Raw genomic sequence first — 57671 nt, 5'->3', positions numbered from 1 at the left:
GGTCAGCTTGTGCGTGACCGGGTCGATGGCGGACAGCGTGCCGTGCAGCGCGCCGGTGGGCAGCGTGTAGGTCAGCGCGTCGCCGTCGGCGTCGGTCGCGGCCAGCGTGATCTCGATGCTGCCGTTCTCGGCCACGCTGACGGTGGCGGGCGTGGCCACCGGCGCGTGGTTGCTGCTGCGGTCGATCGTGAAGGTGCGGACGTAGTCGCCGCCCGGCGTGCCGTTGGCGTCGCCGTCCAGCGGGTTGCCGGCGGTGTCGAAGATGGCCTTGGTGCCACTCAGCGTCAGGCGGTACTTGCCCTCGGCGAGCACGCCGCCGAAGTTCAGCGTCAGGCTGGTCTCGGGGAAGGAGTAGAACGGCGTCAGCTTGACGATGACGTCGTCCCCAGTGTCGAACTGGCCGTCCGCGCCGGCGCGGCGCAGCTCGTAGTTGGCCGGACTGCGGGCGGACACGCCGTTGAGCTTCTCGTCGAAGTCGATCTGCACGGCCGAGAAGGCCAGCGCCGTCGTGCCGCCGTTGGCGGGCAGCTGCGAGATGCCGACGACCTTGGGGCCGGTGGTGTCGCCCGACGCGCCCTGGAACTCGTAGGCGCCGATGTCGTAATAGACAAGGCCGGGCGTGGGTGTCCACAGCAGCGAGCCGGCACTGGCCAGGCTGGCCTGGCCGTCGTAGGCGGACAGCACATAGCTGCTGCCGTTGCCAGCCGACAGGCCCACGGTGGGCGTGAGGCCGGTGTTGCCGGCGCCGTAGTCGAAGCGCACCTTGCCGTCGGCGAACAGCGTCATCGACACATTGACGTCGGTGGTGGTGCCCTCCAGCCGGGCGGCCCAGCGCACGGTGATGCTGCTGGCCGTCTGCGCAACGAAGATGTCCTTGCCGCTGCTGTAGGTCTCGAGGTTGTCCCACAGCGGCGCGATGCGGACGTTGCTCAGCAGCACGTCGGTGGTGTTGGCGTTGCCGTAGTAGTAGTCGGAGTCGCCGGCGGTCTCGAACTGCACGTAGCCGTTCACGTTGACCCACATCTTGGTGTAGGTCTTGCCGTAGAACGTGAAGTTGAAGCCCAGTGCCTGCTCGAAGGCACCGTCACCGGTGCGGAAGTTCTTGGCGGTGCCGGTGGCAGCGAACTGCGAGCCGGCGTCGGAGGCAACGAACAGGTCCCAGCCGGCGCCCTTGTTGGTGACGTCTGGGTCGTTGACGCGGTCACGGCCTTCGATGTCCTTGGGTGGCGCGAGGTAGGCGTTGCCGGCGTCGATGGCCGGCGAGAAGGCGTCGAGCTCGAAGTTGTCGTCGAAGCCGTTGCCGGTGGACACGCCCTGCTCGCCGAGGATGTTGTCGGCGCCGTCGATGTCCAGCAGCAGCGGGTTGCCGGTCTGCGAGTTGGCGTCCTTGCCGGAGGCGGCCTGCCACGCGGCCAGCGTGGCCTGCGTGGCGCCGTTCCACAGGCCGATGTAGGCGTTGGCGGCCGGGCCGCGGTAGAGCAGGTTGTGGTTGCTGACGAGGCCGGTCTGGCTGTTGTTGTCCACGGCGATGCCGTAGCCGGCGTCCACGCGCAGGATGTTGTTGGCCAGCAGCACGTTGCTGGCGCTGGCCGTCAGTCGGATGCCCTCGCCCACCGTCTGCAGGATGGTGTTGTTGTAGAGGCCGTCGCCAGCGTCCGTGTTGTGGCCGCCCTGCACGCGCACACCCTGGTTGGTATTGGCGTAGATGACGTTGTTGAAGATGCGGCTGTAGCCCGTGTCGATGATGCCGACCGAGTTGCTGTAGATGCGGTTGCCCTGCAGCACGCCGTCGTAGATCTGCACGCCGGTGGTGTTGGCGTAGATGGCGTTGCCGCGTATGTCCACGTTGGCCTGGCTGCCGTCGATGCCGATGCCGTTGTGGTGCACCAGGTTGTTCTCGACGATCAGCGAGCCGTAGACGAACTGGATGCCGTAGCTGGCCTGGTTGTAGACCTCGTTGTTGCGGAACACGTTGAGCGTGCCACTCCAGTTGTAGAGGCCATAGCCGCTGTTGTCGTGAACCTTGTTGCCGTCGACGATGTTCGCGCTCCCGCCCGAGAAGTACAGGCCGTTGGCGTTGTTGCGGATGTCGTTGTTCTGGACACGGTTGCCTGTCGCGTTCTCGAAGTAGATGCCGCGGCTGGCGTTGTTGCGCACGACGTTCTCGACAAGCAGGTTGTTGTCGTTGCTGGCGCCGAGCCAGACGCCATCCTGCGTGGCGCTGCTGATGTCGTTGCCGCGCAGCGTGTTGTTGTCGCTGTCGACGTTGGTGTTGAACACCACGCCGTAGGCCGCGCCGGTGATGTTGAGGTGCGAGAGGGTGACGTTGTCGGCGCCCGAGAACTCCACCGTGTAGGCGCCGGTATTGGTGTTGCCGCGGTTGAGGGTGGCCGTGTGGCCCACGCCGGTGGGGCCGCTGACAGTCACGCCGGAGTCGCTCGCCTCGAACAGCGCGTTGGTGTAGATGCGGTAGACGCCGGTGTCGACGTGGACGACGTCGCCCGGGTTCAGATCGTAGGCCCGCAGCAGCGCCGTGAGGCTGGCCATCGGGTGGGCGGCATCCTTGCCGCTGTTGAGGTTGTTGCCGATGGCGGTGCTGGACTCGTCACCCGCCAGGCTGCCGTCGTTGATGAAGAACTCGGTGCCACCGTTGGCGACCAGGAAGGGCTCGTCAGACACGTCCTGCGCGGCCACGCTGCCGTCGCCGTGGCGCAGCACGGCGCGGATGAGCGCGGTGTTGCCGGCGGAGGTCTGGTCGGGCGTCCACGCGTAGTGCCCGTTGCCGAACCGGTCCATGGCCAGGCCCGTGGCCAGCGTCTGCCAGCTGGCGCCGCTGTCCAGGCTGGTCTGCAGGTCCACCGTGGCCTGCAGATCGGCCGCGGGCACGACGCGCAGGATCTCGATGCCGCTGATCTCGGCGCCCCAGCCATTGGTCTTGGTGATGAGGTCGAGGTTGATGCCGTTGCCGCCGCTGGCGACGACGTCGAACTGGCGCACGACCGCCTTGAAGTTCGCGCCGGCCGTGGCACGGATGTCGAAGTTGCTCTGCACGGTGTTGCCGTTGAGCTTGATGTCGAACTGGCGACTGCCGACGTTGGTGTAGAGGTAGCTCTCGGCGAAATGCAGCCGCACGACGTACTGGCCGTCGTCCACCGGCAGTGCCCAGCTCAGGCCCTGACCGACCGTGCCGTTGGCGTACACGTTGGTCTGGTAGACGCTCGCCGGTGCCGGGTCGGTGGCGCCGCTCAGGTCCACCGTCTCGTTGAAGCTGCTGTAGCTGTAGTACTGCGTCTGGAAAGCGTTGCGCTGCCAGTAGCCCAGCACCGGGTCACCCACGGGGCCTGCGTTGCCGGTGTTGATGAGCAGCGCCGGCTCCGTGCGGTTGATGCCGGCGGTGTGCCAGCTGATGTCGGTGGTGGTGCCCACCTCCAGCTTCGCGTAGCCACTGGGCCCGGTGACCTGGATCATCGGCACGACGCTCTGCGTCGCGTTGACCGTGTTGCCGTAGGCGCCCATGTCGATGCGGGCGCCGTTGTTGGCCGGTTCGTGCACGAAATCGAACGACGGGTCGCCGGCGTCGACACCGGCCGAGCCTGCCACCAGGCGGAAGTCATCGTCGCGGCCGGTGTCGCCCTGCACGCGCTGCACACGGATGGCGTCGGCCGTGAACTTGCCGTAGGCGCCCGTGTCGGTGACGCGCACCGTCAGCGTGCTGCCGCTGATCACGACGGTGGCGATCTCGCGCCACTTGGCGCCGTCGGCCGTGAAGTCGTTGGGCAGGCTGTTCTGTGCGGTGCGCTGGAAGCTGACCTGGTTGTCCGGGTCGACGAGGCCGTCGTAGATCTCGTAAGGCGTGTTGCTGGCGTAGCCGCCGCTGGCGGCATGGTTCCAGGTCGCCGCGATCTGGTAGGTGCCCGGAGCCAGGTCGGTGAAGGTGTAGATGGCGACGTTCGCGCCAGTGCCGTAGTAGTTGCCGCCGGCCTCGCGGCGGTCGTTGCCGTAGCCGGGCGTGCCGGTGGTGACGGTGGTGAAGCTGCCGGTGAAGCTGACGCCGATGTCGCCGTCATCCAGGATGACGGCGGCACCGATGGCCTGCTTGGTCCAGCCATAGACACCGTCCGTGCCGTCCACGTCGCGGAACTGAACGGGCGCGACCTGGCTGTGCGTGTCGTTGCCGGTCTCGAAGCGCCAGGTCAGCAGGTTGGAGAAGTCCACGCCCTCCCAGGTCATGCCGACGAAGGCGGTCGGGTCGGTGCCGGCGAAGAGGTTGAAGTCGCTGTCGAAGCCACGCTCGGCGTTGGCCGGCACGACGATGGCCGTCGCGTCGGTCAGGTCGAAGATGTTGTTGCGCAGCCGGACGTTGGTGGCGTTGGCCTCCACCTCGATGGCGCGGCCGCCGGTCTGGCGGATGGTGTTGTTGTGGAAGCCGTTGCGGTCGTCGCCGCTGCGGCTGCCGGCGATGCGCACGGCCGTGACGTTGGCCCAAAGCACGTTGTTGCGCACCATGTCCGAGCCGCTGTCGCGCAGGCCGGTGGTGTTGCTGTAGATACGGTTGTCCCAGATCGTGCTGCTGGAGGCCTCGATGCCCAACGTGTTGGCGTAGACCTGGTTGCCCACCAGCTCGGCACCGCTGGCGGCGATCCCGGTGCCGTTCTGACGCAGCACGTTGTTCTCGGCACGCACGTTGTTCAGCGACAGGCCGGTGCCCGCGCCCCAGACCTCGTTGCCGCGCAGCAGGCCCTCGTAAGACACCGAGAAGCCGGTGTTGACGTCGTGCACGCGGTTGCCGGTGAACAGCGGCCCGTCGTTGGCCTCGTCGCCCGCCGACCAGCTATAGATGCCGGTGGACTGGTTGTAGACCTCGTTGTTCGTGACGACGGCGCGCGTGGCCTGCTGGACCTGGATGCCGGTGGAGTTGCCGTTGTCGTGGACGGTGTTGCCGGTGACCAGCGCGTCATCGACATTGACGCCCACCCAGATGCCGCCGCTGCTGTTGCCGGTGACCTCCAGATTCCTCAACGTCGCGCGGTGTGAGCCGCTGTTGTCGCCCAGCACCAGGCCCCACTGGCCGCCGCTGAGCTTGAGGTTCTCCAGCGTGACGTCGCTGGCGCCGCTCAGCAGCACGGCGTACTGGCCGCTGTTGGTATTGCCGCGGTTGAACTCGGTGATGGCGTGCAGCGCGCCGACGATGCGCACGCCGGAGTCCTTGGCCGTCAGCGTGTAGTTGGTGATGAGGTTGTAGCGGCCGCTGTCGACATAGATGGTGTCGCCCGGGCCCACGTCGTAGGCGCGCAGCAGCGCCGACAGGCTGGCCATGGGGTGCGCCGCGTCCTTGCCGCTGTTGGCGTTGTCGCCCACCGCCGTCGTGTACTCGTCGTTGCCGAGCGAGCCGTCGTTGACGTAGTAGGCCTTGCCGCCGTTGGCGATCAGGAAGGGCTCGTCGGACGTGTCGGTCGCCAGCGTGGCGCCGCTGCCGTTGACGGCAATCGCGCGGATCAGCGCCGTATTGCCGGCCGTCGCGAAATCAGGCGTCCAGCTTGCGCGGCCGTTGCCGAAGCGGTCCAGCGGCAGGTTGCTGGCGATGGTGGTCCACGACAGCCCCATGTCCAGGCTGACCTGCAGGTTGACGCGGGTGCTGGCGTCTCCCGCAGGCACCACGCGCTGGATCTCGATGCCGCTGATCTCGGCACCCCAGTTGGCGGTCTTGGTGATGAGGTCCAGGTTGATGCCGCTGCCGCCGCTGGCCGACACGGTGAACTCACGCACGACGGCCTTGAAGTTGGCGCCGGCCGCGGCGCGGATGTCGAAGTTGCTCTGCACGGTGCTGCCGTTGAGCTTGATGTCGAACTGGCGGCTGCCGACGTTGGTGTACAGGTAGCTCTCGGCGAAGTGCAGGCGCACGACATAGTCGCCGTCACCGACCGGCAGTGCCCAGCTCAGGCCCTGGCCCACGGTGCCATTGGCGTACACGTTGCTCTGATAGACGCTGGCGGGCGCCGGGTTGGCGACAGCCGTCAGGTCCACGGCCTCGCTGAAGCTGCTGTAGCTGTAGGCCTGCGTCTGGTAGCTGTTGCGCAGCCAGTTGCCCAGCGCGCCGCCCGCCACCGGGCCCGCGTTGCCGGCGTTGATGGCGAGCACGGGCTCGGTCGGCAGCAGGCCCGCCGTGTGCCACTCGATGGTGGCCGGCGTTCCGACGGTCAGCTTGGCGTAGCCGTTCGGGCCGGTGACCTGGATCAGCGGCGCGGGGCTCTGGGTAGCGCCCGTCGTGTTGCCGTAGGCGCCTTGGTCGATGCGGGCGCCGTTGTTCAGGGGCTCGGCGCTGTAGGCCAGCGTCGGGTCGCCGCCGTCCACGCCGGCCGAGCCGGCGACGAGATGGAAGTTGTCGTCCGCGCCGCGGTCGCCGCCGATGCGCTGCAGCCGCAGGCCATCGGCAACGATCTTGCCGTAGGCGCCTGCATCGCTGATGCGCACGGTCAGCGTGTCGCCGCTGATGACGACGGTGGCCAGGTCGCGCCAGTTGGCGCCGTTGGCGCTGTAGTCGCCGGGCAGGCTGTTCTGGCCGGTGCGCATGTTGCGCACGAGGTTCGCCGCCGTCGCCGTGCCGTCGTAGAAGCTGTACAGCGTGTTGCCGCTGTTGCCCGACGTGCTGCTCCAGGTGCCGGCGATGACGTAGGTGCCCGCCTGCAGCCCCGTGAAGGTGTAGGTGGCGGTGTTGCTGCCGGTGCCGTACTGGTTGCCGTTGGCCTCGCGGCGGTCATTGCCCAGCCCGGAGGTTGCGGGCGTGCCGGTGGTGACCGTCGCCCAGCTGCCGCTGAACGTGACACCCGCATCGCCGTCGTCGAGGACGACGGCATTGCCGATGGCGGCGCCATCCCAGCCGGAGAGGTTGTCGGCGCCATTGGCGTCGACGTAGCTGGGCGTGGCGACGCGGCTGTGCAGGTCGTAGCCGGTCTCGTAGACCCAGTCCGGGCGGCTGGTGAAGTCACGGCCCTCCCAGCGCGTCAGGACCGTACCCGCCTGTTGGCTGAACAGGTTGTAGTCGCTCTGGTAGCCGTTCTCGCTGTTCGGGTGGACCGAGATGCCGGTGGCGCCCGAACGCAGATCGAGGATGTTGTTGACGATGCGTGCGTTGCTGGCGTTTTCCACCAGCACGGCCATGCCGCCCGTCTGCACGATAGTGTTGTTGACGACGCCATGCAGCTCGGTGCCGCTGTGGCCACCGGTCAGGCGCACGCCGTTGGTGTTGTCCCAGATCAGGTTATTGACCAGCAGCGTATTGCTGCTGGCGTTGACGCCCAGCCCGTTGTCGTACACGCGGTTGCCGCTGGCCACCATGCTGCTGATGTTGAGGCCCGTGGTGCTGGCGTAGACGGTGTTGCTGGTGACCGAGACGCTGTTGGCATCGATGCCGGTCGTGCTGCCCCACACGGTGTTGCCGCTGACGTCGTAGTTGCTGCCGGCCGAGATGCCGGTGCCGGCCGCCCAGACGGTGTTGTTGCGCACCCAGCCGTCGTAGGACTGCGAAATGCCGGTGGACACGTCGTGGACGAGGTTGCCGATGACCATCGGGCCGTCGCTGGCCTCGTCGCCCGACGACCAGGTGTAGATGCCGGTGGACTGGTTGTAGACCTCGTTGCCGCTGATGAGCAGGCGCGTGGACTGCTGGCCCTGAATGCCGGTGCTGCTGCCGTTGTCGTGGACGACGTTGTTGATCACCTTGCCGTCGTCGATGTTGATGCCGACGTAGACGCCGCCCGAGCTGTTGCCGCTGACGTCGCTGTTGCTCAGCGTGAAGCGGTGGGCCGTGGAGTTGTCGTTGACGACAAAGCCCCACTGGCCGCCGGTCAGCGTCACGCGGTCCAGCGTCACGTCGGTGGCGCCGGTGCCCAGCACGAAGGCGTACTGGCCGCTGTTGGTGTTGCCGCGGTTCAGCACCGAGGCGTGGTTGACGGCGCCGCGGATGACGACGCCGCTGTCCTGCGCATCCACCAGCAGGTTGGTGGACGAGTTGTAGACGCCGGTGTCGATGAGGATGAGGTCACCCGGCTTGAAGTCGTAGGCGTTCAGCAGCGCCTGCAGCGAGGCCTTGGGCCTGGCCGCGCTGCGGCCGTCGTTCGCATCGTTGCCGACGGCCGTGGCGTACTCGTCGCCGACCAGCGAGCCGTCGTTGACGTAGAAGATGCTGACGGTACTGGCGAGGTTGAACGTCGCGTCGGATTGGTCCTTGACCGCCGGCTGCGTGGCGGAGCTGACGCGCAGCACGTAGTCGCCACCCGGGAACTGGCCATTGCCCGGCGTCCAGTCGAAAACGCCATCGTTGGCCTCGTTGGCGGCCACGGAGAACCAGGTGTTGCCGTCCAGGCTGATGTCGAGGTTGACGTTGCCGGCGAAACCGTCGGAGCGCCAGCGCACCGTGAAGGTCTCGCCCTCGGCCACGGTCTCGCCGCCGTTGGGCGTCATCACACGGATGTAGACGGCCGGGCTCAGCGACGCGTAGGCGGTGTTGCCGTCCGAGCCGATGTTGACGTAGCCGCCGCGCGGCGTGGGCTCGCGGTCGAAGGGCTGGTCGAGTGCGCCGCGGTCAATGCCGGGGCTGTCGGCGCCGTCGCGCACCAGCGTGCCCGTCAGCAGCGTGGGCAGGCCGCCAGCACCCAGCACTGGCGCCAGCGACGCGCCGTGGAAGCTGCCCTGCGTGCTCTGCAGGTGGAAGTCGTCGTCGCGGCCATCGCTGGCCGGGCCGGCATAGCCGAGGTTGCCGTCGGCGCCGTCGATGTCGACGAACAGCGGGTTGGTGGCCTGGCTGTCCAGGTCCTGGAAGTTCGCCTGGCGCCAGCTCGTCAGCGTGGCGCGCTGCGTGCCCTGCCAGATGCCCACGGCACCCTGGAAGATGTTGAAGTTGGACGTGAAGCCGTTCTGCGAGTTGGCGTCGACGTTCAGCGCCACGCCACCCGCGCCCAGGCCGACGGCCCACAGGATGTTGTCGATGAACTTCGCGTTGCCGGCCGAGCCGTACAGCTGCACCGCGTCGCCGGCGCTCTGGTAGACCGTGTTGCCGATGAACTGCGGGCTGCTGCCGTTGAGTTGAACGCCCACTGACGCGTTGCCGTACACCAGGTTGCTGCGCAGCACGCTGTTGCCCTGGCTGTAGACGCCCACCAGGTTGCCGTACACGGTGTTGCCGGTAGCCGTGGACGTCGTCATCCACAGGCCCGTGCCGTAGCTGTAGCCGGTGGCCGGGTTGTTGTTATAGATGCGGTTGTCGGTGGCCGTGCCGCTGGACAGGTACAGCCCGTTGGCATTGCCCTGGATGACGTTCTGGCGCGCCTCGCCGTAGGTGACGGCCAGGCCGTAGTTGCCGCTGCCCAGGTTGCCGCTGGCGGTGTTGCCCTGCACCAGCGCGTTGCCGCTGATGCCGGCGCCGCCGTTGCCGTTGTTCAGGAAGCGGTTGCCCAGGCCGGTGCCGAGGGCGCCGCCCACCAGCGCCTGGCTGCTGCCGCCGACGTTGTAGGCCAGGCCCGTGCCGGTGTTGCCCTGGAACAGGTTGCCTTGCACGCGCACCGCGCCCGGGTACCAGAGGTTGGCGCCGACGCCGATGTTGTCGGTCAGCGTCGAGTTGGTCAGGAAGCCCAGGCTGCCTTCGGCGTAGAAGCCGCCCTGGCCGCGGTTGCGGCTGGCGGTCAGCTGGTCGATGCCGCCCAGCGTGCCGCTCAGGTACAGGCCGGTCTGGCCGTTGTCATGCACGTTCAGGCCGGTCCAGGTCTGCAGGCCGGCGTTGACCTGGCTGGCGTAGATGCCCTCGTTGACGTGGCCATAGGCCTCGATGCGGCTCAGCTCCACTGCATCGGCGCCGCCAGTGAGCAGGATGCCGCGGTTGGCGTCGCGCAGCACGAGGTTGCTGATCGTGACGAAGTCGGTGTCCGACAGGTCCAGCAGCGCCCAGGTGCGCTCGTTGGGCACGATGGGGAACAGCGTCGCCAGGTGGCCGCCCAGCGTCGGTCCGGTGAGGCGGAAGCCCTCGTCGATGCCGAAGCCGCGCGTGGCGGTGCCCGACAGCGTCAGCGACTCCAGCAGCGCGTAGTCGCCGGTGTCGACGTACAGCGTCGCGCCGGCCTGCAGGTCATAGGCGCGGAACAGGTTGGTGACGTTGGCCTTGGGCGCACCGGCGGACTTGCCGGTGTTGCGGTTGTCGCCAGCGGCCGTGGCGTATTCGTCGCCGGCGGCGCTGCCGTCGTTGACCCAGTAGGTCAGGCCGTCCTCGGGCACCGTGAAGGGCTCCTGGCTGCGATCCAGCACGGCCGCGTTGCCCACCAGGCTGACCTGGATGCGCAGGCCCTTGGTGCCGAAGTCGATGCCGCTGTTGCCCGGGATCCACGTGAACTGGCCGGAGTCCGGCGTCGCGCTGACGACGTTGGCCACCCACTTCGGGCCGTCGGCCGTGTCCTGGTAGACATCGATGCGCACCGGCGAGTCGTCGGTGTTGCCGAAGGTCTCCCAGGTGATGTTCAGCGGCTTGAACTTCTCCCAGTCCAGGTAGAAGTCCGGCGAGCGCAGGTTGATGCGCGGCGCGCCGGCCACGGGCAGGTCCGTCGCCGCATGGCCGTAGGCGCCCAGGTCGCTGGCCTGGTTCTCGCTGACCTTGTAGAGGAAGGCCTGGTCGAAGTAGCCGTCGGCATTGCCGCCGGTGATGCGGTTGGTGCGGAACACGAACTCCACCGAGCGCGTCTGCACCGGCACCTCGGCACGCTGGCCCACCAGCTCCCAGCGGTTGGTGCTGCCGCCGGCCTTGGCCACGGCGGTGGCGAGCACGTCACCCGCCGCGTTGCGGAAGATCAGCTGCACCTCGCCGCTGTCCACCGGGCTCTCCACGCCCATGCGGATGCGGCCGCCGAACAACAGCTCGACGTCCTGGCTGTCGGCCTGCGCCGCGGTGAGGCCCAGCTGCGCCAGCGTGAAGGTCTGGCGCGCGAAGCCGCCGGCCACGCCGCCGGCGAAGAAGAAGTTGCTGCCCTCGTAGGCCAGCGGCGCGGAGCCGCTGGGCGTCACGAAAGCCTGCGAGCCGGCGTTGACTTCCCAGCCGGTCGTGCCGGTCTCGAAGCCCGGGTTGGCGATGAGGTTCTGCTCGGCCGGGTTGCGGCCGTTGTCCACCAGCACATTGCCCATGTCGATGCCGGGCGAGCTGAAGCGCTGCAGCGCCACCGGCTCGCGCAGACGGAAGTCGTCGCCCAGCACGCTGACGAACTCCGGCCGCGCCCACGTCGGGTTGACGACCGTGGCGCCGATGGAGTGCAGGTCGAACCTGGCGATGTCGGCCTGCCAGTCGAGGATGTCGCGGAAGTCCTTGGTCCAGAAGCCGACCTTGCCGGCGCCCGACGTGAACAGGTTGTTGTAGTCGGAGTAGAAGCCGTAGCGGCTGTCGTTGGCTACAAACAGGTCATAGCCCGCCATCGCCCACATCAGGTTGTTCTGCACCTCGACTTCGCTGCTGCCGCCCTCGCTGCGCAGGTTGTCGCCGGTGACGGCGTAGAAGGTGTTGTTGAACACCCGCACGTCGTTCCGGCCGTTGATCTCCACGCCGACCAGCGTGTTGCGGTAGAACAGGTTGTGCAGGATGCGCTGCTCGCTGGTGGCGTTGATCGCGGTCGTGTTGGCCGAGAAGCGGTTGAACTGGATGGTGCCGGTGAACGCGTTGACACCGGTGACGTTGGCGTCGATGAGGTTGGCATGCGCCAGCGTCTCGCCGCCCAGCTGGCCGGCGCCGGTGACACCCACCGTGTTGCCGCGCACGACCTGGCCCTGCATCAGCGCGCCGCCCAGCAGTTGCACGCCGGTGGCGTTGCCCTCGAAGGTGTTCGGGCGGTCGACGGACACGCCCACCCAGCCCAGCGCGGCCGCGCCGGCCAGGCTGCTCTTCAGGCCGACGGTGGCACCGGTGACGGTGTTGCCCGCCAGCTGGTTGCCGGCCGCATAGTTGACGCCCAGCGCGCCGCCCTGGACGCGGTTGTTCTCGATGACGCCGTCGAACGTGGCCAGCAGGTCCAGGCCGGTGCCCGCGCCGGTGGCGATGAAGGTGTTGCCGGCGATGCGGCCGCTGGCCGTGGAACCGGCGGCGATACGCAGCGCCGCGGCCGTGCCGGTGATGCGGTTGTCGCGGATCTGCACGCCGGTGGCGCTGTCCAGCAGCAGGCCCACGCCGCCGGAGATCGTGTTGAAGCGCAGGCTGGCGTTCTGCACGCCCGCGCCGATGCTGACGCCGCCGGTGAACGTGTTGCCGAACAGCCGGGCGCCCTGCCCTGCGGTCAGGCTGACGAGGCCGGTGACGCTGGTGTCGCTGACACCCGCGCCGTTGCCGGCGATCGTCAGCGTGGACTGCAGCTTGAGGTTCTGCAGCGTCACGTTCGCACCGTCGATAGCGACCGCGCCGCTGATGCTGCTGCCCGGCGCGCCCCAGATCATCACGCCGGCATCGCCGGCCGACACCGTGAAGCCGCCCTGGCTGCCGCTGACGACGATGACGTCGCCTGCGCCCAGCGTCTGCGTGTCGAGGATGTTCTGCACCGTGTTCCCGGCCGTGGCCGTGAACACGCGGCCGACCGGTGCCGCATCGGCACGCACGAGGATCTCGGGCGAGCCGGCCGTCGTGTCTGCCCAAGCCAGCAGGGCCTTGCCGGTCGAATCGACGGCCAGCGCCAGTTGCTGCGGCTCGCCGCCGGTCTGGCTGATGCCGCTGCCGGCGCCGATGCCGCTGGCCTGGCCGGGCAGCACCTCCTCGAAGTGCTGCGTCGTCGCGTTCCACTGGCGCTCGTAGAGGCTGGTGGCCGCGTCCAGCAGCGGCGTGTTGGCCCACACCAGGCGCAGCGACGTGCCGCCGGCCGCCAGCTGCGGCAGGCCGGGGCGGCTCTGGTCCTTGATGACGTCGCGCACCGTCACGCCGCCCGCGCCCAACTGGGCGGTGACGACGGTGGCGCCCTGGTCGGCCCAGGCCTGCCAGGCGACGAACAGGCTGCCACCGAAGTAGGCGACGCTGGGTTGCGCATGCCAGGTCGAGTCGAGACCCAGCGCCGTCTTCACGGCGGCGCCACCGGACACCCCGGTGCCGGCGTCCGAACCGGCCAGGCCCGCCCACGTGCCCGCGCCCGGCGTGTCACCTGGCGTGAACTCGGTGATGTAGACCTGGCGCAACGACGTGCCGGCCTGCACGGCCGAGTACGCGATGGCGACCTTGCCACCGCTGGCCGCGACGCTGAAGTCGCGCAGCTCGGTGCCGACCGCAAGGCCGGTGCCCGTGGGTGCCGCCGCGCTGCCCAGCGCGACCCAGGCGCCGCCGGTGTAGAGCCGGGCGTACAGGCGCAGGTTGCCCGCGGCGTCGTCCGTGTAGACGACGACCGGGCCGTTGGCGGTGTTGACCAGCCTGGCCTGCACTGCATGGCCGTTGCTGGTGGCGTTGGGCAGGCTTACCCAGCCCGAGCCGTTCCAGCGCTTGACGACGATGTCGTGGCTGCCGTCAGCCTGCGTCTCCGTCCAGGCGACGATGGGCGCACCGCTGCCGTCGACGGTCAGCGTCGGCTTGGCGGACGCCGCCGCGCTGCTGGCGGACACGCCGCCCTGCGACGCGCTGCCGCCCAGCGCCACCCACTGCGTACCGTCGTGCCGGGCGACGTAGATCTCCAGGTTGCCGTTGCGGCTGTCGCTCCACGCGACATAACGCTCGCCGGCCGGGCCGGTCGCGACGGCCGGGTCCTGCGACAGGCCCAAGTGGCCGCTCAGGCCGCTCAGGCCGCTCAGGCCGCTCAGGCCGCGCAGCGCGTCGGCCGCGCTGCCGTTCAGGTCGGCCCAGCGGCCGCTGCCCACCACGCCGTCGGGCAGCTGGCCCACGGCGCGCGGGCTGGTGTCGTCCACCGGCACGACGGCCGGCGCCGGCGTGGCGGTGACGGTGCCGTTGAAGGACGCGTCGTCGCCACCGCCGCCGAAGTCGATCAGGTTGGTGCTGCCGCCACCGGTCTCGGCGACGGCCATGCCGGCCACGCCCTGGATGAGGTCGTCGCCGCCCTCGCCGTACAGCAGGTCGTTGCCGCCCTGGCCATAGAGCCGGTCGCGGCCCGAGCCGGCCTCGTTGCCGTTGGTGCCGAAGTCGCCGTAGAGGTAGTCCGCCGCGTTGTCATCGCCCGCGCCGGTGGCCGCGTGGCCGTACAGCGTGTCGTTGCCCGCGCCGCCCACCAGCAGGTCGGCACCCGCGCCGCCTTCGAGCAGGTCGTCGCCCTCGCCGCCTTCCAGCGTGTCGGCGCCGGTACCGCCGTCCAGGCTGTCGTTGCCCGCCAGGCCTTGCAGACGGTCCTCGCCGGCGCCGCCGTAGAGGTGGTCGTCGCCGTCGTTGGAGCCGATCAGCAGGTCGTCGCCGTCGCCGCCGTCGATCGTGCCATCCTGGCCATAGCCCTGGTTCAGCTCGTCGTTGCCGGCCTCGCCGTAGAGGCTGTCGCGGCCGAAGCCGCCGTCCAGCACGTCGTCGCCGCCGCCGCCGTACAGCAGGTCGTCGCCCTGCTCGCCGTAGAGCCGGTCGGTCGCGTTGTCGTCGGCGGGCTGCTCGGTCAGCTCGGTCGGCGCGTGGCCGTAGAGCGTGTCGTCGCCGCGGCCGCCGTAGAGCTGGTCCTTGCCCGCGCCGCCGTAGATCGTGTCGTCGCCGGAGCCGCCGTCGACGAAGTCGTCGCCCGCGCCGGCGTCGACGAAGTCGGAGCCGCCCAGCGCCCAGATCTGGTCGTTGCCGTCGCCGCCCAGCAGCGTGTCGCCCTGCGCACCGTCGCCGCCGTCGTCGCTGCCGAAGAGGCGGTCGTTGCCCGCACCGCCGGAGAGCGTGCCGCCGGCGCCCGCACCGGCGTCGATGAAGTCGTCGCCCGCATTGCCGGAGATCGTGTCGACGCCGTCGCCGCCGTAGAGATCGTCGGCACCGCTGCCGCCGCTGATGATGTCGTCACCGCCGCGGCCGTAGACCGTCCAGCCCTGCGACTGGGCAGACACGTCCAGCGTGTCGGCCTGCTCCTCGCCCGTCAGCTCGGGGCGATCGCCCGTGACCGCGCCGCCGATGAAGGCGACGCCGCCTTCCGCGTCGGCGCTGTGGTGGTCCACCGCGAAGAACAGGCGCTCGCCGGCCGTGACGGTGCCATCGATGCGCAGATCGTCGCCCGCGCTGAGCGTGATGCTCTTGCCGGCCTGCACGCTGCGGCCCTCGCCGACGACGATGTGCTCGCCGGTGGCCTGGCTGTCGCGCGACGTCAGCCGCACATGGCCGGCGCTGCTGATGATGGCGCCCGCGTACAGCGCCTGCACCACTTCGGTCAGCTGCACGCCGCTGTTGCCGCTCGCGTTGACGAGACCGCCGGCCGCGCTGAAGCGGCTGTCGATCTCGATGTCGTCGTAGTAGCTGCCGATGCTGCCGCTGACGGTCAGCGTCAGGTTGTTGCCGTCGATGTCGGAGGCCAGGTCGGACAGGTCGTCAACGAGGTCGCCGTTCAGCACGCTCAGCTCGACGTCGGCGGTGCTGGAGCGCACGCGGTCGAGGTTGAGATCGCCGGCGACCTCGATCATGTAGATGGACCCCGCAGCCAGCGCCCAGACGTTGCCGTGGCTGGGCCGCGAGGAATCGATCTCCAGCGCGTTGGCATTGGTGCCGATGCCGGCGGCGCCGGCCGTCAGGCGCAGGGTGATGCCCAGCACGTCGGCCGCGGCGTCGCCGCCGATCTCCTGGATGCCGCCCTGGGCCGCAGAGATCGTGACGTTGTTGTTGGCCGCCTCCACGCGCTCCAGCAGCACGCTGCCGCCGGTGGACGTGAGGCTGATGGCGCCGGCCTGCGCCAGCACCAGGCGCGGCAGCGTGATGTTGCCGCCGGCCAGCATCGTGATGCTGCCGCCCGCGGTGACGAGGTTGCTCGGGTACAGGCCGATGCGCGTGCCGGTCTGGCCGCCGGTCACGTTGGAGATCGTGCCCTGCGTGGCCGTGATGGACACGTCGCTGCCGGCCACCACATGATCCACCTGCACGGAGCCTCCGGTGCTGGTGATGCGCACGTCGGCCGTCTCGGACCAGATCGACGCCGGTGCCAGCACCTGCTGGCCGGCCTGCAGCGTGACGTTGCCGCCGCCCTGCACGATGCGCGGCAGCGTGATGTCGCGGCCCGCGGTCAGCGTGGCGGTACTGCCGGCCGTCAGCAGGTTGTTCGCGTAGAGGTTGACCCAGGTGTGCGCGTAGCTGGCCAGCACGTTGGCGATGTCCAGCGCGGCGGTGACCTCGCCGTCGGCGCCGGCGATCAGATGGTCGGCATAGACGGAATTGTTCAGGCTCTGTACCGACAGGTCGCCGGTGGCCGCCTGCAGCGTGTGCGGCAGCGTGATGTCGCCATTGCTGCGCACGGTGGCGCTGCCGTTGGCGATCCAGTTGGCGCGCTGGAACAGGTCCATGCGCTGCGCGGGCGTCTGCGCGATGACGGACAGGTCGGTGCCGGCGTTCAGCGCGCCGAGCGTGGTGGTCGACGCGATGGCCTCGTTGCCCGTGCCGAAGAAGCCGACCGGGAAGTCGACGATGGCGCCGCCGGCCTGGTCGGGGCGGAAGTGGCGGATCCAGTTCGTCGTGCCGCGGTCGGCACCGGTGCTGGCGTGGTCGATGTGCACCTGCACCTGGTAGGTGGGCGGCACACCGTTGACGGTGACCTGGCGCCGGGCTTCGCGCAGCAGCAGGTTCAGCTCGCCGCCAGCCGACAGGTTACCCAGCGCCAGCGTGAAGCTGCCGGCGCCAGGGTCGCGCTGCAGGCCGCGGATGCCCAGGAAGGTGCTGCCGCCGGAGGTGCTGGCCAGCGCCGCCGGCCTGCCTTCGCTCTGCACCAGTTCCAGCTCCAGCCGCTGGGCCGGCGTGCCGATGGCGCTGCCGGCGTTGAGGCTGGCCGTGTTGGTGCGCACCAGCGCGGCGCCGCTGAACGGCACGATGCTGCCGCCCACGGCAGCAATCAGCGTGGAGCCCAGCGGGTTGTTGATGACGCCGTTGATCTGCACGTCCGCACCGGGGTTGGTGCTGGTGTTGCGGATCAGCTGTTCGGTGGCGCCGTAGCTGTGGCGGATGTTGAAGTGGAACGGCGTCGCGTCGGCGGCCGGGCCGGTCACGTTGTCGACGTCCAGGTTCACCGTCGGCACCGCCGTCGTGTTGACCGGCGCGATGTTGTTGATGCGCAGGTCCTTGGCCGACTCGTTGGTCAGCGTGATGCGGTTGAAGGTGTGGACGAAGGTGAAGGTCGACTGCGTGCCCTCCACCTTGCCGGGCTGGATGTCACCACGCCCCGGGTCGTAGATGCCGTTGGCGCGGAAGTTGGCCGTGCCGACGCTGTTGTTCGTGATGTCGTTGACGATGACGGTGCCGGCCGTGTTGTTGACCGTCACGTTCTGCGCAGTCACGACGTTGCCCGCCGCGTCGACGTGCAGCACCGGGTTGGGGCCGGACGACAGGCGCGCATCGGCATTGAAGCCGATCAGCTGGTTGAAGCCGTGCGGCGCGCCCGCATGGGCGTCGCCACCGTCGTAGCCCCAGGCGCCGTCCTTCTTGGCGCGGGCGCTCCAGCCGTAGCTGCCCAGCTCGGCGCGCACGTCCAGCGCGTGAGTGTCGAACAGCGCGCCGGCGTCGGCGATGACCAGCGACTGCGTGCCCAGCTCCGAGAACGCGTTCACGTCGGTGCTGCCGGTGGCGGAGTCGGCCTCGCCCTCGGCATAGGTCGTGCTGCCCATGCCGGTGTGCAGCGTCTGCAGGTTGATGTTCTCCAGCGCCGTCACGCGGGCGCCGGCGCGCACGTTGACGGTCGCGTCGGAGTAGAAGCGGCTGTAGGCGTCGGCGTCCGGGTCGGCGTGGGCCGCGGCCGAGTAGGCGTCGGCCGTCACGCGGCTCTGCATGTGCGTCATGCGCGCGGCGAGGTTGACGTCGTCGCCGGCCAGCAGCGTGGCATTGCTGCCCACGTCCACGCCGGTCTGCTGGTGCGCGCCGGACGAGCCGACGTTCCAGTACATGCTGCTCGTCGAGGCGGCACCCAGGCCGCCGCTGGACGCCTTGCCGTAGACGTTGCCGTCGAAGGCCGACTCCGACGCCATCGTCACGTTGTGCGCGGCCGTCACGCTGGCGTTGTTGCCCACGCCGGCCGTCGTGCTGTGGTTGAGCTGCACGCCGCCCGACACCTCGGACGAGTTGATGAAGCCGCCGCCCTTGGAGTTGGCGTCCACCGTGCCGTTCTGGCTGCTCTTGGACTGCAGCAGCACCGAGCCGCCGGACGTCAGCTGCGCGCCGACACCGGCCTGCGTCTGCACGGTCTGCGTCGCGTTGACGAACACCTCGGTGTAGCCCACCGCGATGAAGGCGCCGCCGCTGCTGCCGCCGGTGCCCGCGCCGTTGGCGGCGGAGAAGGCGTCCAGCGTGATGTCCCCGCCGGCCGTGACCTTGGCGTTGTCGCCCACCAGCGCCTTGACGCTGGTGACGATGTCCACACGCGACTCCGAGCCCTTGCTGCCGAAGATCAGCGCGCCGACCGAACCGGACGTCGCGCCGCTGGACACGCCGTTGTCGATGGCATCGCTGATCAGCGAGCGCGCACCGCCGGCGCCCAGCAGCTGGTGGCCGTTGCCCGTGCCGCTGCCGGTGATGTCCAGCTCCAGCTGGTGGCGGCCGGTGGTCGACGCGCCGGACAGCTCGATGCCCTCCGTGCCGATCGTGTGCTTGCCGCCGCCCGCGCCGATGTCGATGGCCGCACCGCCCGGCGTGGCCGCCAGCTGGAAGGTGTTGGCGTCGATGAACTTGACGTAGTAGGTGTTGCCGCTGGCCAGGCCGGACAGCGGCGCCGCGCCGACGCGCGCCAGCGTGTGGCCGCTGGCGGCGGACTCGGCCGAGTTGCTGATGTCGATGGCCGTGCCGTTGCCGGCGTTGGTGGCGTTCAGCGCCAGCTTGATGTGGTCGGCGTCGACGCGGATGACGTAGTAGGTCGTGTCCTCCGTCAGCCCGGTGATGGCCGTGGCCGGCAGGTTGGGGCTTTCGATGACGAGGTCGCGGGTGCTGTACTTGACCGCATCGCCGGTGTTGAAGCCGTGGCCGGCCACGGTGATGACGTTGTCGCCGGCCTGTTCGACGGCGGAGCCCTCGAAGCGCTCGTCGCCGCCGGTGCGATAGGTCACCTGCTGGCCGTCGGCGAAGCCGTGGCCGTTCAGCGTGATGCGCTCGGTGGTCGCATTGACACCCGAGCTGTAGAAGGTCTTGGGCGGCACGGTGGCCGCGGCGGCGCTGGTGGCCAGCTTGATGGTCTGCGCGTCGATGACGCGCACGAAGTAGGCCTGGCCATCGACGAGGCCGCTGATGCCGGGGTTGCCGGCCGCGTGATAGACGACGCGCTGGCCGTCGCCGAAGCCGTGCTCGACGTCGAACTTGATCTCGTCCTTGGCGGCGTCGACAACCGACGCGTTGAACACCGAGCCCAGCTTGACGGCCGTCGGGCTCTGCACGATGACCTGGTAGTTGCGGCCCTCGACGAGCCCGCCGACGGCCGTGTTGGCGTCGTCACCCTGGTTGTAGGTGATGGTGTCGCCGGTGACGAGGCCGTGCTCGCCGTTCAGCGTGATGGTGTTGCTGCCCGCGTCGACGCCACCGGCGCCGAACGTCGGGTCGCCGATGCTGACGGACTGGCCCTGGCGGGCCTGCACCGTCACGCTGCCGCCGGCCGCGACCTCGGAGCCGGCGGCCAGTTCGGCCCGCACGCTCGGGTTCACGTTGATGTCGGCCTTGGAGATGCTGACCGCGCCCGCGCCGCCGGCGCGGCCGACCGCGTTGCCGTCGCCCTCGGCATTGCCGCTGGCCTTGACGGCCACGTTGCCGCCGACGTTGACGCGCGCCCCGCCCGCCAGCTCGGCCGTGATCGTCGGGTTCACGTTGACCAGCGGTGCCGCGCCGTTGCCGGTCACGAGGCCGCCGCTGGTGGCCTTGGCGACCGCGTTGCCGCGGCCGCCGCCGGTGGCTTCCACCGTCAGGCTGGCGCCGGTGACCTGCGCGTTGCCCACGCTGGCGCGGCTGGACGAGTTGGCATCGGCCCGCGCATCGGTGGCGCCGAACGCGCCGACGCCGTAGGCCTGGCCGTCGCCGCTGGCGATGGCCTTGTCGGCGATGCCGGCCAGCACCTCGGTGCCGCCGTCGGCGTTGACCGACGCGCCGTTCAGGATGGCCGCGGACACCGTGGCCGCCGACCCGGCGCGCGCATCGGCGCCGTCGATGCCGACAAGGCCGCCCGCCGCCGCCTCGGCACGGGCCGTGGCGCCCTGGGTGCCGTCGTGCGAGGCCTGCAGCGTGATGCGCCCGCCGGCATCGAGCACGCCGCCGGCGTTGGTCGTGATGGTGGGCGTGACCTGCGCGTTGGACGCCGCCTTGCCCACGCCGCCGAGACCGTAGGCATCGGCCCGCGCCGTGGCCGTGGAGCCGCCGCTGGAGCGCGAGCCGACGAGGATGTTGCCGCCCGCCGTGATGCCGCTGCCCAGCGTCTGCGTGCTGAGGTTGCGCGCCAGCACGGCGCTCGCGTCGTTGGACGCCAGGCCGATGAGGCCGCCGGCCGGCGCCGTCGTGTTGGCCGTGGCGCCCTGGTCGGTGATGGACTGGATGCTGACGTTGCCGCCGGCGTTGATGCCGGTGCCGGCGGCGATGGTGGTCGTCTGGTTGTCGTTGCTGTACTGGTTGTTCTGCGCGTTGGTCAACGTGCCGCCGGCGATGGCGTCGGCGCGCGAGTTGCCCTTGCCGAGCAGGCCGCCGATGACCAGCGCGTAGCCGTTGGCCGTCGCGAGATTGCCGGACAGCGTCGTGACGCTGAAGTCGCCCGTGCCGGCCGACAGGTCGGCGCCGCTGCCGCCCAGGCTGGTGGTCATGTCGGCGGAGGACTGGGCCAGGCTGTCCGAGCCCATGCCGGCGAAGCCGAACGAGCCGCCGGACGCGTTGGCGTCGGCCGTCGCATCGTCGCCCGTGGCGCCGGCGCCGTTGTGGTTGTGCCGGGCCGTCACGCTGAAGCTGCGGCCGGCGCTGACGTCGGCGGCGCCCACCAGCGTGTCCATGTCGGGCCGCACGCGGGCCGTCGCGGTGGAGCCGCTGAACGTGGCCGCACCGGCAATGCTGGTGCCCTTGGCGTCGGCGTCGGCGTCGCCCGTGGAGAGGTTGTTGATGACGACGTCGCGGCCGGCGCTGATGCTGCCGCCGGAGCCGATGCCGACGTTCAGCGTCGGCGTGACGACGGCGCTGGCCGTGTTGTTGCCGAACGAGCCCAGCAGGCCGCCCTTGCCCGCCTGCGTGTCGGAGATGGCGCGGTAGTTCGCTGCGCTGTTGATGACGAGATCGCCGCCCACCGTGCCGGAGATGGCGCCGGTCACGGCATTGGTGGTGCCGCCGATGCTGGCGGCCGACTTGGCCACGCCGCCGGCCAGGCCCAGCGCGAGGTTGAGGCTGTCGCCCCTGGCGTCGGCCGTCAGGCCGGCCAGCGTGTCGAAGCGCACGCTGCCCGAGGTGTTGAACGTGACGCCCGAGCCGGTGTTGTTGGTCAGGTTGGACACGGCATTGGCCGTGGCGTTGCTGCCCGACGACGAGATCGTCGAGCCCGAGCTTGCCGAGGACCGCGCGGTGGCCTTGCCGGCGCTGGCGTTGCCGCCGTTCAGCCGCACGGCCATGACGACGTCGCCCTTGTCGCCATGCGTCGTGATGCGGGCGTTGTTGCCGATGTTGGCCGTCATCGTCGGGTTGACGTCGACATCGGCCACCGTGCCGCCCACGGCGGCGATGCCGGCGAACTGCACGCCGTCGGCCGTGCCGGTGCCCTGCGTCGTCGCGTTGGCGCCGACATTGACGGCGCCGTTGACGTCGATGACCGCGCCGGCGCCGATGCCGGCGGTGACCGTGGGCGTGACGGCGCTGGTGGACGTGGCGCCCACGCTGGCGCCGAACACGCCGCCGGCGGCCGCGGTGCTGGTCGCGGTGGAGACCTGGTTGGCGGTCGCGTCGATGACGAGGCCCGCGCCGTTGACCTTGGCCGCGCTGGTGGCCGCCGTGGTGCCGGTGGACGTGGCCGTGGCCGCCATCGCGCCGCGCGCGGCACCGCCCGCGCCTACCGCGCTGCCGTCGGCGTCGACAAGGTTGTTGGCCAGCGCCTGCACGGTGACGACACCGCCATTGCCATTCAGCGTGGACGTGACCGCCGTGTTGACGCTGGTGTTGGCGCCGGCGCGGGCCGTGGCGGTGGAGCCCGCCACGGTGACGAGGCCGCCGATGCCGGCGCTGTCGGCCTTGGCGCGCGCGCTCTGGCCGCCCTGGTTGTGCTGGGCCAGCAGGCTGACGCCCTGCCCGCTCAGCGTCGTCGTGCCCTGCACGAGGTTGGTCACGTTGGGCGCCACCTCGGCGTTGGCCACCATGACGCCCACGGCCAGGCCCAGGCCGGCCGACAGGCCGCGCGACTGCGCATTGGCGTCGGCGTCGGACAGCGCCAGGATGGTGATGGCGCCGGAACTCGTCACGACGCTGGCCACGCTGGCGTTGCCCGCGCCGGCCGTCACGGCGCCGTTGGCCTTGGCCGTGGCGTCGCCGCTGTTGACGCCGCCGGCCAGGCCACCACCCGACGCGTTGGCGCGGGCATCGGCATCGTTGTGGCCCAGCGCGCGCACGTCGACGAAGCTGCTGCCCGCCGAGCCGCCGCCGATCTCGGCCGTCGTGCCGCCGTTGGCGTTGGAGATGGCCACCGACTTGCCGGCCGCCACCAACGCGCTCAGCGCCGCGCCGGAGGTCTCGCTGTCGGCAACGTTGCTGGCATCGGCATGGATCTTCAGCGAGCCGCCCGCCGTCAGCACGCTGCCGGCGCCGCTGCGCGCCGTCGTGCCGGCGTTGGCGTTGGCCGTGGATGCCGCGCCGGTGGCGCCCAGCAGCAGGCCGCCCGACGAACTGCGCGCCACCGCCGACGTGACCTGGCCGGTGGCACCGGCGCCGTCGTGGTTGTGGCTGGCGTGGATGCTGATGTCGCGGCCGACGTCGGCGCGCTGGTTGCCGGTCAGCGCGTTCACGCTGGGGCTCAGCGTGGCGGTCGCGATGGAGCCGCCCATGCTGCCGCCCAGGCTCATGGACGTGCCCTTGGCGAGCGCCGACGAATCGCCGCGCGTCTGCGCGTTGACGATGAGATCGCGGCCCACGTCCAGCGTGCCGCCGCCGCCCAGGTTGGCGGTGACGGTGGGCGTGTAGCTGGCCGTGGCGGCGTTCACCGCGCCGGCGCCCACCAGGCCCAGCGACGCCGCCAGCGCATCCGCGTCGGCGAAGCTGTTGACCTGGGTGTCGACCTTGAAGTCCAGCGCCTGCGTGCCGCTGACGCTGCCCAGCGCCTGGCTGACGGTGCCGCTGACGTTGGCATTGGACGTGGCGGCGCCGAAGCCGCCGCCCAGCGCCAGGCCCTCGGCATCGCCGACCGACTGCGCGAAGCCGCCCGCCTGCGTCGTGAACGACACGCCGCGCGCCGCGTCCAGCGTGACGCCGCTGCCGGTCGTCGTCGTGATGTTGTAGGCCAGCTTGGCGTCCGCGTCGGCGCCGCCGCCGGCCAGGATGCCGCCGCCAGCCGCATGGGCCGTGGCCGAGGCGCCGCCGCCGTTGTGCGTCAGCGAGAACGCGATGTCGCCGGTGTTGGCCGAGTGCGTCGTCGCCTTGACGCCGCTGCCCACGGCCAGCGTCATCTTGGGCGCCAGCGTCACGTCGGCCTTGGACAGGCCCAGCGAGCCGCCGGCCGACACGGCCACGCCGGTGGCGGTGCCGTCGGCGTCCGTCGTCGCGGTGCCGCTGACGGCGATGCCGCCCGCCACGTCGATGATGGCGCCGTCGCCCAGGCCCGCGCGCACGTCGGGGTTGACGGTGGTCGTCACGCCGGCGCCGGTGCCGGCCGCGACGAGGCCGCCGGCCGTGCCCTCGGCCGTCGCCGCGCCGGTCTGCACCGCCGTGGAGCGCACGGTCAGGCCGCTGGCCGTCACGTCGGCGCCGCTGGTGGCCTCGGTGATGCCGCCGGAGCGTGCGGCGGCCGTGACGACGCCGGCCGACACGCCCAGCGAGCCGTTGAAGGACTCGCCGGTGCCGACCGCCAGGTTGCGCGCGTCGGCCTGCACCGTCACGGCATGGCCATTGCCTGCGTCGAAGCTGGCGGCGTTGCCCACCAGCGCCCGCGTGTCGGCCGCGGCCGTCGCGTCGGCGTTGCCGCCGCCCAGCGACGCGCCGCCGCCGGCCGAGGCCGCGTCCGCCACGGCGGTGCTGTTCTCGCTGCCCTGGTTGTGGCGGGCGCGCACGGTGATGCCGGCGCCGGTCACGGCGGTGCTGCCGCGCACCTCGGCCGTGACGGCGGGGCTGACCTGGCTGGTGGCGCTCATGAAGCCCACGGCGCTGCCGAGGCCGAACGAGAACGCCTTGGCCTGCGCATCGGCGTCGGCGCTGGAGATGGCATCCACCAGCACGGCGCCGCCCGTGACGGTGGTGCTGGCGACGCTGCCGTCGCCCAGCCCCGCGGCCACGCCGCTGTTGGAGCGCGCCGTGGCGCTGCCGCCGGCGGCGCCGCCCAGGCCGGCCAGGCCCGACGCGCTGGCCGTGGCCACCGCGTTGTTCTTGCCGTCGGCCACGACGTTGACCAGCGTGGCCCCGCCCACGCCGCCGCGCAGGTCGGCCGTCGTGCCGCCGCCGACGATGGCCGAGCTGGACGACAGGCCCTCGGCAATGAAGCCGCCGCCGCCCAGGCCCGAGCTGTCGGCCGTGGCGATGTTGACGCCGTCGGCCAGCACGCGCACCGAGCCGCCACCCGTCAGCTTCGCGCCGGCGCCGACGCTGGCGTCGACGTTGGCCGATGCGATGGCCGACGCGGACGCGCCCGTGATGCCCACCAGCGCGCCGCCGGCCGAAGCCTTGGCGGTGGCGGTGGTGTCCTGACCGGTGGGCGCCTGGCCGTCGTGGTTGTGACGGGCCTCGACGAGCACGAAGCCGCCCGCCGTCAGCTGCTGGTTGCCGGTGCGGGCGTAGACCGTCGGGCTCATCGTGGCCGACGCCAGCGACGCGCCGATGCTGCCGGCCACGCTCAGCGAGCGGCCCACCGTGTTGGCCGTCGTGTCGGTGGTGGACAGCATCTGCACGGTCGCGTTGCCACCGACGCTGGTGGAGCCGCTGCCCAGGTTGATGCCCATGCTGGGCGTGAAGCTGGCCGTGGCGCTGTTGAACTGGCCGCTGAACAGGCCGGCGCCCGCGGCGCGCGACGTGGCCGTCACCGGCTGGCTGGACACGCCCAGCGCGTTCAGGTGGCGCCCGACGGTGCCGCCGGCACTGGTGAAGTTGCTCTGCGCGCTGCCGTCCACCGTGCTGCTGGCCACCGAGCCGCCGACGGCGACGCCGCCGAAGGTGTCGCTGTTGGCGGTGGACTCGACGTGGTTGCCGAGCTTGAGCTCGACGTTGAGGTCGCGGCCCGCGTTCAGCGTGACGCCGGTGCCCGAGCTCTGCAGGATGTTGTAGGTCGTCTTCGCCGAGGCGCTGGTGCCGCTGAGTGCGGCGGCCAGGCCGCCGGACGGCGCCGTGGCGATGGCCGTCGTGCCACCGGCGTTGCTGGCGCCGTTGTTGACGCGCGTGGCGATGGTCACATCGGACGCCGCGCCGTTGGCGCTGAGGCTGGCGCCGCTGCCGATGCGGTTGGTCATCGTCGGGCTCAGCGTCGCATCGGCGACGGAAATACCCATCGAGAAGCCGCCCGACACGGCCACGCCGTTGGCGGTGCCGTCGGAGTCGGCCGTGGTTTCGGCGATCACGGAGATCGGGCCGGCCACGCTGACCTGCGCGCCGTCGCCGATGCCGGCGTTGACGGTGGGCGTGACGCTGCTGGTGCCGCCCGCGCCGGTGGCACCGGCCACCAGGCCGCCGCCCGCGGCGGTGGCAGTGCCGACGGCGTCCTGGTCGGCATGGGCCAGCACCGCGTAGCTGGCGCCGGTCACGTCGGCGCCGCTGACGGCGCCGGTCGTGCCGCCGGTGCTGGCGTTCGCGACGACGCCGCCCACGCCCAGCACCAGGCCCACGGAGACCGCCGTGCCGGTGGCGTTGGCGATGTTGTCGGACAGGCCCTCGACCGTGACGGCGCCGCTGCCGCCGGCGATGGACGTGTTGTCGCCCACCAGCGCCTGCGCGTTGCCCAGGCTCCGGGCGTTGACGATGGTGCCGTTGACGGCAGCGCCCAGGCCGCCGCCGGCGGCGTCGGCCGTGGCGCGAACGTCTTCGCCGCCCTGGTTGTGATACGCGCCGACGCGTGCGCCGGTGCCCGAGACGAGGTGGGTGTTGCCGGTGACGGTGGCACGCACGTCGGGCGACGCCTCGGCGCTGGCGGCCATGATGCCCACCGCGCTCGAGACGCCCAGCGACAGGCCGTAGGTGTTGGCCGTCGCGTCGTTGCTGGAGCGCGATTCGATGACGATGGCGCCGCTGGCGTTCAGCGTCGCGTCCTGCGCGGCGACGCCGACGACGGTCTGCACATTGCCGTTGGCCCGCGCCGTGCTGCTGGCGCCGTTGTTGGCGTCCAGGCCGCCGCCAGAGGCGTCGGCGTCGGCATTGGCGAGGTTGCGCGCCTGCGAGCGCACGGTCAGGTCGGTGGACGAGCCCACGCCGCCCAGCAGCTCGGCCGTCGTGCCGCCGTTGGCGCGCGCGTTGCCGATGCTGACGCCGACGGTCGCGCCGCCGACGGACAGCGCCAGCGCCTCGGCCTGCGCCTCGTTGTTGTTGTAGGCCAGCACGTCGACACGCCCGCCCGCGCTGATCAGCGAGCCCGAGCCGACGCTGGCCTTCACGCTGCCGTTGGCCTCGGCCGTGGGCACCGCGCCGTTGCCGGTGAAGCCGCCGAAGCCCGGCGCCGTGGACGAGGCCCACGCGCCCTTGTTGGCCAGCGCGCCGCTGCCGTTGTGGTTGTTGCGTGCCTGCACGCGGATCAGCCCGCCGGCATTCAGCACCGACGTGGCGCCGAACAGTGCCTGCACCGTCGGCGAGAACGTCGCGCTGGACAGGCTGACGCCCGTGGCGCCAGCGCCGGCCGTGACGGTCAGCACCTTGGCGTCGGCCTTGCCGGTGGACAGCGTGTCCACCGTCGCTTCGCCGGTCGTCTTGATGAGTGATGCGTCGCCCACCGACGCGCGCAGCAGCGGCTTCACGTCGGCAAAGGCGAAGTTGGCGCTGATGGCCACCGCACCGACCGAGAAGGCCAGCGTGTGCGCCTCGGCGTCGAGGTTGGCCTCGGCCTTCACGTGCAGCGCGCCGACCGTCTGGCCGGCGTCCTGGCCGATGCGGGCACCCGCGCCGACGTCGGCACTGACCTGGCCGTCGCTGGTCAGCCGCGTGAACGACGCGCCGGCCGCCACCGCGCCGGCCGTGCCCTGGCCCGTGGCCAGGTGGATGGCGCGGTTGGACGTGGCCGTCACGTCCACGCTGGACGCGCTCTTCACGCGGGCGCCGTCGCCCAGGCCGGCCTGGTTGTTGCTGTGATCGCTGAGCACGGACACGGCGGCGCCCAGCCCCACGAAGCCGGCGCCGCCGGCGAAGGCCGTCGCGTCGACGGTGCTGTCCAGCCGCGAGCTGACCGAGAACGCGCCGCCGGCCGCGTAGGTGCCGCCGGCGTTGGCGTTCGTGTTGAACGCGGTCGAGAACACGCCGATGCCGGCGCCGATGCCGCCCGCGCCGCCGCCGATGGCGCCGACGAGGAAGTCCACGTCCGCCCACTGGCGGGCATTGACCGTGATCGCATTGCCGGCCGTGACGACCGTGCCGCCGGCAACGGTGGCCTCGGTGCCCTGTGCCGGGTTAGTGGCGTTGATGGCAGCCAGCCATTCGGCCTGCGACGGGCCGGAGCCGCTGACCAGTGTGCCGGCCGCGCCGGCGCGGTCCTTCACGCGCTGCTGGCCGCTGCCGGCGGTGCCGCCGGCAAAGCCGCCCAGCACGCTGCCGACCTGACCCTTGGCCAGCGACGCCTGCTTGGCCGCGTCGCTGTCGCCCGAGCCCTGCGTGTTGTCGGCCTGCGTCTTGGTGAGGCCGTCGGCGGTGGCGCCGTCGCTGTTCTGGTAGCTGCGCTCCAGCGGCGTGCCGACGGACCACACCGTCACCGCGCCCGCCGCGCCGACGAAGCCGCCGGCGCCGGAGATGGTCAGCGAGTCGAGGTCGATGCTTGAGAGGCCGTTAACGGCCACGTCCGCCGCGGCGGCGACGTCGGCATTGCCGAGGATGCGCGCCGCCGTGTCGTTGCGCAGGCTGCCCACCTGCACCGCGCCGCCCACGCCGACGAAGCCGCCCGCCACCGCGCCGGTGAAGTGCGTGCCGCTGGCGCTGTTGGCCGCGGTCACGTAGACGCCCTGGTCGCCGTCCGCGCCGGCGTTGCCGCCGTTGCGGTTGATCCGGGTATTCGCACCGATGATGGCCGTCGTGTCAGAGTCCAGCAGCGTGACGCCCACGCCGCCGCCCACGCCCACGTAGCCGGCGCCGGCTGCAACGTCGAGGTGGAAGAAGTCCTCGCGGCTGTCGGCCTGCACGACGACGCCGTGGCGCTCCGCCGTGCCCAGGCCGGCGGCGCCCACGCTGCCGTCCAGCATGCCGAGCAGGCCGCTGCCGGCGCCCTTGGCGTCGACGGCCGCGCCGGTCAGCACGCCGGCATCGGTGTGCTTGGTGATGCTCATGACACCCACGGACGCACCCACGCCCACGGTGCCCGCGCCGAGCGCGCCGGCGATCATCGTCACGTCGGTCGCGTCCTTGGCCAGCACACCGACGTCGCCGCCGGCCTGCACGCTGGACGCCGCGCCCACCGTGGCCGTCGTGTGGTTGTTGACGACCAGCACGTTGACGGCGCCACCCACGCCCACCGTGCCGGCGGCGATGCCGGCGGACAGCAGCACGAGATGGTCCTCGTTGGTGGCCTGCACGACGACGTCGTCCTTGGCCTTCACGCTGGCGTTGCCGCCGATGCTGGCGTTGGTGTCGTGCGTCAGCACGGTCACGTCCACGCCCGGGGCCACGCCGACGGTGCCGACGCCGAGCGCGCCCGCGAGGGCCACATGCGAGAAGTCGTCACCCGCGCCGACGAGCACGCTCTGGCCCGCGCCGCCGGTGCTGGTATCGGCATTGACGTTGGCACTGGCGCCAATGCCGGCCGTCGTCGTCGTGTTGACGACATTGGTGGCCGAGCCGACGCCGATGCCGGCCGTGCCCGCGCCCAGGGCGACGGCGAAGGTCTCGATGTCGTCGCGGTTGGTGGCCGTGACGGCCAGGCCGGTAAAGCCGCTGCGCACGCTGGGCGTGGCGACGCGGTTCTTCGTGAAGCTCGGGTCGTCGCTGGTCTGGCCGCTGCCGCTGGCGGCGTTGAAGGTCGGCGTGCCGACTTCGAACGCGGCGGCGCTGCCCTTCTGGCCGGCGGCGGCGTTGGGCAGGCCGGAGGTGCTCTGCGGCGTGGCCGCGGCATAGCCGACGCCAATGCCGCCGTCCTGGACGGCCAGGCCGGCACGCAGGCCGTCGGCCGTGACCTTGGCGCCCTCGCCCACCAGCGCGACGGTGTTCTTGTTGGCCGTGACGACGCCCACGGCCGCGCCCACGCCGGCCGAGCCGGACGCGCCGACGGAGCCGGTGATGAGGTCGATCTCGCTGTTCTCGTCCGCCGCGACGACGATGCTGCCCTGGGCATGCGCGTCGCCCGCGCCGGCGCTGGCCTTGGCGTCGGTCGGGTCGTCGCCGAGGATGGCGCGCGTCGTGATGTTCAGCACCTGCACGTTGGCGTCGGCCGCCACGCCCACGCTGGAGCTGGCCGCCACGCCGGCGGCAACGGTGGAGATGTCTTCGTCGGAATGCGACGTGACGAGCAGGTCGCCATCCACCGTGCCGGTGGCGGCCGAGCCCAGCCGGGCCTCGGTGGTCTTGTTGACGGTGTTGACGACCGCCCCCAGGCCCACGCCGACGCTGCTGGACGCGGCGATGGAGCCGGCGACCGAGACGATGTCGGTCTCGTCGCTGGCGCGGACCTTCATGTCGGCCTGCGTCGCGCCCGACGCGGTGCCGACGGTGAACGTGGCGCTGTCATCGATGCGCGCCTTGGTCGTCTCGTTCAGCACGTTGACGACGACCGAGCCGGCCACGGCCGCGCTGCTGGACGCGCCGCCGCCCACGGCGATGGTGACGAGGTTCTCGTGCGACGTGGCGGCCACGTCGACGCCACCGGTCGAGCCGGCTGCCAGCGCCGTGCCGGGGCCGACCAGGGCCTGCACGGTGTCGTTGTGCACGAGCACGGTGCTGGAGATGCCCACGCCGGCCGAGTTGCCATAGGCCAGCGCACCGGCCACCTGGGTGATGTCGAACGGCGCATCAGCCGTCACGGCCAGCGCACCGCCGGCCTGCAGCGCCGAGCCGGCGCCACCGGCCGTCGTGGCCTCGGTGGTGTTGGTGACGACGTAGACGGACACGCTGCCGCCGACACCGGAGCCATCGGTCGCGACGCCCGCGGTCGCGGCGACGCTGGTGATGTCCTGGTCGCTGTTGGCACGCACGGCGATGTCGCGGCCGGCCTTCAGCGCCACGCCCGAGCCGAGCTGGGCCTGGGTGTTCTCGACGAGGACGGTCACGTCCAGGCCGATGCCGACGCCGGCATTGCCGATGGAGATGCCGCCCGCGCCCGCGCCGCCTTCGATGTCGGTACGGCTCCTGGCAGCAACGGTCACATCCTGCGCCGCGCCGGCGGCCACACCCATGGCCGCGTCGTTGACCTTGACGCCGTTGTCCAGCCGCGCGACGGTGTCCAGCGTGTAGATGTTGACGGCGGCCGAGCCGGCGCCGGCGGCGCCGTCGGTGGAGATGCCGCCGGAGATGGCGAGGTTGCTGAGCGGCAGGTCGGGCAGCGGGTCGGGCAGGTCCAGCACGGCCGGGATGACCTGGCCGCTGGCGCTGACGGTGGTGGCGTCGCGCGCGGCGAGCTGGGCGCCCGCACCCACGGTCGCGCTGGTGCGCTCGACGACGATGTTCAACCCCACGGACGCGCCCACGCCCGTGCCGCCGGTGCTGACGGCCGCCGCACCGGCGATGGCCTGCACCTGCGTGCTCTGGTCGGCCACGACGTCCAGCTTGCCGGCGCTGGCGCGGACTTGCGCGCCGGCGCCCACGGTGGCGGCCGTGTCCAGCGTGACGATGTTGATGGCGACGCTGCCGGCCACCGAGGTGTCCTTGCCGCCGGCGGCGGCGATGCCCATGCTGCGGAACTCGTGGTCGCCGCTGTCGCCCGGGCGGTCCGCGCGCACCAGCACCGAGCCGCCGCGCAGGTCCGCGTTCGCGCCGACGCTGGCCACGTTGCTGGCGTCGGTCACGCCCAGGCCCACGGCGGCGCCGACGTTGGTGTCCTTGCTCAGGTCGATGGCGTCACCCATGGCCTGCGTGATGACGTTGTAGTCGGCCTGCGCATCGACGCTCAGCGCGCCGCCGGCCGTCAGCGTCACGCCGTCGGCCACGCTGGCGGTGTTGTCGGTCACCAGCACCTGCACGACGACCGCTGCCGCCACGCCGGTGCCGGACGAACCCTGCCCGCCGGTCTCGCCACTGGTCTGGGTGTTGGCGGAGTCGACCTGGTCGTTGCTCTTGGGCAGCGTGCGGTCGCCGCCGTTGTTGGGGTTGTTGTTGACCTGGTTGTCGGCTTCCTTGTCGGCGCTGCGGCCGCCGCTGCTGTTGCCGGACGCGCTGGCCTTGGCCGTGCCCATGGCCAGCACGGTGTTGCCGGACGACACCTCGGCCGCGCCGCCCGCCGCCACGCTGCGGGCCAGCCGCGCGCTGACATCGCCGTCGATGACCGTGACGACGACGGACGCCCCCACGGCCGTGTCCTTGCCAGCGGCCTCGGCCTTGGCGCTGCCGGTGACCTGGTCGAGCCGGAAGGCGCGCACGGCAGCGTCGCCGCCGACCGTCAGCGTGCCGCTGGCCGTGCCGGCGTAGGCCCGGGTGTCGCTGGTGTCGACCGTGACGGCCGCGGCCACACCGACGCCTGTGTCACCCTTGGCGCCGTTCTCGGTCTCGGTGGTGATCGTGTCCTGCGCCGTCGACGAGACGGTCATGGACGACACGTTGCCGGCGATCTGCGCGCCGTCGGCCAGCGTCGCATCGAGGTTGCGGTCGACCACGTTGACGGCGACGGACGCACCGACGCCCACGTCGCTGCCGCCCGCCTGGCCGCCTTCGTCCTCGGGCACGGCCTTGGCCGTGTCGCTGGCGGTGGAGGCCGTGATGGCCTGCAGTGCGCCGCCGGAGTCGGCGCCGGCCAGCGCGGCACTGCCGCTGAACTGCGCCTTGGTGTCCTCGTTGACGATGTTGATGGCGACCGAGCCGGCCACGCCGATGTCGCCACCGCCGGCGCCGCTCTTGGCGCTGGCCAGCGTCGTGTGGGTGGTGTCGCCGCCGACGTTGGTCATCGTCGCGCCGAGCTGCAGGCCGTCGGCCGTGATGACGACACCGCTGCCCACCAGCGCCTCGTTGGTAGCCGCCGCGTAGTTCACCGCCACGGCGGCGCCCACGCCGGTGCCGCCGTCGCTGGTCGTCGCGCTGCCGTCGGCGATCGTCTGCACGTCGGTGTTGGCGCTGGACTGCACCGACACGTTCTTCGTCGGCGTGCTGATCGTGCCGGCGCTGATCTGCGCGCGGCTGGTGGTGTCGGTGATGTTGACGCCCACGGCGGCCGCGACGCTGACGGTCTCGCTGCTGCCGCTGTCGCCGCTGGTGGTGTCGGTGCTGGCCACACCGGCCGACGGCGTGGCGGCGCTGCTGCTGGAGTTGCGCGCGCCGCCCGCGTTGGCAGCGGAGTTGCCGAGATTGCGGCCGGCGGCGGTCTTCTGGTTGACGCCGTTGTCGTCGGACGGGCTGCTGCTGTCGTCCTGCTCGCCGCCCACGGCGCTGGCCTCGGCCTTGGCGGTGGTGGCGACCTGGCTGGTGCCGGCCACGCTGACGGCGCCGGTGCTCGTCACCGAGCGGGCCAGCTCGGCATTGGCACGGTCCAGCTCCACGTTGACGGCCACGGCCGCGCCGATGGCGGCGTCTTCCTTGCCCTCGGCCTTGCCCTTGGCGGTGGTGTTGTTCGTGGCGCGCAGGTCGGCCGTGATGGCGAGGTCGCCGGTGCTGGTCAGCGTGCCGCCGGTTCCCAGGCGCGCGATGCTGTCCTGGTTGGCCACCGTGACGGCGACGACGGGTGCGACGGCCGTGCCGCCCTTGGCGCCGCCCTCGGCCTGCGTCGTGATCGTGTTCTGCAGCGCGGACGAGATCGTCAGCGCGCCGGCGCTGGCCAGGCCGGCGCCGTTGAGCACCTCGGCGCGGGCGATGTGGTCGGCCACGTTGACGGCGATGGACGCGCCGACGCCGGTGTTCTGCGCATCGACCTGCACGCCGGAGTCCGTGGGCGTGGCCTTGGCCGAGTCGTCGTGGGTCGTCCTGGCGGTGACGCTGCTGGCGCCCGCGCCCGCCTGGGCGTTGCCGGCCAGCTCGGCCGTCGTGCGGTCCACCGCCACGTTGACGGACAGCGCGCCCGCCACGCCGGTCTTGGCGCCGCCGGCGCCGCTCTTGGATTCGGCCGCGGTCGTGTGCGTCGCGCCGTCGCCCGATGCGCCGGCCATGCCGGCCGTGATGTTCAGCCCCTGGCTGTTGATGCTGCTGCCGCCCAGCACGCGCGCCTCGTTGGTGCTGAGGCCGACGTTGACGGCCACGGCGACGCCGACGCCGGTGTCGTTGGGGTTGTCCTCGTCCTTGGCGCGGGTGCTGCCGTCGGCTTGCGCCTTCGCGTCGTTGTCGGCCGTCGCGGCCACGGTGACGGCGCCGCTGGACGCGATGGACGCGCCGGCCACGGTGGCGCTGGCCGTCGCGTCGGCGATGTTGACGGCCACGGCTGCGGCCACGCTGACGGTGCCACCACCGGTGCCCGCGGCCGACGGCGTGGCCGTGCTGGACGAGGAGTTGCGCGCGCCGCCGCTGCCGGCGGCCGAATCGCCCAGGCCGCGCACCGCGGCGTTCTGGTCGTTGACGGCATGGTCGTCGCTGGACGAGCTGCTGTCGTCCTCCTTGCCGCCCACCGCGCTGGCCTTGGCGCTGGCCGTTGTGTCGGTCTCGCTGGCCGCGGTGATGGCGACGCTGGTGGTGCCGGTGAGGTTGCGGTTGACGCTGGCGCGGCTGTGGTCCAGCTCCACGTTGACGGCCACGGCGGCGCCGACGGCGGCGTCCTTGCTGCCTTCGGCCTTGCCCTCGGCCTTGGTCGTGTTGGTGGATTTGAGGCTGCTGGCGACGGTGACGGCGCCGGTCGCGCTGACCGCGCTGGCGCTGGTGCCGATGCGGGCGATGGCGTCCTGGTTGGCCACCGTGACGGCCACGACGGGCGCGACGGCGGTCTCGCCCTTGGCGCCGCCTTCGGCCGTCGTCGTGATGGTGTTCTCCAGCGTGCCGCTGACCGCCAGCGCGCCGCTGCTGCTCACGACGGCGCCGTCGGCGATCTCGCCGCGAACGATGAGGTCCGGCACGTTGACGGCCACAGACGCGCCGACGCCGGTGTTCTTCGCGTCCGCCTGCACGCCAGAGTCGGTGGGCGTGGCGCTGGCGGTGTCGGCATGCTTGGCCGCAGCGCTGACGCTGCTGGCGCCCGCGCCGGCGTTGACGCTGGCGCCGGTGGCGACCTCGGCCGTCGTGCGGTCCACCGCCACGTTGACGGCCAACGCGCCGGCGATGCCGGTCTTGGCGCCGCCCGCGCCGCTCTTGGCCGTGGCGGCGGTCGTGTGCTTGCCGTCGCCGCCGGCGGCCACGCCGGCCGTCACGTTCAGGCCCTGGCTGTTGACGACGCTGGTACCCAGCACGGTGGCCGTGTTGGTGTTGAGGCCCACGTTGACGGCCACGCCGACACCGACGCCGGTGTCGTTGGGGTTGCTCGCGTCCTTGGCGCGCGTGCTTCCGTCGGCCGTGGCCTGGGCGTCGGCGTCGCTGCTGCTGCCCACGTTGACGGCGCCCGTGGCCGTGACCGTGCCGCCGCCCAGCGTCGCTGCGGCGGTGCTGGAAGCGATGTTCACGGCCGCCGCCGCGGCGACGCTGACGGTGCCGCCGCCGGTGCCCTGCGCCGACGGCGTGGCCTGCGACGAGGAGCTGTTGCGCGCGCCGCCGGCGGCTGCCGCCGCGTCGCCGGTGCCGCGGGCGGCGTTGTTCTGGTCGTCGACGGCGTGGTCGTCGCTGCTGGAGCTGCTGTCGTCTTCCTTGCCGCCCACGGCGCTGGCCTTGGCGCTGGCCGTGCTGGCCGTCTGGCTGGCGGCCGTGACGCCCACCGTGCCGGTGGTGTTGACGCTGCGGTTCAGGCTGGCGGTGCTGCGGTCCAGCTCCACGTTGACGGCCACGGCCGCGCCGACAGCGGCATCCTTCGCGCCTTCGGCCTTGCCCTCGGCCTTGGTGGTGTTGGTGGACTTGAGACTGCTGCCGACGGCCAGGTTGCCGGACGTCGTCGTGGCCGAGCCGGTTCCGATGCGCGCGACAGCGTCCTGGTTGGCCACCGTGACGGCCACGACGGGCGCCACGGCCGTGCCGCCCTTGGCGCCGCCCTCGGCGGTCGTCGTGATCGCGTTCTCCAGCGTGCCGCTGACCGCCAGCGCGCCGCTGCTGCTCACGACGGCGCCATCGGCGATCTCGCCGCGGGCGATGACGTCGGGCACGTTGACGGCGACGGACGCGCCGACCCCGGTGTTCTTGGCATCGGCCTGCACGCCGGAGTCGGTGGGCGTGGCGCTGGCCGAATCGGCGTGCTGGGTGGCGGCGCTGACGGTGCTGGCGCCCGCGCCGGCATTCACGTTGGCACCGGCGGCGATCTCGGCCGTCGTGCGGTCCACGGCCACGTTGACGGCCAGCGCACCGGCCACGCCGGTTTTGGCGCCGCCGGCGCCGCTCTTGGCCTCGGCGGCGTTGGTGTGCGTGCCTGCGCCGGTCATGCCGGCGCGCACATTGGCGCCCTGGCTGGCGACGACGGCGTCGCCCAGCAGCTTGGCCTCGTTGGTGTTGATGCCCACGTTGATGGCCACGCCGACGCCCACGCCGGTGTCGTTGGGGTTGCCGGCGTCCTTGGCGCGCGTGCTGCCGTCGGCCACGGCCTTGGCGTCGGTGTCGGTCTTGCTGTCGAGGCTGAGAGCGCCACCGGCCGTCAACGTGCCGCCGCCGGCCGTGGCGCGGCTGGTGGCCTGGGCCACGTTCACCGCGACGGCCGCCGCCACGCTGACCGTGCCGCCGCCGGTGCCCTGCGCGCTGGGCGTGGCCTGCGACGTGGACGAGTTGCGCGCGCCGGCCGCGTTGGCGGCCGAGTTGCCGCTGTTGCGGGCGGCGGTGTTCTGCTGGTCGACGGCCGCGTCGTCGCTGGCGGAGCTGCTGTCGTCCTCCTTGCCGCCGACGGCGCTGGCCTTGGACGACGCCGTGCTGGCCGCGCTGCTGGTGGCCGAGATGCCGATGGCGCCCGTGCTCTTGAGGCTGCGCGCCGTGCTGGCCAGGCTCTTGTCGTTCTCGACGTTGACGGCGATGGCCGCGCCGACGGCGGCGTCCTTGGCGCCCTCGGCCTTGCCCTCGGCCTTCGTCGTGTTGGTGCTGGCCAGCGTCGAGTTCACGCCGATGGCGCCGCTGGCGTCGACGAGGCCGCCGGTGCCGATGCGCGCGATGGCGTCCTGGTTGGCCACCGTGACGGCCACGACCGGCGCGACGGCGGTGCCGCCCTTGGCGCCGCCTTCGGCGGTCGTCGTGATGGCCGAGTCGGTCTTGGCGTTCAGGGTCAGCGAGCCGGCCGGCGTCAGCGTGGCGCCGTTCTCGATCTCGGCGCGGCCCAGGTGGTCGGCGACGTTGATGGCGACAGACGCACCGACGCCGGTGTTCTCGGCCACGGCGCCGCCGCCGTCGGGCAGGGCCTTCACGGTGTCGCCGGTTGTCGAGTCGGCGTCCAGCGTGACGGCACCCGCGTGGGCATTGACGACGGCGGTCGGCGCCAGGCTCGCCTCGAACTTGCTGATGCCCACGCCGATGGCCAGCGAACCGGCCACGCCGGTGTTGCCGGTGGCGGCGCCGGAGGTGGCGGTCGTCGTCGCCTCGCTGCGCTGGCCGGTCACGGTCGTGGCGCCCAGCGCCAGGCCGTTGCTGCTGACGCTGCCGCTGCTGACACGCGCACTGCTGCCCACTTCGGCCACATTGATGGCCACGGCGGCGCCGACGTTGGTGCTGCCCTGGCTGGCCACGCCGCTGGCGTCGGCCTGCGCGTCGAGGTCGGTCTCGTTCTTCAGCGACAGCAGGCCAGCGGTCGTGATGTCCGCCGCGCCACCGACGCGGGCCGTGCTCTGGCCGCCCAGGTGATGGATGGCGATGGCGGCGGCCACGGTGACCGGCCCCTCGCCGCTGTTGGCCTGCGGCGTGGTGCCCGACGCACCGCGCGCGCCGTTGTTGCCGGCCGCCGTGTTGCCGGCGCCCTGCGCGGCGCTGCCCTGCTGGCTGGCGTTGTTGCCGTTGTCCTGCGCGCCGCGCGCGGCGGCCTTGGCCTCGCTGCGCGTCAGGCCGGTGTTGCGGCCGGTCATCAGCACGGCGGCGCCGGCCTGCAGCTTGCCGTCCAGCGCCAGCTCGACGAGCGGCGCCACGTGCGTGACGACGACGGACGCGCCGACGGCGGCGTTGGTCTTGCCAGCCGCATCGCCGTGGCCCTTGGCCAGCACGTCGACGGCGCTCCTGGCGTCGCTGGTGAGGCCGTTGACCAGCGTGATGTCGCTGCCGCCCAGGGCGCCGACCTTGGCATCGGTGTTGACGACAGTCACCGCGACGACCGGCGCCACGGCCGTGCCGCCGCTGGCGCCACCCTTGGCTTCGGTGTCGACGTCGCTGGTCGCGTTGACGTTCTGCGCCAGGCTGCTGCCGGTGAACTTCGCGTTGGCATCGACCTGCGCGCGCGTCGTCTCGTCGACGACGTTGATCGCGACGGACGCCCCGACGCCCGTGCTCTCGCCGGTGGCGCCGTTGACCTTGGGCAGTGCGCGCGCCTGGTGGTGGGTGTTGCTGGTGGCGTTGAACGTGACGCCGCCGGTGGACGTGGCGGTGCTGCCGGCTTCCTGCACGGCCTCGGTCGTCAGCACGCCGACGTGCAGCGCCAGCGAGCCGGCCACGGCGACGCCGCTGGTGCTGCCGGCGCCGGACGTGGCGATGGCGCCGAAGTTGGCGTCCGTCGTCGTGCTGGCCGAAAACGTGGCGCTGGGCGCCGTGATGGCGGCGCCATCACCCAGCGACGCGCGCGTCGTGCCATCGATGAAGCTCAAGGCGGCGGCCACGCCCACGCCGGGGCTGCCGGTGGCGGCGCTGCCATCGGCCTCGGTACTGGCGGCGGCGCCGGCCACGGTGGCGGTGGCCGACGTGGCCGACACGGCCAGCGCGCCGGCCGTCGTCACGCCGGAGCCAGCCAGGCGCGCGGTCGTGTCGCCACCGACGTGGGTGACGGCCACCGCGGCGGCGAAGTTCAGCTGGCCGTCGCCGGTCTGCGCGTTGTTGTTGGCGAGCTGCTGCTGGCCCTGCGTGGGCGTGCCGCCGCTGGGCTGCGTGGCACCGCCGGCCGTGGACTTGGCCGACGTGTGGACGGTGCGGTTGGCCGTGGCCGACGCGGTGATGGCGCTGCCGGACAGCGCGGCGTTGTCGGTCACGTTGACGGACGTGTCGCCGCCCAGCTGTGTGACGGCGACCGTGCCACCCTTGGCGCCGCTGGCACTGGCGCCGGCCGTGCCATCGGCAATGGCCTCGACGTTGGCGGTGTTGGTGGCCGTCAGGATCAGCGCACCGCTGGCCGTCAGCGACGCGCCGCCGCCCACGGTCACGCCGGCCGCGCTGCTGGCGATGACGGAGGCGATGGACGCGTCCTTGTCGGCCGCCGTGCTGCCGGCGTCGGGCTGCGTCGTCGCCTTGGCGGTGACGGTGGAGCTGGAGGCCAGCGTCAGCTTGCCCGCGGTGGCGCTCAGGTTCGTGGCGCCGCCCAGCGTGATCTGCGCGTTGGAGCTGGTCTGCACGAAGGCAACCTTGATGAGGTTGCTCGCGTAGCTGGAGTCCGTCGTGTTGACGTTGACGCTCGTCGTGACGATGAGGCCGATGTCGCCGGCGGTCACATTCGCGTTGGTCAGGTTGATGGCGCCGCTGGCATTGCCCAGCAGGTTGAAGCCGTCCAGCAGCGTCACGCCGTCGGTGACGGCCTTGGTGACGCCCAGGTAGATGTCGCTGGCCTGCAGCGTCACGCCGTTGGCGGTAATGGCTTCCTGCGAGTCGACGCTCAAGGTGCCGGTGCTCGTGAAGCCGCTGGCGAAGACGATGTCGTCGGTGCTCTTCAGGAACAGCGCCGTCGGGTTGTAGAAGTCGGGGCCGCTGCTCTGGAAGGTCAGCGTGTCGTCGCTGACCAGCGGGATGTCGGTGCCGCCGTCCAGCTCCACCATGATGGCGAACGGGCTGGTGGCATTGGTGCCCGCGGCGCCGTCGTCGTAGCCCAGGTCCACCAGCACCTTGTCGCTGATGCCGGGCAGGCCGTTGATGCTGATCTTGACGTTCTGCGTCAGCGCCACCTGGCCCAGCGACATGCCGACGGTGTTGTCCCACACGCGGATCTGCGGCGTGCCGCCGCTGTAGACGGTCTCGACCTTGAGGTCGCCCGAGTGGACGTTGATCGTCAGCGTGCCGGCGGGCGCGAAGGTGGCCAGCGGGATGGGCGTGTCGGACAGCAGCAGCCGCGGCTCGAGGTGCTCGAAGACCAGCTTCTCGCGCACCGGGGCGGGCGTGTCGGGCTTGGGCGGCGTCGCCGTGGCGGCCGCGTCCGCGCGCTTGCGCAGGGAGTGCTGAAGCTTCTGCCAGAAATTCTTGCGCTTGCCCATGTGCCGTCTCCGCTCACGTCGGTCATCCAGCCGGGGCGCGCGCACGCGCGCACGCCGCAACCGGGCGGATGCCAGTGCTCAGATCTTCTGCGCGGCGTGAGAAATTCACGCAGGGGGCCCGTCACCCGTCCGGGCGACAGCACCCCTCAGCCGGGGGGCGCCGCGCCTCACGCCGTGGGAGCCGCCGCATCGCTACGCGTAAAAACCCTTGACACCAATCGCCGGCAATTGCCGTTGCCGGTGCGCGGCATGGCCTAGGCTGGCGGCCATGGATCAAGTGGACGTTGCCGTCATCGGCGCCGGTGTGGTGGGGCTGGCCATTGCGCGCGAACTGGCGCAACGGGGCCGGGAGGTCGTCGTCATCGAGGCCGCCGGCGCCATCGGCACCGGCATCTCGTCGCGCAACAGCGAGGTCATCCACGCCGGCCTGTACTACCCGGCCGGCAGCCTGAAGGCCCGGCTGTGCGTACGCGGCAAGGCGCTGCTGTACGACTACTGCGCGGCGCGCGGCATCGCGCACCGGCGCTGCGGCAAGCTGGTGGTGGCAACGCGGCCGCAGGACGTCACGCGGCTGGAAGCCATTGCCGCCAGCGGCGCCGCCAACGGCGTGGACGACCTGCGCCTGCTGGGCCGCTCGGACGCGCTGGCGCTGGAACCGGCGCTGCAGGCGGCCGGCGCGCTGCTGTCGCCGTCCAGCGGCATCGTCGACAGCCACGGGCTGATGACGGCGCTGCTGGCCGATGCCGAGGCCGCCGGTGCGACGCTGGCGCTCGCCAGCCCGGTGACGGGCGGCGAGCGCGACGGCGACGCCTGGCGGCTGCGCGCGGGCGACGACTTCGAGCTGGGCGCACGCCTGGTCATCAACGCGGCCGGCTTGTTCGCGGGCCAGCTGAGCGAGGCGCTGGGAGTTCCAGCGCCGCCGCTGTACTTTGCGCGCGGCCACTATTTCTCTCTGGCCGGGCGGGCGCCGTTCTCACGGCTGATCTACCCGCTGCCGGTGGACGGCGGGCTGGGCGTGCACCTGACGCTGGACCTGGGCGGCCAGGCGCGCTTCGGGCCCGACGTGCAGTGGCTGCCTGACACCGACCCGGCGGCACTCGACTACGCCGTGGACCCGGCCCTCGCGCCCGCCTTCGAAGCCGAGGTGCGCGGCTACTGGCCAGGCCTGCCGGCGGGCGCGCTGCAGCCGGCCTACAGCGGCATCCGGCCCAAGCTGAGCGGCCCGGGCGAGGCAGCGGCGGACTTCCGCATCGACACCGGCACGCCCGGCCTCGTGCAGCTGTTCGGCATCGAGTCGCCGGGGCTGACGTCCTGCCTCGCACTGGCCGAGGAAGTCGCCACGCGGCTGTGAGCCGCGTCAGGCGCTCGTGCTGACCTGGGTCGCGGTGGTCTGCGGCTGCAACCAGTTCTTCGCGATCTGGTCGTACAGCTTCTGCGCCAGTTGGGCGATCTCGGACGTGGCCGAGCCCTGGGCCGGGTCGTCCGAGCCGGCCGCGGCCAGCTCCTTCAGTTGGCCGGCCAGACGCTCGATCTGCGACACGGTGCCGTCCTGGTTGACGTCCAGCGGGTCGTAGGTCGTCGACGTGGCGCTGGTGCTGCCGGCGGCCTGCGGCGGTGGCATGCCGCCCGGCCCACCCTGGGGAGGCGCGGGCCGGCCGGCCTCGAACTCGGCACGCGTCAGCGAGCCGTCGCCGTCGGCATCCAGCTCGGCGAACACGTCCACCTCGTCGTTGGCCGCGCCGCGCGACTGCGCGAAGTCCAGCGTCGATGCCGGCGGCGGCATCAGGTCGCGCATGCCCTGGCCGAGCTCGTCCTGGGACAGGCTGCCGTCGCCGTTGCCGTCCATCTTCTTCAGCAGCGCGGCGCTGTCGCCGGACTGGCCGGTGTGCTCCAGCATGGACGCCAGCTCGGTGGCGTCGACGCCGCCGCTGCCGTCGCTGTCCACCTTAGCGAACAGGCGGGCCTCGTGCTCGGCCTTGCGGTTCTGGGCGCTCTGCGTGGTCTGCCAGGAGCGGTCTGCACCGCCCAGGCCGCTGATCGTCGTCATGGCTACTCCTTGGGGTTGAGGGGTGAAGCCATTCTTGGAAGCCCAGGTAAGCCGTCCGTAGCCGCCGTGTGTCGCGCCGGACATAAAGCGGGGGGCGATGCGACGAACTGGCCGGTCATGCCGGCACAGTTCACTCGATCAGATCGCCAGCGCCGCATCGGCCTGTGCGGGAAGCGCACGCGGCCACAGCGCCAGCCCGCCGGCCAGGCTCCATGCCTGCGCGCGGCCCAGCCGGCGCAGCGCCTGCGCGGCCTGCGCGCTGCGGTTGCCGCTGCGGCAGAAGAAGACGATGGGCGTGTCGGCCGGCAGCGCCAGCCAGCGTGCCAGCGCATCGGGCAGCCCGCTCAGCGCGACGGCCTCGCGGCGCACGGCCGATCCCAGCTCGGGGGCCTGGCCCAGCCGCTGCTCGTAGGGCTCGCGCACGTCCACCAGCAGCAGCGCCGGGTGCCGGCGCAGCAGCCCGCGCAGCGCGTCGACGGCCAGTTCGCTGGACGCCAGCAGGCAGCCGCCGTCCACACGCGCGCCGCAGGCGACGGTCTGGTACTCGGTCAGCGCCAGGCCCTGCTCCAGCCGCGCCTTGGCGGCCGCAAAGCCGGCGGCGTCCAGGCGGCCGGCCAGCACGTCGGCCAGCAGCGGCTGCGCGTCGCACTCGACGGCCAGCGTCGTCGCGAAGCGGTCGTCGTAGTCATGGCCGGGCAGCAGCAGCGTGTGCGGGCCTGCGGCCTGCGCCAGGCGTGCGAGCGACGCGGCGTATTGCTGCGGCGCGCTCTGCGCGAAGTCGCTGCGGCCCAAAGCGCCGGGCATGACGGTGTCACCGACGAACACCTGGCGCAGGCTGGCAGCGTCGTGCAGCAGGTAGGCGGTGGAGTCCTGCGTGTGGCCGGGCACCGGCAGCCGTGTCAGCGTCAGCGCGCCCAGCGCCAGCGCCTCGGCGTCGTGCGGCCAGCCGAGGCTGTCGACATCGCCCGCGTGCTGGCCCGCGGCGGCCCACAGCTCGGGGGCCGAGGACGCGTGGTCGCCATGGCTGTGCGTGTCCAGCACGGCGGCCAGCGCGTAGCCCTGGCAGCGCAGCCACTGGGCGAGGCGCCCGGTCAGCTCGGGCAGCGGGTCGACGACGACGGCGCGGCGGCTGGCCGCGTCGGCCAGCAGGTAGCAGCAGGCCCCGTCGACGACGAAACGCGTCAACCCGTCGGCCGGCAGCGCCTGGCCCGCGGCGCCCGGGCTCAGGCAGCTGTCGCGCAGCGATTCGCCGCAGACACGGATGCGCGCGCAGGCCTCGTCGATGAAGGCGGCGTCAGCGACCGGCCCGAACGACAGCCGCACGGCCGAGGCGCTCTGCCAGGCCGGCAGGCCCATGGCTTCGAGCACATAGCTCGGCGCCGCCTTGGCCGCGCTGCAGGCCGAGCCGCCGCTGACGCGCAGCTCGGCGGCGTCGAACAGGTCCAGCAGCAGCTTGGCGCTGACGCCCGGCACCGCGAAGTTCAGCGTCGTGGGCAGGCACAGGTCCGGCGGCGCGTTGAAAACGAGGCCGGGGAAGGCCTGCTGCAGCGCATCGGCCAGGCGGTCGCGGAAGGCGCCGAGGGTGGCGGCGTCGCGGAAGATGCCGCCGTCTTCCAGCGCCGCCAGCACGGCACCCAAAGCGGCGATGCCGGACATGTTCTCCGTGCCCGCCCGCAGCGCGCCCTCCTGGCCGCCGCCGGCCAGCAGCGGCGTGAACGGCGCGCCGTCGCGCACGTACAGCAGGCCGACTCCCTTGGGCGCGTAGAGCTTGTGGCCGGAGAACGGCGCGTAGTCGATGCGGCGCTCGTCGAGCCTGAGCGGCAGCTTGCCCAGCGCCTGCACGCCGTCCACCAGCCACAGCGCCGGGCTGCCGGCCAGTGCGGCCGCGATGCCGTCCAGGTCGCTGACGACGCCGGTCTCGTTGTTGGCCGCCATCGTGCAGACCAGCCCGGCGCGCGGCGCGTGCTCGCGCAGCCAGGCCAGGTCGTGCCGGCCGTCGCGGCCGACGGGGATGGCCAGCACCGGCAGGTTCAGCCCCAGCAGCGCGTTCCAGTGCCGGATCGCCTCGGGCACGGCCTTGTGCTCGGTGGCGCCGTACAGCAGTTCGGGCCGGCCCGGGCGGTCGCGCAGCGCGCTCAAGCTCGACAGCACGGCCGTCTGGATGCCCTCGGTCGCGCCGCTGACGAACAGCAGCCGGCCGCTGCCCGCCCCCAGCACGCGACGCGCGCGGGCGCGCACACCGTCCATCAGCGCCCTCGCCTTCAGGCCGGTGCTGTGGATGCTGCTGGGGTTGCCGAAGTCCTCCGCCATCGCCGCCAGCGCGGCCTCGCGGGCCTGCGGCAGCACGGGGGTGGTGGCGTTCGCGTCGAGATAGATTTCCATGCGCAGATTCTGCGAAGCCGGCCGGAGCAACGGCTTGCCTTTCATCGCTCGAAACTGGCCGGGACAGGAATTCCATTCCAACTAACATCCAGCCAATGAAACTGGATGCCATCGACGTTCGAATCCTGGACATTCTTCAGCAGGATGCCGAGCAACAGGTCGCGCAGATCGCCGAAGCCGTGGGCCTGTCGACGACGCCCTGCTGGCGGCGCATCCAGCGGCTGAAGGAGGCCGGCGTCATCACGCGCCAGGTGGCGCTGGTGGACCCGCGCAAGGTCAACGTCGGCGTGACGGTGTTCGTGTCGGTGCGCACCAGCGTGCACACGGAAGCCTGGTTCGAGACGTTCAAGGCCACCGTGCAGGCCATCCCCGAGGTGGTCGAGTTCTACCGCATGAGCGGCGACGTGGACTACCTGCTGCGCGTCGTCGTGCCGGACATCGCCGCCTACGACAAGGTCTACAAGCGCCTCATCGCCGGCACGCAGCTGCACGACGTCAGCTCCAGCTTCGCGATGGAAGAGCTCAAGCTGACGACCGCGCTGCCGCTGGGCTACGTCGGCTGACGGCGGCGCGTCCATCCCCCTTTAGGGGGAGACGGTGGGGGATGCGCCCGGCCGCATCCCCCCGCATTCCCCCTTGAGGGCGATACCCCCCGGCGCGGCCACTGCCGAGACTGGTTCCATAGACACAGGAGCCCTCATGCCCACGCAAGCCACGCCCCACCCGCCCGACGCCGCCCTGCGCTGGACCACCGACGAACTGCTGCGCATCACGCTGCTGCAGCTGCGCACCTGGGAAGCAGAGGCCGCGCGGCACCGCGTCTCCCTGCCCCTGCCGGACGAGCTGGCCTGGGAAGGGACCGAGATCGACGTGCGCCGGACGGTGCTGTGAAAAAGCCCAGCCCGGTCGGCTTTGCCGCGCTGCTGGAGCGCATGCCCCGCTCGTTCAGGAAGCAGGCCAAGGCGGTCGAGAAGCGAGCCCGCCAGCGGCGCGAGGCGCAGGCGCAGCGGTTCGAGCAGGCGTTCGCGCCGGCGCCTGCGCCCAAGAGCCAGGAAGCCGACCGCAACACCTGGCAGGACACGGTGGCCAGCTTCAACGGCCGCGAGGCCTGACGCCAGCCGTCCTCGCGGGCCCCGGCACCACCCACTCGTCATTCGACACCTTGTCACGGGAGACACACATGCAAGATTTCAACGCCCACCATCACCCGCTGCCGGTGAGCCGCTGGGCCAGGGACGACGCCCTGGGCCAGATCAGCGCGCGCGATGCGCGTGACCAGGTGCTGATGGCGATCAACGCCGGCCCATCGTTCGCCGCACGGCTGGCTGCGGCCTTCTGGGCCCGGCCCGGTGCAGCGGCGCCCGAGTCGAACACCCCGCGAAACACCCTCCTGCCGCTTCGCAGCTAGCGTGCTCCTGCCCCCACGCCTTCGTCCGCTGGCCCGGACAGCGCGCGCAGGAACGCCACGACCTGCCGCGCCTCCTCGTCATCGAGCCGGACGGCCTGGCGCCCGGCCTGCACGCGGCCGGCCGGTGCCAGCTCGCTGCTGCCGAGCACGGCCGCGGGCGCTTGCCGGTAGTGCGCCAGCACGTCCTCCAGCGTCGCCAGCTGCCCGGCGTGCATGTAGGGCGGCCGCAGCGCGACGTTGCGCAGCCCCGGCGTCTTGAAGGCGCCCAGCAGGCCGGGCGACTGCGCGATGAAGCTCAGCTCGCCGCAGGCGGTCGCGTCGGCGTCGCTGTAGCGGCCCAGGCAGTTGAACTCGTCCGCCTGCACCCGGGCCACGGCGGCGGCACGGCCCGGGTCCGGCCGGCCGGGCGTGCGCGGCGGCACGCCGGTGTTGTGGAAATGCTGGTCGGTCAGCAGCGGCCCGGCGTGGCAGGTCACGCACCGGCCCTTGCCGATGAACAGCCGCAGGCCGCGCACCTCATCGGGCGTCAGGATCTGCCGGGCGGCGGCATCGCCGGTCTCGACCGCGCGCACATAGCGGTCGACGCGTGACGGCGCGGCGCGCAGCGTGCGCTCGTAGGCAGCAATGGCCTTGCCCAGGTTCGCGAACACGCGGTTCACCGCGTCGCGCTGGGCGTCGCTCATGCGCGCCCAGGCCTCGCGCTGCGCCGGCGAGCCCAGCGGGCCCGCATCGGCCGGCAAGCCGGCTAGCGGCGGGAAGGCGCCGAACACCTGCTCGTAGCGCTGGCGGTGATGCGCATGCAGCTGCTGGGCGATGCGGGTGCGGTTGCTGCCATGCTCGGCGTCGTCCTCCAACGGGCCCAGCGCCTGGGACCAGAGGCTGTCCTTGCGGCCGTCCCAGAACAGCCAGGGGCTGCGCGCGGCGTCGGCGAGGGGCATGGTGCGCCGCGCGCCGTCGGCCAGGCCGCGGCCCACCGGCCGGCCGTCCTGGAACTGCCGCGCGGGTTCGTGGCAGCTGGCGCACGCCACCTGGCCATTGCGCGACAGCCGCGTGTCGAAGAACAGCGCCCGCCCCAGCGCAGCGGCCTCCGGGCGCTCGGCCACCGCGTTGCCGAGGTCGGGCGGCAGCGCGCCCAGCCGGTCCAGGTGCATCGAGGCCAGCACGGCCCTCTCCGCGGCCGACCAGGCGTCGTCGCGCTCGCGGCTCCAGCCGAAACCGGCCAGCGCCGGCAGCAGCGCGGCGACGGCCAGCATCGTCCGGCGGCGCCCAGGCATCAGCGCCTTCATTCAGCGCTTCAGGCCGTCGTGGGCCATCACCAGGTTGAACACAGCCTGGTCGCGCAGGCCCGCGGCCTCGATGTCCAGGCGCAGGTCCCACCAGCCGGTCATGCTGAACTTCATGCCCTCGACGAGGTAGGTGCCCGGCGCCAGCTCGCGGGTGACGCGCGGCTGCGTCGGCAGGCCGTGGCCGTGCTGCGGCATGCCGCCGTCGACAGTGATGCGCGCGCGGCTGACCGGCGAGCCGTCGATGCCGGCCACCTTGACCGTCCAGCTGTGCAGCTGGCCGATGGCGGGGCCCTGCGCGGGAGGCTGCAGCTCGACGACGAACCGGCCTTGCACGGCAGGATGCCGGAGCGTGTAGTCGAGGTCGGCGGGCGGCGTGCCGCAGGCGGACAGGCACAGCGCGGCAGCGGCGAGAACGGGGGCGAGGTAGGCGCGGACAGACATGATGTTGACGGGATGAGGAGGTGGAGAGGCCCCGGAGGGCGGCCAGGTGGCGGGGATGCCGAGGCCGGACTCTGGGCAGCCGCCGGCCAGGGCGACAGCGGCGCGCGACCGGTGGCACGAATCCGTCCGGCAGCGGTCTGCCGCGGCGACCGAACGGATCGCGGACAGTCGGCGCCCCTGAGCGGCAGCGTGGGCGCTGCCCGCCACCGCCGGGTCGACGCCGCCGCACGTTCCCGCACCGCGCGGCCCCACTCGTCGCAAACCGCTGCCCGCGGCCCGGCGGCCTGGCGACAGTCCGTCCATCGACGACATCCCGTCGGCGATCCACCCCAGGAGAAACCTCATGAACAGCACCCCGACCACCACCGCCTGCCGCTGCAACCCCTGCCCCGGCGCGGCCTGCCCCTGCGGCTGCCAGACCCCGCCGCCGCAACCGGCCTGCGCCTGCGGCCCGCACTGCGCCTGCGGCCCGGCCTGCACCTGCAACAAGCCCTGACCCCGAACCGCCGGCGGCAGGCTGCCGCCGGCACCTGCCCGGTTGGCGGATCGTGCGGCGGGCCCTAGAGTCGTCCGCCACCCGCCAGACACCCAGCCACGCCCCCAGCCCGCCCCATGACACCCCTGCCCCGAACCGACCCGCTGCGCGGCTTCCTGCAAACCCTGCTGATCGCCGCCTGCCTGTGGGCCGTGGCGGCGGTGCTGCTCTTCTTCGTCGTGCCCGGCATCGAGACCTTTCCCCGCGTGCTGCTGTTCTCGGAGTGCGTCGGGCTGACGATGGTCGCCATCGTCGTGTTCCTGCGCCGCACCCGGCAGTTCGCGCGCTTCTCTCCCACCGCCCGCTGGCTGCTCATCGCGCTGGTGGCCCTGCCCGGTGGCTACTTCATCGGCCACCAGATCGCGTTCATCCTGCTGGGCGAGTCCATGCAGATGGTGGGCCACCGGGCCATCAGCTTCATCCCCATCGTCTTCACGCTGCTCGTCGGCGGCTTCGGCCTGCACTACTACGCCACGCGCGAGCAGCTGGCCGCCGAGGCCGCCCAGCGCGCCGAGGCGCAGCGGCTCGCCGTCGAATCGCAGCTGCGCCTGCTGCGCACGCAGCTGGAGCCGCACATGCTGTTCAACACGCTGGCCAACGTGCGCTCGCTGGTGCGCGAGGACGTCGACCGAGCCGAGACCATGATCGACCAGCTCATCGTCTACCTGCGCAGCGCGCTGGTCGCGTCGCAGACCGAAGCGGTGGCGCTGAGCCGGGAGTTCGCCCAGCTGCGCGCCTACCTGGACATCATGGCCCTGCGCATGGGCCCGCGGCTGAGCTACCGGCTGAGCCTGCCACCCGCGCTCGAAGACACGCTGGTGCCGCCCATGCTGCTGCAGCCACTGGTGGAGAACGCCATCAAGCACGGGCTGGAGCCCAAGGTCGGCGCCGGCCGCATCGACGTGGAGGCGACGCTGCACGACGCCTTCATCGAGCTGCGTGTGTCCGACAGCGGCCTGGGCCTGCCGGCGGACGGCGGACTGGACGCGCAGGGCGCGCCGGCCAGCACCCGCTACGGGTTGCAGCATGTCCGCGACCGGCTGCGCGCCGCCTACGGCGACGCCGCCAGCCTGCGCCTGGAGCGGCGCACGCCCGCGGGTGTCAGCGCCGTCATCCACCTGCCCCGCTGAACACAACTTCTCTGGAGACCGACATGCACGAGCGCACCGGCCCGACCGCCGTCATCGCCGAAGACGAACCCGTCCTTGCGCGCACGCTGCGCCGCCTGCTAGAACAGGCCTGGCCCGAGCTGCAGATCCTCGCGATGGCCGAGGACGGCCTGCAGGCCACAGAGCTGGCGCTGGCCCATGCGCCGGACATCATGTTCCTGGACATCAAGATGCCCGGCCGCAACGGCCTGGAGGTGGCCGAGACCGTTGCGGACGAATGGCCGGAACAGGCGGCGGAGCCACTGTTCGTGTTCGTCACGGCCTACGACGCCTACGCGGTGTCGGCCTTCGAGCGCGCCGCGGTGGACTACATCCTCAAGCCCGCGACGCCGGAGCGGCTCGCGCAGACGGTCGACCGGCTGAAGGCCAGGCTGGGCCAGCGCGCACCCCAGCCGCGCGAGGGGGAGATGGCCCAGGTGATGCAGCGCATGCAGTCCATGGGCGAAGCCCCGCAGCTGCCGCGCGAACGCATCAAGGTCATCCGCGCGGGTGTGGGCAACACGGTGCGCATGATTCCCGTCACCGACGTGATCTGCTTCGAGGCCACCGAGAAATACGTCAACGTGGTCACGGCCGGCGGCGAGGCGCTGGTGCGCATGAGCCTGCGCGAGCTGATGGCCAGCATCGATTCGGCAGACTTCATGCAGGTGCACCGCAGCGTGCTCGTCAACACCCACGCCATCCTGAGCGCGACCCGCGAGGAGAACGGCCAGTACAGCTTGAACCTGCGCGGCCTGGAGAGGCCGCTGAAGGTCAGCCGCGCGTTCAGCCACCTCTTCCGGCCCATGTAGCGACCGGCGCCGGGGCCCCGGCGAATGGACTTGCGCTCACGGCGACCCAAAAGCACAACGGCCCAGCGGATTGATTCGCTGGGCCGTTGATTCAGGCGGAAATTTTGGGGTGGCTGATGGGACTCGAACCCACGACAACAGGAATCACAATCCTGGACTCTACCAACTGAGCTACAACCACCGCTGAGCCAAAAAGTATAACCTAAAAATCAGGGTGCGCTAGCGGCGGACGCAGGAGATGCAACTTTGATGACGGCCTTGTACTGCGACTTCAGCGCGGCCAGGTAGGCCTGGCCTTCGGCGCGGGCCCAGGCGGCAGCGTATTGCTGGCTGGCGCGCTTGTCGTCGATGACGGCGGCGTCGCGCGGCTGCAGCTGGTTGATGCGAGCGACGACGTAGCCGCCATCCTCGGCAGCCACGCCCACCACGGCCGGCAGCTTGGCGGCGTCGGCGCCCAGCACGGCTTCGAGCTGCGCACGGGTCAGCTTCTCGGGCTTGGCGCGCGACACGGTCACGGCCGTATCCAGGCCGGCAACGTCGGCCGGGTTGGCCTTCAGCGCCGCCAGGCGCGCCTCGCCGGCCTTGCGGGCTTCGGCGCTGGCGAGCTTTTGCACGAGCTGTGCGCGGACCTTGTCCTTCACGTCGGACAGCGGCGGCACGCGGGCCGGGTTGTGCTGCACGACGCGGGCAGACACAAGCTGGCTCGGGCCGGTCTCGACGGCCTCGGTGTTGCGCTTGTTGCGCAGCGCGTCGGCGCCGAACACGGCGTCCAGCAGCTTGGCCGAGGCCAGCGGGCCCATCGCGCCGGCCTGCGGCTGGCGCGCGACAGTGGCGGTCTGCACCTGCAGCTTCAGCTTGTCGGCGGCGGGCTGCAGGCTGTCGGACTGTTCGTAGACGAGGTTGCCGAACTGCTCGGCAGCCTCGGCGTAGCGGCGCTGGGCCAGCTGCTTGCGCACTTCGGTCTCGACTTCGCCGCGCACGGCCTCGAACGGCTTCTTCTCGCCGCCGCGCGTGCCAGTCAGCTGGATGATGTGGAAGCCGAAATCGGTCTCGACGAGATTGCTGATCTCGCCGGCCTTCATCGCGTAGACGGCCGCGTCGAACTCCTTGACCATGGCGCCACGGCCGAAGAAGTCGAGGTCGCCGCCGTTGACGGCCGAGCCCTCGTCCTGCGAGTTCTTCTTGGCGACCTCGGCGAACGAGGACGGGTTCTTGCGCACCTGGGCCAGCAGCTCCTCCGCCTTGGCCTTGGCCTTGGCGCGCTCGTCGGCCGGCGCGCTGCGCTCGGCCTTGATGAGGATGTGGCTGGCGCGGCGCTCTTCCGGCACGCCATAGCGCGACGCGTTCTCGTCGTAGTACTTGCGCAGGTCTTCCTCGGTGAAGCTGACGTCCTTCTTCAGCGCCTCGACATCCAGCAGCAGGTACTGGATCTGGGCCGACTCAGGCAGCTGGAACTTGGCCGCGTTGGCCGGCTCCTTGTAGAAGGCTTCCAGGTCGGCATCGCTGGGGTTGAGCTTGGCGGCAAAGGCGGCCACGTCGAAGCGCTGCAGTTGCACCTCGCGCTGCTGCAGCAGCGAGTCGAAGGCGAGCTTGGCGTTGGCATTGCCGGCCACCGCGGAGGTCTCGACCGGTGCCATGACCTGGCGCAGCGCGTAGTCCTGGCGCAGGCGCTCGAGGAAGCCGGACGGCGTCATGCCCTGCGCGGCGAGGATGGCCTTGTTGACGGTGCCGTCGGGGTTGCGCAGGAAGGCCAGCTGCGGGTCGTTCCAGAAGCGGGTTTTGACCGCCTCGGCGCTGGGCGTGAAGTGCTGGTGGTTGGCGGCAGCCTGCAGCGTGCGCTCGGTGACCAGGCCGTCCAGCGCCTGCTTTTTCACCTCGGGGGTGTCCAGCAGCTTGGCATCGACGTTGGGGTTCTGGCGGCGGATGCGCTCACCCTGCTCGCGCAGCGCAACGTCCCATTCGGCCTGCGTGATCTTGCGGCCGTCGACGCTGGCCACACCAGCATTGGCGCCGCCCATCATGCTGGTATAGCCCTGCATGCCGACGAAGGCGAAGGACGGCAGGATCAGGATCAGCAGGATGAACTGGAACAGGCGGTTGTGCTGGCGAACGAAATCAAACATCTCGGAGAGCCTTCAGGGATCAAACGCAACAAAGGCGAACCGAGGTTCGCCTTCGAGGGAGCCGCATTCTAGATGCGGGACGGCGTGAGCCGCCGCGGGTGGGTGGTGGGCGCTGACGGGCTCGAACCGCCGACAATCTCCGTGTAAGGGAGGTGCTCTACCAACTGAGCTAAGCGCCCGGAAAACCGGGGATTCTAGGGACGATCAGCGCCGCGTCAGTTGACCGCGTCCTTGAGCGCCTTGCCGGGCTTGAACTTCGGCACCTTGGCGGACTTGATCTTGATCGCGTCGCCCGTCTTCGGGTTGCGCCCGGCGCGTGCGGCCCGTTTCGTGACACTGAACGTGCCAAACCCGACCAGCGACACGGTGCCGTTCTTCTTCAGCGTCGTCTTGACGCCGCCGATCACGGCCTCGAGCGCACGGCCCGCAGCGGCCTTGGAGATGTCAGCCTGCTTGGCGATGTGCTCGATCAATTCGGACTTGTTCACTCATGCCCCCAGTTGGACGATTCGGCGGTGCAAAGCTGCTAGCGAATGGCGGCCCGCGTACAGCTGGGAGCCGATCAGGGCCGCCACTTCGACGACCCGGGCTCGCGCGGGGAAGCGGATTCTAGACGCGCCCCGCAGGCCCGGCGGGGCGGGAAAAGTCCCGATACAACTCCATGTCCCGCGCACCGGCCAATGGCGTCTTCAGCGCGCCTTGGCGCGGATCTCCGGCAGCGCCTTCTGCAGGTAGTACACCATCGACCAGATGGTCAGCACGACGGCCGCATAGATCAGCCAGGTGCCCCACACGCGGGTCGGGATGACGCCGAACAGCAGGCCGTCGAACAGCAGGAACGGGATGGCCACCATCTGCACGGTGGTCTTGAGCTTGCCCACCATGTGCACGGCCACGCTGCGTGACGCGCCGATCTGCGCCATCCATTCGCGCAGCGCCGAGATGGCGATCTCGCGGCCGACGATGACCAGCGCGACGAAGGCGTTCACGCGGCCCAGTTCCAGCAGGATGAGCAGTGCCGAGCAGACGAGGAACTTGTCGGCCACCGGGTCCAGGAAGGCGCCGAAGGACGAGGTCTGGTTGAGCTTGCGGGCCAGGTAGCCGTCCAGCCAGTCGGTCAGCGCGACGACGATGAACAGGCCCGTCGCGAACAGGTTCTGGTGGGCTGGCGCCAGCTCCAGGTAGAACACCCCGACGATGAGCGGGATGGCCACGATGCGGGCCCAGGTCAGCAGGGTGGGAAGCGTCCAGAACATGTCAGTGCCCGCTCGGTCGTTCGGAGAGCAGCAGTACCCCCGCGGAGGGCAGCGAACGGAGTGAGCGTCGGGACCGTGTCATCAGGCCATTGTGCCCAAGGCTGGGGCGTTGACGCCCAAACCTTGTGGTGGCGACCCGTCAATCCAGGCTGCGCGGCTTGAAGCGGCGGTCCTCGTCGAACAGGAAGCTCTCGGTGAACCGCCAGGGCTCGGGCATGCGGCGCACGTCACCGAACGGCGCGGCGCGGTGCACCGCGTCGATGGCCATCTGCAATGTCTCGGGCCCGAAGCGCGGCGGGCGCAGCACGTTGATCTTTCGCACGCTGCCGTCGGCCTTGAGCTCGACGTCCAGCACGACGACGGTGAGCAGGTGCGATGGCGCCGGCGTCATGAAGCTGCGCTCGGGGTTGGCCATCACGAGGCGTTCGGCGGCCTGGCGGCGCAGTTCTTCGGGCGTACGCACCGCCTTGGGCGCCGGCAGCCCCCGGGGCTTGGTCGTCGCAGCGGAGGGCTGCGGCGCCGCCGGCGTCGCTGCCGCGGCCGCCGGAGCCGCGGTGGGAGCGGCGGGTGGCGCCGGCGCAGGAGCCGGTGCGCGCGGCGCGACGCCGCAGGCGGCCAGCAGTGGCGCGATCAGCCAATGGGCCGTGCGACGCGAGCGTTCGACGATGGACATGGTGTGCTCCTCCAGCAGCGATTTTTGTCGGGTTGCGCTCAGTGCAGCGCGCGGTAGATTTCTTCGGCCAGGTCGCGCGAGATGCCTTTCACGCTGCACAGCTCGTCGACGCTGGCGCCCGCCACGCCGCGCACGCCGCCAAAGCGCTGCAGCAGCTGCGAGCGCTTCTTGGGGCCGACGCCAGGCACGTCCTCCAGCCGCGAGCCGCCGGTGCGCGTGGCGGCGCGCTTGGCGCGCATGCCGGTGATGGCGAAGCGGTGCGCCTCGTCACGGATCTGCGCGATCAGCATCAGCGCGGCCGAGTCGCGGCCGAGGTAGACCTTCTCGCGGCCGTCGGCGAACACCAGCTCTTCCAGGCCGACCTTGCGGCCCTCGCCCTTCTCGACGCCGGCGATGAGGCTCAGGTCCAGCCCCAGCTCCTCGAACACCTCGCGCGCCATGCTGACCTGGCCGCGGCCGCCGTCCACCAGCACGAGGTCCGGCAATCTCGGCACATTCGGGCCGGTGCCGAGCTGCGCGGCCTCGGCCATCTTGGCGTAGCGGCGCGTCAGCACCTGGCGCATGGCGGCATAGTCGTCACCGCCGGTGATGCCTTCGATGTTGTAGCGGCGGTACTGGCTGCTCTGCATCTGGTGGCCCTCGAACACGACGCAGCTGGCCATCGTCGCCTCGCCGGCGGTGTGGCTGATGTCGAAGCACTCGACGCGGAAGCTGTCGATCTCGGTGACGGACAGGTCCAGCGCGTCCACCAGCGCCCGCGTGCGCGCCTGCTGCGATCCCTCCTCGGCCAGCAGCCGCGCCAGCGCCAGCTCGCCGCCCTTGACGCACATCTCCAGCCAGATGCGGCGCTGGCCGCGCGGCTGGGCCTGCACGGTGACCCGGCTGCCGGCTTGGCTGCCCAGTACCTCGCCCAGGCCGGCATCGACCGGCTCGCTGACGAGGATGAGGCCCGGCACCGGCGACGCCAGGTAGTGGTGCGCCATGAAGGCCTCCAGCACCTGCCGCTCGGGCGACAGCGGCTCCTCGTCGTCCAGCAGCATGGCCGTCGCATCGTCGACATGCTTGGGGAAGAACGCGCGGTCGCCGAGGTGCCGGCCGCCGCGCACCATCGCCAGGTTCACGCAGGCCTTGCCGCCCTGCACCTTGACGGCCAGGATGTCCACGTCGCGGTCGCGGCCGGTGGCGCTGCTCTCCTCGACGACCTGCTGCTGCAGCACCTTGGACAGCGCCTGGATCTGGTTGCGCACCTCGGCCGCCAGCTCGTACTGGAAGCGCTCGGCGTAGGCCGCCATCTGCGCCTGCAGCGAGGCCATGACCTCGTCGGTCTCGCCGCGCAGGAAGGCCTCGGCGCTCTGCACGTCTCGCGCGTACTCGCCGGTCTGGCCGGACGGCACGCACGGGCCGGAGCAGCGCTTGATCTGGTGCAGCAGGCAGGGCCGGCTGCGGTTGTTGAACACGCTGTCCTCACAGGTGCGCAGCTTGAAGACCTTCTGCATCAGCTGGATGGACTCCTTCACCGCCCAGGCACTCGGGAACGGGCCGAAGTACTGGTGGCGCTTGTCCACCGCGCCGCGGTAGTAGGCCATGCGCGGCCAGGCGTGAGACGTGATCTTCAGGTAGGGGTAGCTCTTGTCGTCCCGGAACAGGATGTTGAAGCGCGGGTTCAACGTCTTGATCAGGTTGTTCTCGAGCAGCAGCGCCTCCGCCTCGGTGCGCACCACCGTGGTTTCCATGCGGGCGATGCGCGCCACCATCATGCCGATGCGCGTGCCGCCATGGTTCTTCTGGAAGTAGCTGCTGACGCGCTTCTTCAGGTCCTTGGCCTTGCCGACGTAGAGCACGTCGCCCTTCGCATCGAAGTAGCGATAGACGCCCGGCAGCGCGGGCAGCGCATTCACCTCGGCCAGCAGCTTCTCGCGCGTCTGGCGGGCGGCGGCCTCCATGTCGATGGCGCGCTGCTGCTCGGCGGCTTCGATGGCGGCGCGTTCGGCCTGGTACTGCTCGACGGGGTCGGTGCTGGGAGGGGGCGTGCTGGACATCGGCCGGATTTTGGCCTGGGACAATGCCGCGATGAGAGAGCCGCTGCTTTGGGACATCTTCTGCCGCGTCATCGACAACCACGGTGACCTGGGCGTGTGCTGGCGGCTGGCGCGGGACATCGTCGCTCGTGGGCATCGCGCCAGGCTGTGGGTCGACGACGCCTCGGCGCTGGCGTGGATGGCGCCGGAGCGGCCGGACCGACGCCATGGCGTCGAGATCCGCGCCTGGCCCGAGGACGACGTCGACGCGCCCCCGGGCGAGGTGGTCATCGAGGCCTTCGGCTGCGAACTGCCGACCTTCTTCGTCGCCCGCATGGCCGGCCGGCAGCCCGCACCGCGCTGGATCAACCTCGAGTACCTCAGCGCGGAGGACTACGTCGAGCGCAGCCATGGCCTGGCCTCGCCGCAGTTTCACGGCCCCGGCGCGGGCCTGACCAAGCATTTCTTCTACCCCGGCTTCACGCCCCGCACCGGCGGGCTGCTGCGCGAGGCCGGCCTGCTGGAGCGCATCGAGACCTTCGACGGGCTGGCCTGGCTGGCGGCGCGCGGCTGGGCGCCGGAGGCCGGCGAGCGCATCGTCAGCCTGTTCGCCTATGCCAACGAGCAGCTGCCTGCGCTGCTGGCGAGCCTGGCCGAACAACCCACGCTGGTGCTGGCCTGCCCCGGGCCGCTGCAGCCCCTGATCGCCGCCCGCCCCGGTCTGCGCAGCATCGCGCTGCCCTACCTGCCGCAGGACGACTACGACCGGCTGCTGTGGGCCTGCGACCTGAACTTCGTCCGCGGGGAGGACTCCTTCGTGCGTGCGCAGTGGGCCGGCAAGCCCTTCGTCTGGCACATCTACCCGCAGCCGGAGGACGACGCCCACCACGCCAAGCTCGAGGCCTTCATGGCTCGTGCGGCGCTGCCGCCAGCCTGGCAGGCGGTGTGGCGCGGCTGGAACGGGCTGGGCGCCCTGCCCGCCTCGTTGCCCGGCCTGCCGCAAGCCACCGAGCACGCAATGCGCTGGCGTGCGCAATTGGCAGCCCAGCCTGACCTGCTGACGCAGCTGCGGGGCTTCTTAGGGGTTTCCAGCTAGAATGACGGGCTTTGCCGCGCCATACCGGATCAAATCCGCTGGAGTTCTGGTGCGCAGCTCCTGACTAATCCCGAGAGACCACCATGAAACTCGCTCAAGAAATCCGCGCCGGCAACGTGATCATGCAGGGCAAGGACCCGATGGTCGTGCTGAAGACCGAATACAGCCGTGGCGGCCGCGGCGCCGCCACCGTGCGCATGAAGATGAAGAACCTGCTCAACGGCGCCGGCGCTGAACTCGTGTTCAAGGCCGACGACAAGATGGAGCAGATCATCCTCGACAAGAAGGAGTGCACGTACACCTACTTCGCCGACCCGATGTATGTGTTCATGGACACAGAGTACAACCAGTACGAAGTCGAAGCCGAGAACATGGGCGACGCCATCTCCTACCTGGAAGACAGCATGCCCGTGGAAGTGACGTTCTACGACGGCAAGGCGATCTCGGTGGAACTGCCCACCAGCGTCGTGCGCGAGATCGAGACCGAGCCGGCCGTCAAGG

The 57671-nt window shown here is 71.4% G+C and carries 20 protein-coding genes and 2 tRNA genes (2 of these 22 only partly in view); 10 read left to right on the top strand and 12 right to left on the bottom strand.

Annotated elements, in window-relative coordinates:
* On the bottom strand, window positions 1-39945 hold the 5' portion of the coding sequence (locus ACG04Q_RS04930) for a tandem-95 repeat protein (RefSeq protein ID WP_394509754.1). It extends 5709 nt beyond the left edge of the window; only the first 39945 of its 45654 coding nucleotides appear in the window; the start codon lies at window positions 39943-39945; its stop codon lies beyond the left edge, outside the window.
* Between the two features lie 268 nt (window positions 39946-40213).
* Between ACG04Q_RS04930 and ACG04Q_RS04925 the strand changes: the two genes are divergently transcribed.
* The gene (locus ACG04Q_RS04925; protein WP_394509753.1) at window positions 40214-41296 is read left to right on the top strand and encodes an NAD(P)/FAD-dependent oxidoreductase; all 1083 of its coding nucleotides are present in this window, start codon (window positions 40214-40216) and stop codon (window positions 41294-41296) included.
* A gap of 6 nt (window positions 41297-41302) precedes the next feature.
* Here the strand turns inward: ACG04Q_RS04925 and xopAW are convergent, their stop codons facing one another.
* Window positions 41303-41992, bottom strand: a complete 690-nt coding sequence (gene xopAW, locus ACG04Q_RS04920) for a XopAW family type III secretion system calcium-binding effector (RefSeq protein WP_394509752.1) — start codon at window positions 41990-41992, stop codon at window positions 41303-41305.
* A 138-nt stretch (window positions 41993-42130) separates the two neighbouring features.
* Window positions 42131-44374, bottom strand: coding sequence for an aminotransferase class V-fold PLP-dependent enzyme (locus tag ACG04Q_RS04915; protein ID WP_394509750.1), 2244 nt, complete (start codon window positions 44372-44374; stop codon window positions 42131-42133).
* 95 nt (window positions 44375-44469) lie between these two features.
* On the opposite strand from ACG04Q_RS04915, the gene ACG04Q_RS04910 reads away from it, so the two are divergent.
* From ACG04Q_RS04910 to ACG04Q_RS04895, 4 genes are all read left to right on the top strand, one after another.
* Window positions 44470-44937 (top strand): Lrp/AsnC family transcriptional regulator, encoded by a 468-nt coding sequence (locus tag ACG04Q_RS04910; RefSeq protein ID WP_394509749.1) that lies wholly within the window; start codon window positions 44470-44472, stop codon window positions 44935-44937.
* 136 nt (window positions 44938-45073) lie between these two features.
* Window positions 45074-45265 carry a hypothetical protein gene (locus ACG04Q_RS04905; RefSeq protein ID WP_394509748.1) on the top strand — a complete coding sequence of 64 codons (192 nt, stop codon included), beginning with the start codon at window positions 45074-45076 and terminating at the stop codon, window positions 45263-45265.
* On the top strand, window positions 45262-45486 hold the full coding sequence (locus ACG04Q_RS04900) for a hypothetical protein (RefSeq protein WP_394509747.1): 225 nt from the start codon (window positions 45262-45264) through the stop codon (window positions 45484-45486). Before ACG04Q_RS04905 ends, ACG04Q_RS04900 begins: the two co-directional genes overlap by 4 nt.
* A 68-nt stretch (window positions 45487-45554) precedes the next feature.
* Window positions 45555-45782 carry a hypothetical protein gene (locus ACG04Q_RS04895; protein ID WP_394509745.1) on the top strand — a complete coding sequence of 76 codons (228 nt, stop codon included), beginning with the start codon at window positions 45555-45557 and terminating at the stop codon, window positions 45780-45782.
* On the opposite strand, the gene ACG04Q_RS04890 is transcribed toward ACG04Q_RS04895, so the two are convergent.
* Complete coding sequence (locus tag ACG04Q_RS04890) at window positions 45779-47056, bottom strand: cytochrome-c peroxidase (protein ID WP_394509744.1); 1278 nt, start codon at window positions 47054-47056, stop codon at window positions 45779-45781. The two genes, ACG04Q_RS04895 and ACG04Q_RS04890, sit on opposite strands and share 4 nt — an antisense overlap.
* A 12-nt stretch (window positions 47057-47068) precedes the next feature.
* A complete protein-coding gene (locus tag ACG04Q_RS04885; protein ID WP_394509743.1) occupies window positions 47069-47509 on the bottom strand; it encodes a FixH family protein in 441 nt (146 codons plus the stop codon).
* A gap of 343 nt (window positions 47510-47852) precedes the next feature.
* On the opposite strand from ACG04Q_RS04885, the gene ACG04Q_RS04880 reads away from it, so the two are divergent.
* From ACG04Q_RS04880 to ACG04Q_RS04870, 3 genes are all read left to right on the top strand, one after another.
* Window positions 47853-48005 carry a hypothetical protein gene (locus ACG04Q_RS04880; protein ID WP_394509742.1) on the top strand — a complete coding sequence of 51 codons (153 nt, stop codon included), beginning with the start codon at window positions 47853-47855 and terminating at the stop codon, window positions 48003-48005.
* Between the two features lie 116 nt (window positions 48006-48121).
* Entirely contained in the window at window positions 48122-49174 is a 1053-nt protein-coding gene (locus ACG04Q_RS04875; protein WP_394509741.1) for a sensor histidine kinase, read from the top strand.
* A gap of 23 nt (window positions 49175-49197) precedes the next feature.
* Window positions 49198-50004 carry a LytR/AlgR family response regulator transcription factor gene (locus ACG04Q_RS04870; protein WP_394509740.1) on the top strand — a complete coding sequence of 269 codons (807 nt, stop codon included), beginning with the start codon at window positions 49198-49200 and terminating at the stop codon, window positions 50002-50004.
* Between the two features lie 105 nt (window positions 50005-50109).
* Here the strand turns inward: ACG04Q_RS04870 and ACG04Q_RS04865 are convergent.
* From ACG04Q_RS04865 to uvrC, 7 genes are all read right to left on the bottom strand, one after another.
* Window positions 50110-50185: transfer RNA gene (locus ACG04Q_RS04865), tRNA-His, on the bottom strand.
* Window positions 50186-50213: 28 nt separating this feature from the next.
* Entirely contained in the window at window positions 50214-52127 is a 1914-nt protein-coding gene (locus tag ACG04Q_RS04860) for a SurA N-terminal domain-containing protein (RefSeq protein WP_394509739.1), read from the bottom strand.
* A gap of 103 nt (window positions 52128-52230) precedes the next feature.
* Window positions 52231-52306: transfer RNA gene (locus ACG04Q_RS04855), tRNA-Val, on the bottom strand.
* A gap of 36 nt (window positions 52307-52342) precedes the next feature.
* Window positions 52343-52615: an HU family DNA-binding protein gene (locus ACG04Q_RS04850; protein WP_394509738.1), complete on the bottom strand. Its 273-nt coding sequence runs from the start codon at window positions 52613-52615 to the stop codon at window positions 52343-52345.
* Window positions 52616-52816: 201 nt separating this feature from the next.
* Window positions 52817-53383 (bottom strand): CDP-diacylglycerol--glycerol-3-phosphate 3-phosphatidyltransferase, encoded by a 567-nt coding sequence (gene pgsA / locus ACG04Q_RS04845; RefSeq protein WP_394509737.1) that lies wholly within the window; start codon window positions 53381-53383, stop codon window positions 52817-52819.
* 139 nt (window positions 53384-53522) lie between these two features.
* The gene (locus ACG04Q_RS04840) at window positions 53523-54056 is read right to left on the bottom strand and encodes a hypothetical protein (protein WP_394509735.1); all 534 of its coding nucleotides are present in this window, start codon (window positions 54054-54056) and stop codon (window positions 53523-53525) included.
* 38 nt (window positions 54057-54094) lie between these two features.
* Window positions 54095-55999 carry an excinuclease ABC subunit UvrC gene (gene uvrC / locus ACG04Q_RS04835; RefSeq protein ID WP_394510472.1) on the bottom strand — a complete coding sequence of 635 codons (1905 nt, stop codon included), beginning with the start codon at window positions 55997-55999 and terminating at the stop codon, window positions 54095-54097.
* A 127-nt stretch (window positions 56000-56126) separates the two neighbouring features.
* Between uvrC and earP the strand changes: the two genes are divergently transcribed.
* On the top strand, window positions 56127-57170 hold the full coding sequence (gene earP, locus ACG04Q_RS04830; protein ID WP_394509733.1) for an elongation factor P maturation arginine rhamnosyltransferase EarP: 1044 nt from the start codon (window positions 56127-56129) through the stop codon (window positions 57168-57170).
* 83 nt (window positions 57171-57253) lie between these two features.
* A protein-coding gene (efp, locus tag ACG04Q_RS04825; RefSeq protein WP_394509732.1) for an elongation factor P crosses the window boundary here: on the top strand, window positions 57254-57671 show its 5' portion. It continues 137 nt past the right edge of the window; the window shows 418 of its 555 coding nt (coding positions 1-418); its start codon is at window positions 57254-57256; its stop codon lies off the right edge, out of view.

Source organism: Pelomonas lactea (assembly GCF_043555885.1).
In the GTDB taxonomy this organism is placed as follows: Bacteria; Pseudomonadota; Gammaproteobacteria; order Burkholderiales; family Burkholderiaceae_C; genus Pelomonas; species Pelomonas lactea.
The sequence above is the reverse complement of the archived record's forward strand: the minus strand, read 5'-3'. Positions and strand labels throughout refer to the sequence as shown.

Excerpts from the sequence above, each read along its gene's own strand:
- ACG04Q_RS04925 (WP_394509753.1), top strand. The coding sequence starts at position 40,214 with ATGGATCAAGTGGACGTTGCCGTCATCGGCGCCGGTGTGGTGGGGCTG.
- xopAW (WP_394509752.1), bottom strand. The coding sequence starts at position 41,992 with ATGACGACGATCAGCGGCCTGGGCGGTGCAGACCGCTCCTGGCAGACC.
- ACG04Q_RS04915 (WP_394509750.1), bottom strand. The coding sequence starts at position 44,374 with ATGGAAATCTATCTCGACGCGAACGCCACCACCCCCGTGCTGCCGCAG.
- ACG04Q_RS04910 (WP_394509749.1), top strand. The coding sequence starts at position 44,470 with ATGAAACTGGATGCCATCGACGTTCGAATCCTGGACATTCTTCAGCAG.
- ACG04Q_RS04905 (WP_394509748.1), top strand. The coding sequence starts at position 45,074 with ATGCCCACGCAAGCCACGCCCCACCCGCCCGACGCCGCCCTGCGCTGG.
- ACG04Q_RS04895 (WP_394509745.1), top strand. The coding sequence starts at position 45,555 with ATGCAAGATTTCAACGCCCACCATCACCCGCTGCCGGTGAGCCGCTGG.
- ACG04Q_RS04890 (WP_394509744.1), bottom strand. The coding sequence starts at position 47,056 with ATGCCTGGGCGCCGCCGGACGATGCTGGCCGTCGCCGCGCTGCTGCCG.
- ACG04Q_RS04885 (WP_394509743.1), bottom strand. The coding sequence starts at position 47,509 with ATGTCTGTCCGCGCCTACCTCGCCCCCGTTCTCGCCGCTGCCGCGCTG.
- ACG04Q_RS04880 (WP_394509742.1), top strand. The coding sequence starts at position 47,853 with ATGAACAGCACCCCGACCACCACCGCCTGCCGCTGCAACCCCTGCCCC.
- ACG04Q_RS04875 (WP_394509741.1), top strand. The coding sequence starts at position 48,122 with ATGACACCCCTGCCCCGAACCGACCCGCTGCGCGGCTTCCTGCAAACC.
- ACG04Q_RS04870 (WP_394509740.1), top strand. The coding sequence starts at position 49,198 with ATGCACGAGCGCACCGGCCCGACCGCCGTCATCGCCGAAGACGAACCC.
- ACG04Q_RS04860 (WP_394509739.1), bottom strand. The coding sequence starts at position 52,127 with ATGTTTGATTTCGTTCGCCAGCACAACCGCCTGTTCCAGTTCATCCTG.
- pgsA (WP_394509737.1), bottom strand. The coding sequence starts at position 53,383 with ATGTTCTGGACGCTTCCCACCCTGCTGACCTGGGCCCGCATCGTGGCC.
- ACG04Q_RS04840 (WP_394509735.1), bottom strand. The coding sequence starts at position 54,056 with ATGTCCATCGTCGAACGCTCGCGTCGCACGGCCCATTGGCTGATCGCG.
- uvrC (WP_394510472.1), bottom strand. The coding sequence starts at position 55,999 with ATGGAGGCCGCCGCCCGCCAGACGCGCGAGAAGCTGCTGGCCGAGGTG.
- earP (WP_394509733.1), top strand. The coding sequence starts at position 56,127 with ATGAGAGAGCCGCTGCTTTGGGACATCTTCTGCCGCGTCATCGACAAC.